The 57,671-nt window shown below is 37.9% G+C and carries 53 protein-coding genes (2 of these 53 only partly in view); 16 read left to right on the top strand and 37 right to left on the bottom strand.

The annotated features are described in order from the left end of the window. The 5 genes from J4526_03920 to J4526_03900 all read left to right on the top strand — a co-directional run. Positions 1-1,068: the 3' portion of an aspartate aminotransferase family protein gene (locus J4526_03920; protein WFO76312.1), read on the top strand. It extends 297 nt beyond the left edge of the window; the window shows 1,068 of its 1,365 coding nt (coding positions 298-1,365); its start codon lies off the left edge, out of view; the stop codon is at positions 1,066-1,068. A gap of 71 nt (positions 1,069-1,139) precedes the next feature. Beyond that, entirely contained in the window at positions 1,140-1,913 is a 774-nt protein-coding gene (locus tag J4526_03915) for a SagB/ThcOx family dehydrogenase (protein WFO76311.1), read from the top strand. 1 nt (position 1,914) lies between these two features. After that, positions 1,915-2,271, top strand: a complete 357-nt coding sequence (locus tag J4526_03910; protein WFO76002.1) for a hypothetical protein — start codon at positions 1,915-1,917, stop codon at positions 2,269-2,271. Positions 2,272-2,456: 185 nt separating this feature from the next. Then, positions 2,457-3,212 carry an NTP transferase domain-containing protein gene (locus J4526_03905; protein WFO76001.1) on the top strand — a complete coding sequence of 252 codons (756 nt, stop codon included), beginning with the start codon at positions 2,457-2,459 and terminating at the stop codon, positions 3,210-3,212. Beyond that, on the top strand, positions 3,185-3,844 hold the full coding sequence (locus J4526_03900) for a CDP-alcohol phosphatidyltransferase family protein (protein WFO76000.1): 660 nt from the start codon (positions 3,185-3,187) through the stop codon (positions 3,842-3,844). Before J4526_03905 ends, J4526_03900 begins: the two co-directional genes overlap by 28 nt. A 30-nt stretch (positions 3,845-3,874) precedes the next feature. On the opposite strand, the gene J4526_03895 is transcribed toward J4526_03900, so the two are convergent. Next, positions 3,875-4,921 (bottom strand): hypothetical protein, encoded by a 1,047-nt coding sequence (locus J4526_03895; GenBank protein WFO75999.1) that lies wholly within the window; start codon positions 4,919-4,921, stop codon positions 3,875-3,877. 141 nt (positions 4,922-5,062) lie between these two features. Between J4526_03895 and J4526_03890 the strand changes: the two genes are divergently transcribed. Further along, on the top strand, positions 5,063-7,132 hold the full coding sequence (locus J4526_03890; GenBank protein ID WFO75998.1) for a hypothetical protein: 2,070 nt from the start codon (positions 5,063-5,065) through the stop codon (positions 7,130-7,132). Between the two features lie 25 nt (positions 7,133-7,157). On the opposite strand, the gene cysC is transcribed toward J4526_03890, so the two are convergent. Further along, positions 7,158-7,700, bottom strand: a complete 543-nt coding sequence (gene cysC / locus J4526_03885) for an adenylyl-sulfate kinase (GenBank protein ID WFO75997.1) — start codon at positions 7,698-7,700, stop codon at positions 7,158-7,160. A gap of 179 nt (positions 7,701-7,879) precedes the next feature. On the opposite strand from cysC, the gene J4526_03880 reads away from it, so the two are divergent. Next, complete coding sequence (locus J4526_03880) at positions 7,880-10,480, top strand: hypothetical protein (GenBank protein ID WFO75996.1); 2,601 nt, start codon at positions 7,880-7,882, stop codon at positions 10,478-10,480. 72 nt (positions 10,481-10,552) lie between these two features. On the opposite strand, the gene J4526_03875 is transcribed toward J4526_03880, so the two are convergent. Further along, positions 10,553-10,861 carry an MTH1187 family thiamine-binding protein gene (locus tag J4526_03875; GenBank protein ID WFO75995.1) on the bottom strand — a complete coding sequence of 103 codons (309 nt, stop codon included), beginning with the start codon at positions 10,859-10,861 and terminating at the stop codon, positions 10,553-10,555. Positions 10,862-10,952: 91 nt separating this feature from the next. On the opposite strand from J4526_03875, the gene J4526_03870 reads away from it, so the two are divergent. From J4526_03870 to J4526_03860, 3 genes are all read left to right on the top strand, one after another. Continuing rightward, positions 10,953-11,261 carry a hypothetical protein gene (locus J4526_03870; GenBank protein ID WFO75994.1) on the top strand — a complete coding sequence of 103 codons (309 nt, stop codon included), beginning with the start codon at positions 10,953-10,955 and terminating at the stop codon, positions 11,259-11,261. After that, positions 11,242-11,970, top strand: a complete 729-nt coding sequence (locus J4526_03865; GenBank protein ID WFO75993.1) for a phosphoribosyltransferase — start codon at positions 11,242-11,244, stop codon at positions 11,968-11,970. The genes J4526_03870 and J4526_03865 overlap by 20 nt, the downstream gene beginning before the upstream one ends. A gap of 343 nt (positions 11,971-12,313) precedes the next feature. Next, positions 12,314-12,742: a hypothetical protein gene (locus tag J4526_03860; protein WFO75992.1), complete on the top strand. Its 429-nt coding sequence runs from the start codon at positions 12,314-12,316 to the stop codon at positions 12,740-12,742. A 218-nt stretch (positions 12,743-12,960) separates the two neighbouring features. On the opposite strand, the gene J4526_03855 is transcribed toward J4526_03860, so the two are convergent. The 26 genes from J4526_03855 to J4526_03730 form a co-directional block, all read right to left on the bottom strand. Further along, positions 12,961-13,920, bottom strand: coding sequence for a hypothetical protein (locus J4526_03855; protein ID WFO75991.1), 960 nt, complete (start codon positions 13,918-13,920; stop codon positions 12,961-12,963). A gap of 339 nt (positions 13,921-14,259) precedes the next feature. Beyond that, positions 14,260-14,397, bottom strand: a complete 138-nt coding sequence (locus J4526_03850) for a hypothetical protein (GenBank protein ID WFO75990.1) — start codon at positions 14,395-14,397, stop codon at positions 14,260-14,262. Positions 14,398-14,573: 176 nt separating this feature from the next. Continuing rightward, entirely contained in the window at positions 14,574-16,001 is a 1,428-nt protein-coding gene (locus J4526_03845; protein WFO75989.1) for a sulfatase-like hydrolase/transferase, read from the bottom strand. Positions 16,002-16,140: 139 nt separating this feature from the next. Then, positions 16,141-16,881, bottom strand: a complete 741-nt coding sequence (locus tag J4526_03840) for a class I SAM-dependent methyltransferase (protein WFO75988.1) — start codon at positions 16,879-16,881, stop codon at positions 16,141-16,143. A gap of 795 nt (positions 16,882-17,676) precedes the next feature. Beyond that, positions 17,677-18,120 carry a hypothetical protein gene (locus J4526_03835; GenBank protein WFO75987.1) on the bottom strand — a complete coding sequence of 148 codons (444 nt, stop codon included), beginning with the start codon at positions 18,118-18,120 and terminating at the stop codon, positions 17,677-17,679. A gap of 53 nt (positions 18,121-18,173) precedes the next feature. Further along, the gene (locus tag J4526_03830) at positions 18,174-19,667 is read right to left on the bottom strand and encodes an oligosaccharide flippase family protein (GenBank protein WFO75986.1); all 1,494 of its coding nucleotides are present in this window, start codon (positions 19,665-19,667) and stop codon (positions 18,174-18,176) included. Between the two features lie 686 nt (positions 19,668-20,353). Continuing rightward, positions 20,354-20,557 (bottom strand): hypothetical protein, encoded by a 204-nt coding sequence (locus J4526_03825; protein ID WFO75985.1) that lies wholly within the window; start codon positions 20,555-20,557, stop codon positions 20,354-20,356. A 384-nt stretch (positions 20,558-20,941) separates the two neighbouring features. Then, positions 20,942-21,808 (bottom strand): hypothetical protein, encoded by an 867-nt coding sequence (locus tag J4526_03820; GenBank protein ID WFO75984.1) that lies wholly within the window; start codon positions 21,806-21,808, stop codon positions 20,942-20,944. Positions 21,809-21,825: 17 nt separating this feature from the next. Next, a complete protein-coding gene (locus J4526_03815; protein ID WFO75983.1) occupies positions 21,826-22,449 on the bottom strand; it encodes a hypothetical protein in 624 nt (207 codons plus the stop codon). A 296-nt stretch (positions 22,450-22,745) separates the two neighbouring features. Further along, on the bottom strand, positions 22,746-23,756 hold the full coding sequence (locus tag J4526_03810) for a glycosyltransferase family 2 protein (protein WFO75982.1): 1,011 nt from the start codon (positions 23,754-23,756) through the stop codon (positions 22,746-22,748). 255 nt (positions 23,757-24,011) lie between these two features. Then, complete coding sequence (locus tag J4526_03805; GenBank protein WFO75981.1) at positions 24,012-25,025, bottom strand: NAD(P)-dependent oxidoreductase; 1,014 nt, start codon at positions 25,023-25,025, stop codon at positions 24,012-24,014. A gap of 187 nt (positions 25,026-25,212) precedes the next feature. Then, positions 25,213-25,908, bottom strand: coding sequence for a hypothetical protein (locus J4526_03800; protein WFO75980.1), 696 nt, complete (start codon positions 25,906-25,908; stop codon positions 25,213-25,215). 52 nt (positions 25,909-25,960) lie between these two features. Then, complete coding sequence (locus tag J4526_03795) at positions 25,961-27,133, bottom strand: glycosyltransferase (GenBank protein WFO75979.1); 1,173 nt, start codon at positions 27,131-27,133, stop codon at positions 25,961-25,963. Beyond that, entirely contained in the window at positions 27,130-28,578 is a 1,449-nt protein-coding gene (locus J4526_03790; GenBank protein WFO75978.1) for an alkaline phosphatase family protein, read from the bottom strand. The genes J4526_03795 and J4526_03790 overlap by 4 nt, the downstream gene beginning before the upstream one ends. A gap of 15 nt (positions 28,579-28,593) precedes the next feature. After that, a complete protein-coding gene (locus J4526_03785; protein WFO75977.1) occupies positions 28,594-30,309 on the bottom strand; it encodes a hypothetical protein in 1,716 nt (571 codons plus the stop codon). Further along, positions 30,309-31,562 carry a glycosyltransferase family 4 protein gene (locus J4526_03780; protein ID WFO75976.1) on the bottom strand — a complete coding sequence of 418 codons (1,254 nt, stop codon included), beginning with the start codon at positions 31,560-31,562 and terminating at the stop codon, positions 30,309-30,311. The genes J4526_03785 and J4526_03780 overlap by 1 nt, the downstream gene beginning before the upstream one ends. Then, positions 31,552-32,388 (bottom strand): glycosyltransferase family 2 protein, encoded by an 837-nt coding sequence (locus J4526_03775; GenBank protein WFO75975.1) that lies wholly within the window; start codon positions 32,386-32,388, stop codon positions 31,552-31,554. The genes J4526_03780 and J4526_03775 overlap by 11 nt, the downstream gene beginning before the upstream one ends. A 56-nt stretch (positions 32,389-32,444) precedes the next feature. Further along, complete coding sequence (locus J4526_03770; protein WFO75974.1) at positions 32,445-33,395, bottom strand: SDR family NAD(P)-dependent oxidoreductase; 951 nt, start codon at positions 33,393-33,395, stop codon at positions 32,445-32,447. Positions 33,396-33,473: 78 nt separating this feature from the next. Further along, a complete protein-coding gene (locus J4526_03765) occupies positions 33,474-34,565 on the bottom strand; it encodes a glycosyltransferase family 4 protein (GenBank protein ID WFO75973.1) in 1,092 nt (363 codons plus the stop codon). A gap of 21 nt (positions 34,566-34,586) precedes the next feature. Further along, the gene (locus J4526_03760) at positions 34,587-35,690 is read right to left on the bottom strand and encodes a glycosyltransferase (GenBank protein WFO75972.1); all 1,104 of its coding nucleotides are present in this window, start codon (positions 35,688-35,690) and stop codon (positions 34,587-34,589) included. A gap of 7 nt (positions 35,691-35,697) precedes the next feature. Continuing rightward, positions 35,698-36,141, bottom strand: coding sequence for a hypothetical protein (locus J4526_03755; GenBank protein ID WFO75971.1), 444 nt, complete (start codon positions 36,139-36,141; stop codon positions 35,698-35,700). A gap of 193 nt (positions 36,142-36,334) precedes the next feature. Then, positions 36,335-36,514 (bottom strand): hypothetical protein, encoded by a 180-nt coding sequence (locus tag J4526_03750; protein ID WFO75970.1) that lies wholly within the window; start codon positions 36,512-36,514, stop codon positions 36,335-36,337. 117 nt (positions 36,515-36,631) lie between these two features. Next, positions 36,632-36,865, bottom strand: a complete 234-nt coding sequence (locus tag J4526_03745) for a dTDP-4-dehydrorhamnose 3,5-epimerase family protein (protein WFO75969.1) — start codon at positions 36,863-36,865, stop codon at positions 36,632-36,634. A 7-nt stretch (positions 36,866-36,872) separates the two neighbouring features. Beyond that, the gene (gene rfbD, locus J4526_03740; GenBank protein WFO75968.1) at positions 36,873-37,772 is read right to left on the bottom strand and encodes a dTDP-4-dehydrorhamnose reductase; all 900 of its coding nucleotides are present in this window, start codon (positions 37,770-37,772) and stop codon (positions 36,873-36,875) included. 7 nt (positions 37,773-37,779) lie between these two features. Beyond that, a complete protein-coding gene (gene rfbB / locus J4526_03735) occupies positions 37,780-38,784 on the bottom strand; it encodes a dTDP-glucose 4,6-dehydratase (protein WFO75967.1) in 1,005 nt (334 codons plus the stop codon). A gap of 18 nt (positions 38,785-38,802) precedes the next feature. Next, positions 38,803-39,885 carry a glucose-1-phosphate thymidylyltransferase gene (locus tag J4526_03730; GenBank protein ID WFO75966.1) on the bottom strand — a complete coding sequence of 361 codons (1,083 nt, stop codon included), beginning with the start codon at positions 39,883-39,885 and terminating at the stop codon, positions 38,803-38,805. A gap of 440 nt (positions 39,886-40,325) precedes the next feature. Between J4526_03730 and J4526_03725 the strand changes: the two genes are divergently transcribed. The 6 genes from J4526_03725 (at position 40,326) to J4526_03700 (ending at position 48,859) form a co-directional block, all read left to right on the top strand. Continuing rightward, entirely contained in the window at positions 40,326-40,889 is a 564-nt protein-coding gene (locus J4526_03725) for a metal-dependent hydrolase (GenBank protein ID WFO75965.1), read from the top strand. A gap of 167 nt (positions 40,890-41,056) precedes the next feature. After that, positions 41,057-41,593, top strand: coding sequence for a flavodoxin family protein (locus J4526_03720; GenBank protein WFO75964.1), 537 nt, complete (start codon positions 41,057-41,059; stop codon positions 41,591-41,593). Positions 41,594-41,709: 116 nt separating this feature from the next. After that, a complete protein-coding gene (locus J4526_03715; protein ID WFO75963.1) occupies positions 41,710-44,625 on the top strand; it encodes a hypothetical protein in 2,916 nt (971 codons plus the stop codon). A 214-nt stretch (positions 44,626-44,839) separates the two neighbouring features. Then, positions 44,840-45,130 carry a hypothetical protein gene (locus J4526_03710; protein WFO75962.1) on the top strand — a complete coding sequence of 97 codons (291 nt, stop codon included), beginning with the start codon at positions 44,840-44,842 and terminating at the stop codon, positions 45,128-45,130. Then, complete coding sequence (locus J4526_03705; protein ID WFO75961.1) at positions 45,094-45,435, top strand: type II toxin-antitoxin system VapC family toxin; 342 nt, start codon at positions 45,094-45,096, stop codon at positions 45,433-45,435. The genes J4526_03710 and J4526_03705 overlap by 37 nt, the downstream gene beginning before the upstream one ends. 496 nt (positions 45,436-45,931) lie before the next feature. Further along, positions 45,932-48,859: a hypothetical protein gene (locus tag J4526_03700; protein WFO75960.1), complete on the top strand. Its 2,928-nt coding sequence runs from the start codon at positions 45,932-45,934 to the stop codon at positions 48,857-48,859. A gap of 205 nt (positions 48,860-49,064) precedes the next feature. On the opposite strand, the gene J4526_03695 is transcribed toward J4526_03700, so the two are convergent. From J4526_03695 to J4526_03660, 8 genes are all read right to left on the bottom strand, one after another. Then, a complete protein-coding gene (locus J4526_03695; GenBank protein ID WFO75959.1) occupies positions 49,065-49,247 on the bottom strand; it encodes a hypothetical protein in 183 nt (60 codons plus the stop codon). A gap of 3 nt (positions 49,248-49,250) precedes the next feature. Beyond that, the gene (locus tag J4526_03690; GenBank protein ID WFO75958.1) at positions 49,251-50,072 is read right to left on the bottom strand and encodes a hypothetical protein; all 822 of its coding nucleotides are present in this window, start codon (positions 50,070-50,072) and stop codon (positions 49,251-49,253) included. Beyond that, complete coding sequence (locus J4526_03685) at positions 50,062-51,351, bottom strand: DUF58 domain-containing protein (protein ID WFO75957.1); 1,290 nt, start codon at positions 51,349-51,351, stop codon at positions 50,062-50,064. Before J4526_03685 ends, J4526_03690 begins: the two co-directional genes overlap by 11 nt. Before the next feature lie 15 nt (positions 51,352-51,366). Then, on the bottom strand, positions 51,367-52,194 hold the full coding sequence (locus J4526_03680; protein ID WFO76310.1) for a MoxR family ATPase: 828 nt from the start codon (positions 52,192-52,194) through the stop codon (positions 51,367-51,369). A 95-nt stretch (positions 52,195-52,289) separates the two neighbouring features. Next, a complete protein-coding gene (locus J4526_03675; protein ID WFO75956.1) occupies positions 52,290-53,450 on the bottom strand; it encodes a hypothetical protein in 1,161 nt (386 codons plus the stop codon). Next, positions 53,437-54,003: a DUF4129 domain-containing protein gene (locus tag J4526_03670; GenBank protein WFO75955.1), complete on the bottom strand. Its 567-nt coding sequence runs from the start codon at positions 54,001-54,003 to the stop codon at positions 53,437-53,439. The genes J4526_03675 and J4526_03670 overlap by 14 nt, the downstream gene beginning before the upstream one ends. 133 nt (positions 54,004-54,136) lie before the next feature. Next, a complete protein-coding gene (locus J4526_03665; protein ID WFO75954.1) occupies positions 54,137-54,790 on the bottom strand; it encodes a glycosyltransferase in 654 nt (217 codons plus the stop codon). Positions 54,791-55,078: 288 nt separating this feature from the next. Next, positions 55,079-57,671, bottom strand: partial view of a right-handed parallel beta-helix repeat-containing protein gene (locus tag J4526_03660; protein WFO75953.1) — the 3' portion only. The gene runs 4,064 nt beyond the window's last position; only the last 2,593 of its 6,657 coding nucleotides appear in the window; the start codon falls outside the window, past its right edge — the gene reads right to left on this strand; its stop codon occupies positions 55,079-55,081.

Below are 57,671 nucleotides of genomic sequence, written 5' to 3'. Positions count from 1 at the left end.
GAGATCACGCCGGGTGGTTTCACTAAGAAAGTGTCTTTCGGTCTCTCCGGTGGCGATGCATGTGATACTGCTTTGAAGGCATCACTACTCTACACGAAGAGGAAGTACATAGGCTCATACACTTACTCATACCATGGTACAACCTATCTGGCGTTATCCGTCTCGGCATCGTTCAGTCCAGAGCTCAGGATGAAGCTGAATGCCTATCCCTACGTGTACTTCTTCGAGTACCCCGATACATACCGTTGCCCGTTGAGAGACGCTTCCCCCGAGGAGTGTGGTGAATACTATCTCAGCGAGATCGATGATGTTTTCCGCAAGAAAATCAACGGCGAGTCCTTTGCCGCACTAATGTTTGAACCCGTTCAGGGTGATGGAGGGGTTCTCGTCCCGCCGAAGAATTATGTTGAGGGTATTAGGAAGATCACTCGTGAGTACGGTATAGTGTTTATTGACGATGAGATACAGACCGGTATGGGTAGGACGGGCAAGTTATTTGCTATAGAACACTTCGGCGTCGAACCAGACCTTATAGTGCTCGGTAAGGCTCTCGGCGGCGGAATGCCCGTGTCAGCAGTCGTGGGAAAAGCAGAGATCCTGGACTCCGGTACACCACAATCATTCTTCGCTACAAGCGGTGCTCACGCCGTATCTGTTGCAGCAGCTATCGCCACCATCAAGTATGTGCAGGAGAATAACCTGGCTAAACGTGCTATGGAGCTTGGTGACTACGCTATGAAGAGGCTTAACGAGCTCAAGGAGAAGTACGAGGTTATAGGCGATGTACGGGGCTTGGGTCTCATGCTCGGCGTGGATATAGTGAAGAACAAGGATACCAAGGAGCCTGATAGGAAGACCGCTATAAAGATCATATGGAGAGCTTGGGAGAAAGGATTACTGATGATGACTTATGGCAAGTACGGCAACGTGCTAAGGATCGCTCCACCACTGGTTATAACAAGGGAAGAACTCGACAAAGCCATCGACATAATAGATGAGTCTATACGCGATGTCCTAGCAGGCAAGGTGGGCGATGAAGTACTTAACGTGCTGAGGGCTTGGGAGTGATTTTTTCCTTTAAACACGTGTTCACGGGGGTGGTGTCAAGTTGTTTCACTCTACGTAAAATCGCATGGTTTATGTCTATAGCATTCACATTATTTATTGTACTATATTCACTCCAACTAGCTTTGTGGCATCCTTCACAACAAGTTGGTGAGGTGGTTGTAGTGGATAACGAGATCCTCCTTCCCCTGCCTAGGAAGACTACAAGTATGGTTGTTGAGGAAGCTATTCTCCACAGAAGAAGTATACGTGACTACACTGGTGAACCGATTACAATAGAGCAGCTCTCAATGATCCTGTGGGCCGCCCAGGGTATAACTAATACTCAGTGGAGATTCCGTGCTGCACCCAGTGCTGGTGCCACGTATCCTCTTGAAATCTATGTTGTGGTTGGAGAGAATAGTGTTCTCGTCGGGAACAACACGTTCCTTGAGGCAGGCGTCTATAAGTATGATGTCTATAGACATAGTCTCGTGCTCGTCAAGAAGGGTGACTATAGGGCAGAGCTTGCGAGGGCAGCTCTTGACCAGCGTTGGGTGCGTGAAGCGGCTGTCAACATAGTTATCTGTGCTGTCTACGAGAGGACGACGAGCCGTTATGGCGAGAGAGGTATAAGGTATGTCCACATGGAGGTTGGCCATGTGGGGCAGAACATATACTTGATGGCGACAGCACTGGGGCTGGGAACAGTTGCCGTAGGTGCTTTCTTCGATGACCATGTAGCAGACATAATCAATGCCGAGCCGGACGAACACCCACTATACATAATGCCCATCGGCGTGCCCGCGAGACCATATGTGATAAGCTTCGAGGAGATAAATAGTTTCTACGAGTCTATGAGGAGATAAAATGGCCTCGAAGAGCTTCCCCAAAATAATGTTTTTACTCATAGAAACAACATCGCTACCCCTACTAGTACTAGCGATACTAATGATTATCAGCGGCTACGCTCTAGTATACCCTCATGTAATATCCGGCCTCACGTTCGGAGCCATGAACTATAGTACGGCACATAGAATACACACAGACCCATTGATCAGGTCTAGTTTCGCTATACTAGCATTACTACACTCGCTAGCAGGAACATTCCTACTAATAGAGAAGCACGTGAAAAACAAGACACTGAAGAGTACACTAGAGTTCATAGCAATGACGATGTTGTTATACTTGCTACTAATCATTATAATGGCCGAGTTATTCGCATAATAGTCTAACACACTAAGGCAACTAATACATTAACACACTATGTTGAAAATAGTGGTATTGCTCCACCAATGTTTCTCTAGGTATTTCTTTTCACTCCAATTAGACAGATTATTGTGTTTCTTTTACTCTTTCTCCAATACACTTATTTATTTTGTTTAATTGTATAGTTTTGAGGGGTTTTGGTCATGATTAATGAAGCTGTAGTGCTTGCTGCTGGTTTGAGTAAGAGGTTTCGTCGTGATACTGGTGTCTACAAGGTTTTCGCTGATCTAGACGGGTTTCCCCTCATAGCTTATCCTGTTATTAGCCTGGTTTCCTCCGGTATTGAGAGAATTATTGTTGTGGTCAATCATGTTTATGGGAATAAGGTCGTGAATGTCATAGAGGATATTGTACATAACAAGCTTGGCTTGGACACCGATATAGCTTATGTGGTTAATACCAGGCCAGAGCTTGGCAATGGGTATAGTCTCTATTTGGCGCTACCATTACTTCATACCAACAGGTTTATTGTTAGTATGTCAGACCATGTCTACACACCAAGCATCATAGACGCTCTGAAGAAGAGTTTGAGTACTGTTCTTGGAGGCGATTCCACGCCAAAATACATTGATGTAAATGAGGCGACTAGGATACAAGTGGAAGACGAGTGTGTTGTCCGTGTCGGGAAGAATATTACCCCATACAAATACGTAGACATAGGAGTACATGTTCTAGAGAAAACACTCCCCTTCAATGAATGCCTTAAGGAGCCCTACGAGTTCTCACAATTACTCACCTGTTTTGCCTCAAAGAGAGTGATACGTGTGGTTGATGTAAAGGGTAGTCCATGGGCTGACGTTGATACCTATGACGAGTACATAAGGTTAACCAAGGGGTCTTCCCGGATCGTTATAGAGGAGGTGAAGAAGGAGTGGAGAATGAGAGGAATAAGGATATAGTCGTTGTGAAGGGAAAACCCCTAGACGGTCCTGTGTCAAGGTATATCAATAGGAGGATTTCAACGAGGATAACAAAGTTCATAGTAGAACACAAACTCCCGTTGACGCCGAACATGGTTTCATGGATTGCCTTCACAATGGCACTAGCATGCCTACCACTCTATAGTCTAGGCTACATTATTGTCGCTGGCATACTAGCACAGTTGTCGTCAATAATAGATGGTGTTGACGGAGAACTAGCCAGGGCGCTTGGGAAAGCATCCAAGAAAGGAGGCTTCCTAGACACAATGCTTGATAGATACGCTGACTTGGCTATACTACTTGGTGTAACAGCCTATGTTCTACAACACAACTCACTCATCCCGTGGGCACTAGTAGCACTACTGGCACTCTCTGGAGACCACTTGGTAAGCTACATCCACACGAGAGCACCATATGACTTCAAGATACATCCAGCTCAAGTAGGTCCACTTGATAGCCTGGCTTCAAGAGATGTAAGAATATTCATAGTATTCCTGGGAAGCCTTGTGGGACTACTAGAATACACGCTAGTAGCGTTGGCCGTACTGACACACGTGTATATAGTAGTCAAGACCGCGACAATACTGTCACTGAAGACTGTTGAGAGATAGAAAGGTATGGTTTTGTTAAATGGTCTGGGTTTACAAGGCGTGTGTTAGTATTGTTTTCTTTATTTTGTCTATTACTTCCTCGCTACAAGTGTTTTGGCATGATACTACGAATACGTGGTCTTTTCCTCCGACGTAGAGTTTTTGTTTCTTTAGTTCCTCAAGTACTTGTCTTAGATTGTACTTGTAGCTTCTAACGTAAACGTATTCTGTGTTTAGAGCCGGTATTTTGTGCCGCAGCATTATTATCCTGTCCTTGTTCATGTAGGCTAGTTGCCGGCCTATACTTGATGTTATATACATGTTTTTGTTAATCGAGTAGACTATTATCTGGCCGAGTATCTCTATAGGCTTGATGTTATTGATGATACTGTTGTTTTCTTCTTCAACAAGGTTCTTCTTCTCCTCGAGAACACCATCCTTTAGAATACCATGCACACCTTGTTCTTCAAGCAGATTCCTCGCGTAATCTATGCACTCTCTATCCAATAGCTTGTAGCACGAATCGATCTTTTTCACGGCTTCATAGAAGTCTCTCAGCGTTAACCCATGCTTTTCCGCCACTTCGAGAACCCATTTCACAGACCAATGATCCTCGCGGACACCACCTAGATCACCAATAATCCCGAGAGCCACTAGATCGTCTACATTCTCCAGCTTAATGAACTCGTGTATAACCCAGGTTGTCGACGGGTAATCTAGCTCACTTAGACCACATGCAACAGGATTACATGAATAATCAGTACAAACATTAGTTACATGATGGTCTATAACATAGACTCTAGAACTAACAACACTACCTATTTTATCAATCTCGCTGACGGGCAATCCATAATCCAAGATAATTACCACATCGGGCTCTCGACTTGAGAGGAGATTGACATCTATTGCTCTGAAGTCATAGAACCCTATTTCCGGCACCATAAAGTATTTTTCAGCATTACATAGTATCTTTGAGAATATCGCAGCTGATGATACTCCATCACTATCCCAGTGGTGAATAATAATTACCTTAGTTACTTTCTTTAGATCTCTTACAATATTGAGGCAAGTACTCTTGACCTTGTCTAGAACTCTCATGTGTTTCTGCACCCGTCTAAACCTTGTCTTGTTAGTGTGTCTACTGTTTTATTAGCCCTGTATAGTATGTCATACTAAGTTATTAGAGTGTATACATATACATTTGGGTATACACTCTTTCCCCCTAGAAGGTGTTCTCTAATGTTCTTACTAGGACTCTTAAAGAAATACAGGATCCTTTTAGGGATACTTGGTCTACTATGCTTCAACATGATTATATACGTGTTATTGCATCTACGTACACAATATGATCTCGTTAAAGTCGATTACCTCATATGGGCTACATTCATACTCATTACAGCAGCTGTTATATGCGATTTACATGAATACCGTAGGTACACTATTGCCTCAACAGTTATGCTCGACGTAGTCGCACTAGTACTGGTATCCTTGGCACGTATTATACCATTAATTCAAGTAATATTCACATGTGTAAATTGCCCACTCATAGGAGGCGGGGTGTCAAACACAAGGTTCCTAGTAATAATACTTCCACTACTAGGACCAGGTACTGTCATCGCGACTGGCACTCTACTACTTCATAAAATACGCCATGGGCCGGTTATTCTAGGAGAGGTAAAGTACACTTTAGATGATCTATATCTATTTATACAAAACCTATTGATAAAGATCACAGACTATATGGCTAAACACGTAATTATTACAGGATTCATAGTAGGGTTCTTAATAAGGATCGTGCCGGAGATCATGTGGTGGCCTTGGCCAATAGGATGTGACACAATAGAGTATATAGCCCACCTACGAGACTTCACGGTAAACCCGAATCCATTTGTAGCACACTACTGGATAGCAAGCATGAGAAATATACCGCCATTACTTAATATGATTTTATACCCCTTCACGTTCATAGCCGATCCTTGGTGGATCTTCAAGTTTTACCCACCAATAGCCTATGGACTACTAGTAGCCGTAATGGGATACTCAGTAAAGACCCTAACAAAGACAAATAAAAACATACTATTAGCGGTTATACTTGTCTCTGCACTTCACATACTCAACCTCAAGATCTCCTATGAAGTACACCGACAACTACTGGCAACAATACTATTCATACCAGCGTTAACACTTCTAGAACAATATAAAGACTCTCTTGACACACGCAAACACTATCTGATCGCAGTACTCTTCCTGCTTTCAGCATTAGCACATGAAATGATGGCTGTGCTCTCATTTATAGTCCTATCATTATTCATATTAACAAAAATATATTACTACAAGGAGAATATGAGGAAGATTACAAGCATAATTGCTATATATGCTGGTATAGCTATTGCATCACTTTATCTTGTGTCATGGTATATAGGCTGGTACCCGGGTGGTCGACAATGGATAAACCCTGTTCTCCAAACACCTAAGTTGCCTGGAACTGGTGTGTATAGAGAACCAAGCAATGTAGCAAGTGATGTTTTAGCATATGTAATTATAACTTATGGTCTATTAATGCCTCTGCTTTTCCTGGCTTTTGAAAGATATCTTATGAGGTTAAAGTATTACATGACGGTGCCATTGATCCTTTTATTAGCCGGTATATCACCGATCTTAATGTCTTATACAGCTGCTGCCTCATGGCATAGAATGTTTATAGGTGCAGCACCATTCATAGTACCATTTGCCACATCTTGCATTAATATATATAAAAAGAAGCTCTTTGCATTGCTATACATTATAGTCTTAATAATGCCAGGATTCTTTATGGCACTACATCCGCAAGGCTGGATTTATGATAGGAAGTATATAGAGCCTCTTGAAAACATGCCTGAAACATTAGCACCATTCCCCTCATCAGAACCTTACCTTCAAGACCTCCTTCAATTGAGCAAAAATGTCTCAAGGTTAAACCGTAGTATACCAATTGTTATAGCTCGAACAACTATCAGATGGGTACATCTTGAACTTAGAAATCCTGATCCTAGAATGATTATTGTTACTTATAATCCTACATTAGTCCATGTATGCAGGATAATGACTAGACTCAATACTACAAAAGCTTATTTAATATCGCCTGCAGATGGCGGTACCCTTTTAAGGCATTTCAGAAACTACTTGAATAACACAAAGGCAAGAAATGAAACCGTAGTTTGTGGACCATATACGGATAATGTATCGTTTAACTTGACTCTCGTAAGAAATGGTATCTACAAAATATATCTTGTAACCATCGAAAATCCTGCTGGCGAGAATAAAGGATAATGTTCCTGGAATACTATCTTGTGGTCTATAGGTAGCTCTTTATTTTCTCCATAACTTTTTTCACATTCTCTTCAATAGTATTATGCTCGGTATCTACTATGAGATCAGGATTCTCAGGCTCTTCGTATGGATCGCTTATTCCCGTGAAATGAGGTATCTCTCCTCTTAATGCTTTCTTATACAAGCCTTTGGGGTCTCTTCTAATGCATTCTTCTAGACTACATTTGACGTAGACCTCGATGAATGGTACTTCTTCCTCGATTATCTCTCGTATTTCTTTACGTACACTCCTGTATGGTGAGACAAAACTACAGAGTACTATAACTCCGTTTCTAGCTAGTAAACGGGCTATCCATGCCACGCGTAGTAAGTGTCTACGCCGCTCCTCTCTCGTAAACCCAGCATCAGGATTGATCGTCTTCCTAACCCAGTCTCCATCAAGAAGCTCTACACGATAGCCTTCTTTCCTAAGTTTCTCCATAACACCCTTGGCTATTGTTGTTTTACCGCTTCCTGAGAGCCCTGTAAACCATACTACAAATCCTTTCTCAAGACATTTCAGCTGCATTACCCAGCACCCTGTTTTCTATTGGTTATACCATGTTGTAGGGAGAATAAAATAGTATTGCTCTACTACATCGATTTGTTATACATTTATTCTCGAGTTTTTATTACCGTGTTAGTGTTTTTCGACCTGGTGTTTTTTAGTCATAGATTTCTAATAAGATTAAATAGAGCGTGGTTTATATGGTGTTTAAGCATGTCAAAGCATTGTCTCCAATCATTGCTGTATTGCTACTCATTGTTATTGCTGCCGCGAGTTCTGTCATGTTGTATGTGTTCATGTCTGGTTATATGAGTAGGGAACTTAGTAAAGCTCAGCCTATTACCCCTGAGCCTATTGATAAAGTTAGGGTTGTTAGTGCTTATTTCGACAAGGTTTCTGATCCATATCTTCTACACGTAATTATTCTTAGTACTGCTGATTCTAATGTTACAATACATTACGTACGTTTACTAGAGCCTTTCACTTCAATAGATCTCTTTTATGAGCTTGAGGAACCTGTTGTACTTAAGCCCGGGGAAATGCGTATGGTTACTGTTCTTGTCCCGGATAGTGATTATGAGAAGATTTCCGGGAAACCAGTTTATGTATATGCTGGTGGTCTCCAGGGTTTGTCTCCCCCACGTTATGTCCGCCCAGTACTCATGAACGTGTTTAGAGTTTATCTTATCTACATACCTGATGTTCCGGGTAGCTGGGGCGTTCCCTATTATGTTTACAATTATCTTAATGAGAAAGCCTTGGTTATAACTATTGATTCTTGGGATAAACTAGAGGATCTTATCCGTAATCCTCCTGAGGATGCTATTGTTATTAATGCTCACGATGAAGTAGTACCCATACCTCCCTCTTGGAATGGTACATGGTATGATTACTTGAGGAACATAGGTAAGAACATAAGGGATCACGGATGGATCTGGGTTTCGATACGTGGTTACCCGTTCTTCTACGTTGACAACGGGTCTAGTAGGTATACTGTAGGCGATAAAGGGTTTAGTATTGTGGCTTCTTGTGTAGGTGGATCGGCTGTTTTTTGGAGCGACAGATATGGTGTTCTTTCAGCCTACGCATCAGATCTTGTAGACGAGGTATACTACTATACGGGACTTTCTCTCCCTGATGCAGTGAATGCCTCTCGTCAATCAACATTGGTTAGTGGTTTAGAGCCTGCTTATGTGTTTTACAGTTATAGAAGTGGATCAAATACTTTCTATGCTTCTGCTGCATATCGGTTGGGCAAGGGATTTATTATAGTTAATGGCTTGTCGGGTTCAGGCGAGATGTCTGATGATGTAGTTGCAAAGATAGCTGTTGCTACAGCACTCTACACTGCCATGAAGAAACCTGGTGTCACGAGGCCTCCAACTGCTCCTCTTGGTACACATGTATACCTGGTTGGCATCCCTTCTGTTCCTGCCTCTTGGATTGGTAGCGACGAGAACTTGTCTACAGCCCCTGGTTTACTGGAAGAATACGTTGATGCCATTGATTATTTGTCTGGTATTCTAGGATTTAATTATAGTATTATTGACTCTCTCGATGCGTTTAAGACACTGTTGCTTCAGCCACGAGATAACATTACTGTCGTCAATCTCCACGGCGAGCTTGTTCCATCGCCTCCAACATGGTATAGTAATGGGTCTAGTTTCTATACTATACACATGTTTGATAATCAGAGCGTAGTCGAGCTCCATACATTCGCTGACCACGAGTTTACATTGTATACTAATATATTTAGTTACGCACGTAGTAGTGATGCTCTAAGAGTAAGGATTGCTATATCACCTTTGGCGCCAGTCCATTCCTTCGGCATAGGTTTTATCACACGCCCACCAATAAACAATACTGATGTACGTGTTTTTACAAGCGAACTAAGGCTTCCAAATAATGATCTACACAACAATATCGATCTTGTAGTATGGTATAACGGTAGAGTAATGGCTGAGGGTCTTGGTGTTCCATATATTAATCCTCATAGCTGGTATGTCATGGAGCTCACTATATATGATAACAATACATTGAAGGTAGCATTATTTAATGAAACAGGCTCCCTTATAGCATACCATGAAGGCGTTATTGACCCAGGGTCTCTAGATTACAGAGATATAACGTACTTGTCTCTTGGAATATGGGGTGTTCCCAGCGGCTGGGATGCATCTTATGTTGTAAAGTACCTTGAGTTCCAGATATACCGTGGCGGGAAATGGAGACTAGTATTCAATGCTACTCCAAGCAACTGGGATTCAATAGACTGGAGTGTCTACGGGATACCGGGCACTGGGTATAGATGGAGGTCTCTCTACGCTACTATAGCATGGAATATATGGAGGCATAGATGGAACTGGTGTAGTCTTAAAGGCTATCCATTCTATTATGTTGGAGACGGCATCCATGGAGTAAACGGGAAATATATTGTTGGAGAAAATGGATGGGCCTGGTTAAAGTATCTTCTAGAGATCCCTGTAGACGATCTACAGATAAGCTACATGGATAATGGAAGCCCTAGCGAGTACCCAACACAACCGGATTATACTAAAAAATACAAACTACTATATCCGCCCAAGTGGATTCCTGGAGAATACTTGCCTCGCCCTACATCATATAGTCAGTTACCTAGACTTCAAGTCTACTATCTAGACCAGGGAGAACAATACACTTCAGTATTCATTATAGAAACTAGGAGCAGCTCCCTAGTTGTTTCAACTCTTGGAGGAGATTATGTACTAGACCATGTAGCATTAACTACATCACTAACCATAATACTATACCAGCAAAACATATAGCAAACCATAGGGGTCTTCATACTCTCTTATATTCTCAATAAAATATCAGTATAATGTTTTGACGGAGTATACTTATTTTCCGGTTAGTATCTTGTCTACCTTATTCTTCATGATCTCTAGCGTTAGTTCTTTGTCACGCCTATCATCTATTTTTATTACCGTGACCATCCTGTTTACGCCCATAGACATGATCTTATTGTGTACTTCAGCTATGATCTTGAGTCCTTCATTAACGTCTTTTGCTTCAATGATCGTGGATTCTGGTGTCATCATGAATTTTACGTTCTTTTCCTTGAGGGTTTTGGCTACTTCACTGACGTACCTAGAGATACTAGTTCCTTCACCAAGTGGTACTATATAGAATGATATGAGGACACCCATGTATTTTCACACCATAGGTAATACTGTATAAGAGGGCCTAGTTATAACTATCTACGTAGGAACATACTACGCTGTAGAGGCTTGATCGTCTATGTTTGCTGGTATTGTCATAGGTGTCATAGGTTTTATTCTCGGTGCATTGATTGCTTATCTTCTTGGTGTTCGGAGTAAGGCTGGCTTGCTTATTGCTGGTGTGCTTGGAGCAGTGTTTGCCCCTATACTTATAGTATTGATTACATTAGTGATCTTCATAGTATTGATCACCATCATATTGTTCATAGTGTTCCTTCTAGTCATAGTATTCAAGATCATACCGTTACCCATACGAGGTGCATGGCATGCACTGTTCCTTACAGGAAGTCTAGAGAAGGTGCTGTTCTGTGGGCTCACTTATTGTTAATGAGAAATACTTTAACAATCATTTCGTTTTTAAGGATAGATTTGATGCTGGCAAGAAGCTTGGTGAGTGGCTTCGTGATAACAATGTCAGCGTTGATGTAGTGTATGCTATCCCTTCTGGAGGAGTCCCCGTGGGATATATGGTTGCCAAGATTCTTTGTTCTAGGCTTGACGTCCTTGTATGCAGGAAGCTTTTGATCCCGTGGAATACTGAGGCTGGTTTTGGTGCTGTGGATCCTGATGGGAACTATTTTGTTGACAGGGAACTCGCTCTATACCTTGGTTTAACCGAGGAAGATATCAGGAGGGCTGTCGAGAAGCAGGTCTTGGAGATAGAGAGAAGGATTGTTGTTTTTCGTGGCAGCAAGGACTATGGGGGTATTAGTGGGAAGCGTATCCTCCTTGTAGACGACGGTATAGCAGCTGGATACACTATGATGGCTGCACTAGGTTTCGTTAAAAAGAAGGAGCCTAAGGAGGTAATAGTGGCTGTACCAACATGCCATCTTGAAGCGGCTAGGAGACTGCAAGAACACGCCGATAAAATATATTGTTTAAACCCTAGAGAGGAAACACCATATGCTGTGGCAGATGCATACATTAAATGGCATGATTTATCCGAGGGAGAAGTACTAGAGGTACTCTATAAAGCATGGAAAGAAAGAATACTAGCCTACGATATTGAAACAAATTCCAGTAGCTGCTGTTAGTCTTGTATCTTAGTGTTTTACACCAATGTTTCATGGATATTATTTCTAATTGAACTGTATAAGTGCTACTCTACGCAAAATGCTTTTCGATTTGGAATCTCATTAACAGGGAGAAGAGCCAGGTTCTTGGAAAAGTTTTTTCTTTATCTGTATAGTCTTTTGAGAAAAGGAAATTAAGCTAGAAGAAGTTGTTACTAGTATTAATTGACAAATGACGTATTATCCCTACTTGTTATCATTACTATTACATGTACATAGAATAGTTACTTCTATGTACTCCCTCTATAATTATATTATCTTGTCGCTGTGGGTGTGTGGGTCGGTGCTACCTCGGGTTCTTGAAGTGGTGTATAGATTTCGTATCTTCCTTGTTAGTCTTGGACTTGGTTTGCTAGTTTTCTTGTTTGCTGCATTCTTGTATGATGCTGCTGATCTCGTTGTTGCCGACTACATTATCTGGTGTTCTACAGTACTCATAGCACTTCCTACAGCACTCGAGCTCTATGTCTACAAGATCGAGTACAGTGTATCTACGACGTTATCTCTCGACGTCCTAGGACTTACATATGTCGTTGTCAGCAGAAGTGTCTCATTAGCCCATAGCTATATTACACACCACTACACACTCACCATAGGCCATGGTATAGTCGATACGAACACACTAGCATATGTTTTGGCGACACAGATAGTAGGAGCAGCTCTAGCCATAATAGCGGTCACTATACATATGAAGAAGAAGCGCCCACTGAGCCTACACGAGCTACTACCATAGAAACCAAGAAAAAGAACAAACAAGAGCAAACAAAATAGTTAATACCATTAGCTTAAAAGACTTGATCAAAAACATGAATACATGAAGAAAGATTGTCCATCCCATCCTATATTAAGGTAATCGAGCCTTAACTAATTCTTGGTAAAGAGAAGTCTTATACTGGCTCCCTAGGAGATTTAGTACTCAAATATACGCGAATAATCCATGTACTCCTGTTGTTATTTTTGTTCTCGTGTTATTAGTTGGAATGCTTTGTCGTGTTTTCCGAATATTTCATAGAACCTGTTGGTGTAGGTTTCTGCTATTGTCTTAATGTTTTCTGCTATTTTCTGCATGGTTTCCTGATCTGTGCTTAGGTCTAGTGGTGCTGGCTCATAGTAGTCTACCCCCTTAATAAGCGCTGTCGCAAAGTACCATAGTGTTTTCACTATCTTTCTCCCCTTGACTGGCTTGTAGTCTGCTCCCGCCGAGGAGTATGAGCAATGTAGCACATAGATCCTGTCTATGGGGACTCCTTTGTCTAGCGCTTCTCTTCTTTCGGGTCTAACCTTGTCTAGGTCTACTATGTGGTACCCGTGCCTCGTTTCCTCGTGAACAGGGATGGCGACTCCGTATAGCCTCCTTATAGCAGGGTCGTAGACTAGGATCCCTGTGCCGCCAACAATATAGGCACTATCATTCCTTAACTCTACGATCGTGTTCTCTGTAGTGAGAGGCACAAATCCTCTATCTAGGGCCAAGGCTGTCAAGGTACTCTTCCCAGTATGTGGGTAGCCCAGAAGCATAACAGCCTCTCCGTTATCGTTCATGAAGGAGACAGCATCAGTAAAGACTATCTTGCCTCGTCTAGCGTACTGCCTAGCCAGTACCTGGAGGATAAAGAAGTATGGTGACTCATTTACGTAGGGTGCAGGTGGGGCAGAAACAATACTATATATATCTACACCATCACCGGAATAAAGCCCATAGGACTCTACCTTAAACCCTTTGTCGGCAAGCTTCCACTCAACCCGGGCGCCAACAAAAACACCTTCAGGTCTACTAGACTCTATCGTGAAAGACGGTATATATCGGCCGGCAAAAGAGGATTCAAAACCCTTTACAACATCGGCATCACTATTATCCACAACAACTTCTATACCAACATCACTAGAGACAATATAGAGCAAACCAGCCACAGCAGCCACACCATAGAAAAACCACACAATGAAACAAAATAATAATTACTATCTCGATCCAAATAAATTTATTCCTTAACTCATAGCCTCTACATGATTCTACAAGAAACAACTCCTTAATTTTATTCTAAGAATTTTATACTAGGTGTTTGTATGTCTAAGCGTACTACTGTTATTCTTGATAACAACGATTATGAAAAGAAGATGTAGTCTAAAACACGTGATACTCTATTTCGCCACTAGTTATCTTCTGCTTATACATCTTGATGGAATAACCATAGGTCTTATGACATATTACACTAGGGTTGGGGATTAGAGCATCTATGGATTCATTTTTGGCTATGCCACTATGTATTTTTCATTAAACATTTTACAGTTAATCCTAAGCCGCTCATTGAAAATAAGTACTAGATTAATATTACGTTTCTCAAGATCTAGTCTACTAAAATACTCGACAATAGCACGAATCATAAGCATATAATATACATAATCACCTATAAACACTTCCAAAAGAAACAAACCAAGGTAATAGGATCTTGCTTAACTGTTTTATCTACCACACAAATAAAGCGATAAGTAACATATTTACGCTGATACACAAACAGAATAAAAGCTATTCATGTAATAAGCCAAAAGTTTTAGCTTGAGGAATATTAATGTGAGAAAATCCTCGAGGCAATAAGTCTTGTCTTGAATTTGAGGAAGACTTTTGAGAACTTTCTTTCAAGACGCCTAACAAGATCCTTCTCTTCATTAACTATATTTATCATCTCATTAGGATCTTTCTTAAGATCATATAGCTCCTTTATTCCACCATGGACTCTAAGGCAGTACCTACATATGGCATCCTTCATATTTAGCGCTTTAATGAACTTATAGTTTCCAATTTTTATTCCTAGTTTTGCTTCTGTAAAAGTTTCAAGAAATATTACTGGCTCCTCCTGTCTAGGGTCATAATCTAGTATATTGAGAAGATTGTATTTATTTACGATCATACTCTTTTCTACGTTTGCAAGCTCTAAAATCGTAGGAGCTATATCATTATGTAATGCAACACCTTTAGCTTTACTGCTACCAATGGGCTCGTAATAAAATATCAACGGTATACGCAAACTAACCTCATAGAGACCATGGTGATCAAAGTAAATTCCATGTTCACCGAGCGATTCACCATGATCAGCAGTCACAATAATTGCAATCTCGTCCAGAAGACCATTATATTCAAGAAACTTAATAAGTCTGCCAAGTTCCTTGTCAATAAATAGAAGAGCAGCATAATAAGCTAACACCACATCAGATACTTTAGTATATCCTGCCTCACTAAACCATGTTGCTAAATATTCCCGCCAATACGGATTACCTATAGTCTTAAGTACACGATCTAAAGGTAGATCTTTAACACCATAAGGTAGTAGTACGCTTTTTAATGCCTTTAATTGTTTGAAGAATTGCTTAGATGCATAGTAAGGACTATGTGTACTCCAATAGTGAATCATTATGAAGAACTTTCTTTTTCTATACAACGCATATACAAGATATCTTAATGCTAAATCCGTGACTATACCAGGATTTCTTAGCAAAGTACTCAAGGACACAAAATTCTTTCCTAAAAGTACTTGCTTTAATACTCTCTCAATACCATCATATCCTTCTCTAATAACATTTTTAACTAATAAAGTAATTTTTCCAGAGAAAGATGAAAGCAAAGGATCGTGCACTGAAGAGTATAGGTTGAACCATCTAAGAAACCACCTCTCTAGAAAGTCTATAGCTACATTAAACCACCCTCTCTTAGCTAAAACTTCAGTCATCGAAGGAGTGTTCAAGGCCTTAGCATATTCGTGAGGACTAACTTTAGGCCCATGGTTTATGATCCCATGCTCAAGAGGATGTAAACCTGTTAGAATGGTTGTCAACGATGGATCTGTAGCATTAGTCAAAGAATACGCCCTATCAAATGTTATCCCCCTCGACACTATATAAGCAAGATTATTCAGTAAACCAAGTTCCAAAGCACGTTTAAATGACTCATACCTTAAAGCATCCATAACAATAAGAATTACGCCTCTCAGTTTACTCATAAAAACCACCAATTTTTAAGACTAAGTAACATACCCATCACATAATATTTAGTACGAGACAGTAGGAAGCTTATATAAGTAACTGAGCTATAAGGCAAACAACCAATTAGCATAGCCTTATAATATCATTAATTTTCTTCTATTCCTTATATATTAAGCCTATTCCATAGCCTCCTTGTCTCCAATCTTTCACAATCTCGATGTATCGATATCTCTTCTTAATTTCACGCCAAAACCTTGGGACACCACCTACATTCTCTGGAGGTCCAGGCACTATATCGTGAAGTGCTATTATTCCATTATCTCTAACTAAAGGAACATACATATTAAAGTCTTTCTTTACACCCTCATATGTATGATCACCGTCTATAAATAGGAAATCTAGTTTGTTTCCGCGAAGAACATTCTTGACGATCTCAAGTGTTCTTATATCATGTGAGTCAGCTCTTATAAGATATAACTTTTGTGAGACTTTTCTAAATGATTTATATAATGGTATTCTCCACCGAGGATAGCCTCCACCAAAATTTCCTCCCGGCAAATCTACACTTATGATCGTGGCATCATCCGAGGCCAACATGCACCATAGGAATAACGTTCCACCATTAGCAGTACCGATCTCCATTACGTATCTAGGTCTAAGCTTTGCAAAAATTTTGGCCAACTTGACTATTTCTTCATAAATCTGCGCGGGTTTTATCGTTATGGAGGGCAAAGGCGGAAACTTATAATTGAACTCGAATGCTAACTTGACGATACATTCTACATTATTTTGGCAACTATGTGCCAGACGAGATAGCTTACGAGCAGCCAGCCTAGAAACAACTATGTAACGATAAAAATTTACGGCAAACCTTAGGAACTTAGCAGCATACCTCATGCCGAGGACCCGACCCCTTGTATATCCTATTTATTGATTTTGATTTATTTAATAATTTAGCGTTTCCTACAACAACAGGGTATAAATATTAGTTTTAGATTTTAAGAGTTATCTTCCGTAATAACTATAATAACTATAAGTGTTTTTGTGTTGTTTTTATTACGAGTATAATAAAATATAGTTCCCTAAGAAGTACGGAAACATATACAAGTTATCTTTATAACATGTATATGATAATTATAATGAATAGTGAAGGTCTTTATTCTAGAGTTCTTTAGTTTAAAATAACTATCGATTTCTGCCTTAAATTACTAATTTACAGTTTTACAGTTTCTGTCTCATAATTAATTAGTAAATAAGAGTACCAATTAAAACATTTAAAAATATTCTTTGTTCATAGAATATAATTTAATTACTTAAAATTAAAATAAGTATTATAAGAAATATTAACTTTATACCTAACTAGTATACACATCAGAAACAAACAACGATGCTCTTGAAATTTTTATCATGAATTATCTTAGATGTCATTATTTCGATCCATAAAGATAATGGTATCTTGTACAATAAAATGATTTTGTTTTTTCAACTGCCTCACGTATGTACACTGCAAACTTGATGGCATTTGAACATCTAAGTTCCTTAGCAAGCGTAATTGATTTTTTAGATAATTACTTCTTTACGGTAACATAATCATTTATGTATAAATTCTTTCCTTGTAAATAGCTTGTGCTATACTTACTAAAGCTTTAGCATATTTCTCCAGAGACGGAATTTCAACTCCATTATAGTTAGCTATTCTCTTATGCTCGAGAAGACTTTCTCATCAAGATATATTATTTCGCCTATAGTAGAATTTACATAAACATTTATAATTACTCCACACAAACTCATGATTATACAGTAAGGTTCATGAACTACTATATTTGAACCAAGATTTTTAAGTTTAGAAACCACTTGTGCTATATGATTTCGATTAACAAGAATGTCTATATCAGATGATACATAAACAATAGGCTTAACAAGTTTAAAGAACATGTAATCTAAATCCTTAAGCTCACGTGAGATCCTCTCTACCATACTCACAGCTTTACCAAGTCTTTTTTTCTTCATTACTTGCTTAACAAGAATGCTAGCAATAGTATGTGTACCCCTAAGCCACGCAATTCTTGCCTTGACACCTCTGTAATTGAATAACTGGAACAGCTCTCTTGCAAGAGCAGTTTTTACCAGAACCATCGGGTCCGAAGAAGCAAATTATTTTGTTTGTCACGATTCTCAGTCCATATAATTTAATCTTCTTTAAATAAAATATCAATTAATGGTTTAAACTTATAATATAGCCAAATTGTTTTTTCCCTACTAAGAAAGGCTTGAGATACCTCTTTAAGATCGTTTCTTGTAATGATTCCAAATAAGGAGTATCCAATGGAACATACTATCAGGATTAAAATTCCGCTAATATACCATGGCACATTATTAATGTAGGCTAAAAGTGTAGAAACTAAAGGGATACTATATATTAATATGAGATCTCGAAAACCTATGTAGAAACTTATTCTACGAGCAATAACCAACGCCGTGATAAAACCAGTGAAAGCGCCAAAAACAAATGAAACAGCCGCACCAAGTCCACCATACAGGGGAACAAGTATATAGTAAAGAATGATTCTAGGAATGTTAGCACCCAAACCTAATATTAATACTAGCCTATAATACCCATAAGCATATATAAGACTGTTAATACATGAATTCACGATCATCAATAATGAAGGAAGCAAAAGTACGGATAATATGAGAGAGGCCTTAACATACTCTTCACCAAGCAACGCCAAGGGTAAGTATGAGTAAAACATGAGGAATACGGCTAGGGGAGACATGAGCGCAGCACTAACTCTAAGTACTCGACTAGCTGCCCTCTTCCTACCATCACTCATACCAGATAGAACTGGAAGTAGTAAACGAAGCATGCTAGTAGCAATCATTAGAACTACACTTGCTATAGCAAAAGCAACGTAGTAATAACCAGTCTCGACAGCCCCAGCAACACTGAAAACGACAAGCACGCCAAGCCACTTACCAAACAAGCCAATAACCTTAGGTAACCAAGAAGCAAACCCAGCAATTAGAATACTACGAAGAGCGTTAAGGGAAAACATAAACCTCCTAATAATATGTTTAAGAGAAAATACAAAACCGATAATTAATCCCACAAAACTGGAACACATATAACCTAAAACAGCACCAATCCAACCCCAACCAAATAAGACAAGACCAGTACCAACAATAAACTTTAAAATATTACCCACAATAGTTGCTAGGAAGTAGATATCGGTTCTCAGAAGAGAGATTATTAAAGCATTGATACAGATACTAATATTAAATAAGATAAATATGCTACTGAACATTAACATTAAAGGAGTTAAGCCGCTAAACCCGTAGCCTAAGAGAGATAAGGAAAAAATACATAGAAACGCTAAACAGTAGATGAGTAAGGTGTAAAAGAAGGCGCTCCAAAAATATTGAGAAAGCCTTATCTTGTCATTTCTACCAATAGCCATACCATAGAATCTCTGAACACCCACATCAATACCTATGTTCAACAAACCAGCAACTAGAGATGCAAAACTAACAACGGCACTAACAACACCAACAACGCCAGGACCAGCAATAACTGAAATAACCATCCAGTACAGGAAACCAGACAAATTATTAACAACACCGCTAACATAAAGCCAGAAACCACCACGAACAATTCTACCCACACTAACTTCTTCTGCTCTCAAGGTTTCCAACACCCAACATATGTTCTTCAATGATGATATACCTATTTGCAAGTATTTAATTACTTTATACTTCAATAAACGTATTTACTCTTACAAGTCAAAGAATTATTTAAAATTTGGAAGATCTCATAACAGAAGAACTATTAAATGCAAAATGGGTTTATTAAGCAAATTATATGCTCAATTGTACCTCCTCTATAATGGTAGACAATAACATTTAAGGCAATACCTACTCTGAACATATGCTTAATGGCTCCATGACAAAAGTCAACCCTATCATAGTACACTCCATAACCTTCATTAAAATCCTTCAAGAGAGCAAATATATAACTGACAATAATAAGGGCTATTCAATGTACTGAACGCAAGTAAATCACGTCTTTGGTTCCCTTCTTAATACGTCTTAAGCCCTCATAGTCCAAGATTATAGGTATACTTTTATCATCACTCTTAATAGTATCTCAGAGATTATACTTCTTCGACTTCACCTCATATACTAGGGTAAAGCCACGTAAAGATTATGCCGACTCACAGCTCCAATTAATAACCTTAACTCACTCTTCTGAGGCATATATACATCATTGTTAAGAAATACTAGGTAATGTGTCCTATACTTTTAAAAGCATATACAGCTCCGCGATTACTACCTTCAGATCAACCACAATTCTTCTTCAATGGCAGTACGTCTAGTTATCCCTCGTCAATGAATTTTGGAAATATCTTGAGACAAAGTGTACGTTGTTATCTACAGACCCGTTGTCTACAAATATTGTGACTAAGTTCTCATAATAGGTTTCAAGTATGCTCCTCAAGCATTTGCCCGGTATCCTCGCTCCGAGCGCATGTAATCCGTTATAGTTAAGTACTATGATAACTATCTCCCTCTGCATATGAGATCACCTATGGTAATAATGCTTCTAAGATTCTAAGATCCTACGTACGCATTCAGCAATGACTCCCGTTGAGTAGTGCTTCTAGATAGTCCTTCTAGCATTGTTACGAAACTCTCTTTCTACCAATAACCTTAACTATAGCCTCAACAATCTCATTATCATTTAATCTCTTTATAAGTAATATTATTCTGAAAAATAAAGGATTTATAACACATATAATTAAAAATATCATTGTTGGAATCAAAGATAATTAATATAATTCTTAAAAGAAAGAATCAAATCTCTATTTACAGTATTCTTAATACTATTCATTAAGACTGATTTATGAACCATTTTTATAGTCTTAAATTTTATATTATTTGTATTAACAAAAACGATACATTAATAATATTTCCTAGTTAACTTTGAAAGAATCAATCTACCAATTCTTTTATCGTTCAATGCCTTGATTAAGTTAAGTGATGTTGCACGTGAAATGTTGTCGTTTTTTATTTTTGAAAATAAGATATTAATCCATAAAGATAAAGGTATTCTAAACGGTAATTCAATTTTCTGTTGTTCAACCATTTTGTTAATATGAAAAGCTAATAAGGCTGCTTCTCTACACCTAAGCAAGTCACATAATATATTAGATTTATATGAAAACCATTTCTTCACCGTAATGTAATCATTTAATGTATATATTCTTTCCTTGTAGATTGCATGTGAAACACATACTAGGGCTTCGGCAAAAGTTTCAAGCGTTGGGATCTCAGTACCATGGAAAGAAGTAACCCTACTATGTTCTAAAAGTAGGTCTCCATTAAGATAGATCATTCCACCAAGGGTTGGATGTACATAAACATCAATTACACAACATGATGATCTTAAAGTAACGCAGTACGGTTCAACAACCTCTATGAAAAAACCAAGCTCTTTAAGGCTTGAAACAATGTCTCCCAAAATATTGCGTTTTACTAAAAGATCTATATCTGAAGGAACATATACAACAGGTTTTACTAATTTAAAAAATACATACTTTCCTTCAAATTTTTTCAGCTTATTTTTAATTAATTCAATCATTTCAATTGTTAACTTAAATTTTCTTTCTTCACTATTTCTAACTTCATTATCCATTTCCGTTACTCTTAGAAAATGAAGTAAAACTTTATTATGTTTCGCGTTCCGTAGGACATGCTTATTTAAGTCAAATACATTCTTCTTATTATGAACCACTACTTCATAAACTATTTTAAAATATTCATTCATTTTGATCACCAATGCAATTAAAATATGATAGAAATTAATTCTTTCATACATGATGAAATATCCTTATTAGATGTATCAATTATTGGCACCTTGATATTTCTAGCTATAACATCATACAATAACAACTGCATAGGTATGGTATAAATAGTTATATCTTTTCGTCGCTGAATCAAAATATCTTTATTTGCTGTTATATATATGTTTTGACACAATTTATTGTTTAACGACAAAATAATTTTGCCTAAGAAACTTGTAATAAACTTATAGTCATGTGTCGTTAGGATCATCCACACAATAAAGTCTACTAGACTTCGCTCACCAATAACAACATAGCCCAATAGTCTAGGAAAGACATATCTAAAGAACCATATAGGAATAATTGAAATAACCTCTATAAACTGCCACAAAAATACAAAATTTGATGGAATTTTAATACCATAATAGGGGTTATCATGACCTTTAAAGTACTTAAATTTATTAAGAAACCTTGCGAGGACACTTGCAAAGGTATGAGTACCTCTCATCCAAGAAATTTTTGTTTTAATACCTTTGTGTGCAAATAATTGCGCCAACTCTCTTGCGAGCGTAGTTTTACCTGAACCGTCGGGACCGAAGAAACAAATAATTTTTTGTGGCGACATATTTCTTCAACCAAAACTAATTTTATTCTACAGGCTTAGCCCACGAGCCTTTCTAATATTTTATTTATAGAGAACTAAATGTTTTTAGGTTCCTTATTAAAGGGGAACAATAATACTGCTTGTTCTTTAACAAAATTAAGCATATGAAAACTATTTTTCATTAATCGAAAAGAAACGTCAATAATATTTCGTAGCAGAGATATCACTGTCCCAATTATTGAGCTGTATTGGTTCTCTATGTAGAATTAAAAATTTAATTAAATATAGATTATCGTTTATTATTGCTAGAAATTGAATTAGAGCCCGAGTATTTTTCTCACACTTTGGGGGAGTAATAAGTTTACATCGACACGCTTATTAAGAGCCTTATTTACTTCTTCATCGCTTATTTTTCTAATTTTTCTAATATAAGCCCTTTTCATTATCCCTATTTTTAATTCTCTTAAACCATCTATTATACCTTTTATCGCCGCAACAAGACAGGCCTTATTTTTGTTGTATAGGAAGCGGAAAACAAACATTATTGATACTATTAAAGATAGTGTTATTCTAGGTATTAACCATTTAAGTGAAGAATTTTTAGCAATAACTAAAAAATTATTTCTTATTATATAATAAACCTGCAAAGGACTGCCCGAACCCCATGTTACACTTCCAAAATGATAAGCATAAACATCAGCTATACAAGCAACTTTATAACCGATAAGCCTTAACCTCCAACAATAATCAGTATCATCATGATATACAAATAAATCTTCGTCAAACATTCCGGACCGGAAAAAGACGTCAGTTCTTGTTAAGAAAACAGCTCCACTAACATAAAAAGCCTCAGATAAAGGATAGCTTCGTATGTGTGAAACTATACTGGAAAAACCAGAAAAACCCATATCAAGACCACAAATAATATTTCCATTACCTTCAATAATTAATGGCTGAACCGCCGCTAAATTAGGATGTTCATTCAATACCTTTACAAGCTTGCTTACACAGTTAGGCCCAAGGATAGCATCATCATTTACGAATAATAGGAAGTCGGAATATTTAGCCAATAAAGCACCACGGTTATTTCCTCCACCCCATCCATAGTTTTTCTTTAATCGTAAAACTTTAAGATTGTACTTAGAACTATATTTTTTCTTTACATATTCAAATGTTCCATCATTTGAATTATTGTCAACTACTATTACCTCTAAATTGGGGTAATCTTGCATAAATATACTTGATAGTACTTTATCAAACAATTTACCTAACTTAGATACACTATTGTACGTGAGGATTATCACGCTAACTTTACACGTTCTCCCCACGGACATGCACCAATTCTATGTATTTATTTCAATACAATATATTTGTCATTATCCTAATCCTACAGACCACCTAGGTGTATTCACCTATCTATACTAAAAGTAAAGATAAAAGTTAAAAGGTTATTAATTAAGTAACAACCAATTAATAATTACATATCATAGCTATTACTCTATTGAACATAATTATGTGATTACTAATAAAGTTTAGCTAGAAATTTAATTTGAACCATCACTAGATAGTAAAACATAATCTAATTATTGGATATTAAACACTGTATTTCTAAGTCTAGAACTAATAATTCGTCTAATTGAATCCTTTACACTTATGAGAGATTTTATCCCTAATACTTTCTCTAACTTACTTAGATCTACTTGGAACTTCTTTTTATCTTCAGGAGAGAACATCATCGGTAAGCCCTTGTCAACAATTTGTATAGGGGGAGATATTTTTCCATTAGTAATCTCTGTTATAACTTCTTTAATTATTTCAGCTAACTCTATTATTGTTACAGGCTCAGGATAAACTAAGTTAATTATATGATACGAAGTTTCCTTGAATTCCTCATTTAATATTTTATCAATAAATATTTTAAAGGCTCTACATACATCGTTGATATCGATATATAACATTGGACGATACATACTATGTTTATATGGCGTTAAAGGTTTACCTTTAAGTCCATTGTTGATAAATATATTAGCCGCAGTTTTTTCAGGCATTCTTTCACCTAGTACTGTCCCTAACCTTATAACACCAAAAACTTTTTCAGACATTTCATCATAAAATCTAACTATACTTTCCTGAATAACCTTAGAAAGAGCATATAATTTTGCTCGTTCTTCAACCTTATCTGGCCTATAACCGAATTCCTCATTGATAATGCCAGTAATTTCCCTTTCACCAAAAACATGCCACGTTCCTGTCAAGACCATACCTTTTATCCTTTCATTTTCTTCAGTAACCTTACAGACATTTTGTGTACCAATAACATTGACTTCATAACCTAATTTCTTTTCTTTATTTATTCTAGGTATTTGTATTATTGCCGAATGTACTACTACATCCACGTCTTTCAATGCTTTTTTAATCGAATTATAATCACGGACATCGCCATAAACATACTCTATATTTGCTGGAAGATTTATAGGAGGCTTTATGTCTATTATTTTCACCTTTATAAAATTACTTAGATATCTGGCCAACTCAAAACCTATATATCCACTTCCACCAACAATGCCTACTTTGTATTCCATATACTCATTCATCATTAGACGCCCCCAAAGTATAGATAACCAATTATAGATAGTAATCCTTAAAGTTTTGCTATTTATTTTTTACCTTACATAGTCAATTATCTTAATGTTATTAATATTCCTTCTTAACAGAAACAACTTCTCCTCTGGCCAATTAGAAGGAAAAAGTTGTATATAGATAAAATTTAAGGTTTATACCACTTTATAGTATAAGCTCCCATTTATAAACTTTGTTTAATATTGTCAAGACCTCGTGTAGTGTATCTATTGGTGTTTTTTCGGTGTTATCTACAATGAATCCACCTAGATACTTGACAAGTTTTCTATACATGATGCGTTGCACAACTATATAAGGCCTAATTTTTTCCCTAATTATAGGAACGAGAAGATGAATATCAGTATCAGATAATCTTTTTGTTCTTCTTTCAATTATTGTTTTTTCATCCGCATCTAAACATATAAATACAGTCTTTCCTTTAGTTACGCTTTTAAAAGAAACCAGTAGTAAAAAACGTATTGGCAATGAATTCATAAAACTAATATCTCTGACAAAATAGACAAGAATGGTAACAATGGAATCAAGTAGGTACCTTTCTGCAATAATTATTCTTTTCGTACATAGTTGTTTAATCAGTATCATAATCAACTTAGGAAGAATACTTACAAACTCTATGTATATCCACAAGTATTTTGAAACTTTCGTCTTAAGTATTGGACGAGCATAGCCTATTTTTCTATAGAAATTATACAGAATAAAAGCAAAAGTATGGGGTGATCTTAACCATACATAATCAACTTTATATATTTTCGCATATAATTGAAAGACATGTTTTAACATTCTATACATTGTTGTTTTACCTACACCATCGGGGCCGCAAAACGATATTAGAACACCCATATCTTTACCCCTAATAGCTTAATCGACAATAATGAGAGGTGTTGTCGAGAATTTAAACATATCCCTTATTAATCAATTTTGAAATATAATTCTTGAGTAAATAAATTTGTTTATTATATAAATCAATTATATATTGTAGCCTACGTTTTTGATAAAGCACTTTATTATAATACATTTTATCGTCATTTGATAAATATATTATTGACTTCACAATGTCCTCTAGATTTTGAGGATACAAAGGAATGGATGCTGCTTCACCTAAAATCCAACAATAAGCTGGAACGGCAAAGGTTATTACAGGTAAATTACAAGCCATAGCCTCAACAATGACGTTAGGAAAATATTCATGACGTGAAAAATGCAATAAAAAGCCTGCTTTTTTCATAATCGATAAAACCTCATGTAAATGTCTATGACCTAGGAAAAAGATGTTCTTGTTAAGTAAATTATATTTAAAAGCCAATTTTTCAAGATATTTTCTAAGAGGACCATCACCAATCACAAAAAGCTTTGTCTCAGGAAAAATTTTTCCAAGCTTATTCATAACAGGTATCGCCAATTCTACTCTCTTTTCTGGTGTAAGTCTAGATACAACTATTATTGTTTTCTTATCTCTATTTCTTATGTCAACATCTTGAAAAAATTCCTGATCGGGTATGTTAGGTATGACTAAAAATTTCTTCAAACGTAGCCTTAATGATATCAAAGGATGATTAACAAGACTGAATGAATCACATAGTTTAGAAAATAAATAACAGAAATATTCTTTTACATTTATTGGTGTATTTACATAGAAAGAAATTATAGGTATATTAAATAGTTTGACAAATAACCGTAATACCAGTGTAAATATATGAGTATGATCGAAGAACAGAAACACTATTTTTATCCTTTTATTAAAAAATAATACTATACTAATTAACAATGATAAAGTTATTACAATAATTCTAAAACTGTAAAACAAAATATTAGAATAAGGTATTGCTACGTCTATTACTTTATCAAGGAAATAACCATTTTTATAGTGTTCTATCTTGATTTTCTTACTGATATATTTATCATAATACCCTCGGAAAACTATTATTTTATCGAAAGAGTCCCGAAATAATAGAAGTTTCCTAAATAATGCAGGGTGATTTAATATACTAGTTTTTTCTGATCCAATCCATATAGGATTATGCGGGATCACAAATAATACTTTTAATACTCTAATTAAAGGACTCACCCATATATCCCTCCTAAAGAAACTTTTTCTTTTATTTTGTACAATTTCTTTAACAGATAATATTTGCTAAGATAGTCTTTTTTCTCAAGTTGAGGTTGTAAAACCAATGGTTTACCATCAAAATGGGTTGCTAAAGGAATTTTCAAAAGAGATAATACTGTTGGAGCTATGTCATAGTTGTTGATATTTCGTACTTCGGAGGATAAATGTTTTCCATATATTATATATAATCCTGCTGGACTATGACGTGATGCTGCAAAGTAAATAAGTTCCTCCTTGTACGCACGATTATTGATAAAATGTAAACCTTTTTTAGGTACAACAAGAATTCCTTTTATACCTCCTATATCAAAAGGTGTAGCGTCTTCAATTAATTTATGTCTCTTTAATATACTAATGGCTTTTTTAAATATTTCATCATCAAGTATATATACAATAAAAGCATCATCAGCATCAACTTCATCAAAAAATATGGTACTATTGTTTACATTATTTATTTTATTACAGAATTTCTTTCGTGATCCAAAATATAACGATATGTAATGCCTAAGCTTATACCAAAGGCTCTGTTTAAACATTGAACTTAAGAGAAACCATGTTACATACTTAGATAAAGGGAGAACAAATATTTTCAGCAAGATAGCTCTTTTCGTTTCTTCTAAATGAAGACCTTTGGCCAATATACTGTAAACGTTTAACCTGTTTATATATACATTAAAACCATGATCAGAGACAATAACTACATAATCAAATTGTTTTTTCACATAGTCAATGAAGTCATCTATTAGTGAAAATACTTCCATAACCTTATCATTATGTAAACCAGCAGCGACAAACTGCAAATAATGCATTATAATATCAGGTTCCTTAAACATAACCCATAAGAAGTCTGGTTCTACTTCTTGAATTAATTTATGTATTCCTTCAATCTTTGCTTCAAGTTTTTGCGCCAAATCTACTATCCATTTATCACTTTCTTTACTGCCTTTAATTGAACATTGAAAGTATTTAAGGAACATATTAAATTTTCGAGGAAAGATTATTTTTTGCGGCGATGTATCATCACTCACTATTACGTGATTAAACAGAAACCATCCCGTTAAAGGATATGAAAATATATGATTTATGACAAGACTTTTCATTCCATTCATTGATAGTATTTCACTTAGGCGAGGATACTTTATATCAGTACTTTTGATTAGTACTGTTTTAACATTACCCTTTTTGTCTATTAAGGGTTTTGTAAATCCCAGTATTTTATGCTTTAGGGGGTGAACACCCGTCGATATAGATATCCAGGAAGGTGGAGTATATGGCGGTATACTCCAACAAATACCCCTCATACCATTTGAAGCTAGTTTTAAGGTGCTTTTGAATGCATCCTGGTAAGAGAGCAATACATGCCACGACATGCCATCAAGTCCTATTAATGCTAGCTTACCCATAGTATCGCACCTATGTTAATTAAGTAATACTATTACTTTTAAGCAATTATATACTAGAATATTGAATTTAAGATCGCAACAATATTCATTTTTACCGTAAACTTTTACATATAGGATTTGTTTGGATTTTATCCGTACATTATAAAACTCAAAGAGCTGTGGTTTATTAGCAATTATGTACGCATTTAAACCAAGCCTAATTTCTCTATCTACTTGTTTTGTATATTCACCAGTTATTAAAAATGATAAACTCTTTCCTATATTCCAATATGTATTATCCGGTATAGGTACTAAGTTGTATACGTCAGGGGAATATGATGGATCAAGAATGGCAACATTCACCCCCACAGACAATAGAATTATAAACAAGATTATGTTCATAAACCCCTTACGCCATAGTCTATACACATAGTTTATAGCCACTAGCAGTGCCAGTAAGTATGAAGGATATCCTATATATACTGATTGTTCACTAGTAAATCGTATCGCATAACCTAATATAATTAATGATATACTCACAAAAGACAGGGCACCAAAAAAATTACCATATAGGTTTTTCTTTTTATCCAAACGCATAAGTTTACTCAATAAGAATGCCGCAGAAATTGCAGGAAGGAATGCCCAAGAGTAAGCTAAATGTAATGGAGCTCTACTGTAATGGGGTTCTCTTATGCCACTAGTAATATTTTGCGTACTCTCGCCTGATAGAACATTAAAGATTGAAACCAAGCCATAGAAGAAGTTCCTGCTCGATTTAACAGTTATAATTAAGCCAGCTGTAATAAGCCAGTACGTCAGGGTTATAAATACAAACATTATGAGTATTATATGAAATATTCTTTTCTTATTATGATTAATAAAAACAATGAAAATTACTATAAAAAGTCCTGAAAGTAAAGAAAAAGTTGGATGTATAAGCGTCCCTGAAATTATTATTATAAGCAGTACTATTAAATCATTCACTTCTATTTTAATATCTTTTTTCAGGAGAACAGTAACCATAGTAAAGAAGAGCATATTGCTTAATACTCGTGGTATGAAATTAATCACTGATGTAGCTGGAGAAACATAAAATAAAGCCATGGATAATAATGCTATAATTATATTGTTTGAAATTCTTTTAGACAGAATGTAAATTAACATCATGAAAATTATATTAATACATAAAACGAACAAAACATGAGCAATAGTCTCTATAGGAAGACAAGTAATTAGAGAAAACACTGCTCTTAGATATGGTATAACATGAAATGGTTGATAATATTCATGCTCAGGATACTTATAAGGAAACCATTTATGCTCCTTAACTATCCTGTAGGCATACCCTATATACCTGCCTTCATCACTTGTTATAGGAACCCAGCCAACTACATTAAATGTTGTTAGTATCACTAAAGAAAATACAACAATTTGAATAGTAAGCAAAAAATATGATTTATGTATTTTAGATTCATTTACCAGCGATAATAAATAATAAATAAATAAAGTATTTGTTATCAGCACATAAATGTAGTACCAATAATTAGGTCTATAAATAATTGATTTTATAGAAGCTATTATTAATAATATCATTAAAAAAATATTTATTATTAATAGATATTTCTTACCATAGTCTAAATTACTTACACCCTTTTTAATTATGTTTGTATATTTTCCGCTAACACTATAGAGCAATAGGAAAAGTATTGTAAGGATTGACGAAATACTTGCTAAGAATGATATGAAGTTCATTAATTAAATACGTTTTCTAATTTATTTAAAATAATATGTTCATTAAACTTTTTATACGCATTCTCTATTAATTCATTACCTATATCTTCTATTTCTTTCTTCTCTAATGATGTTACAGATTCTATATTTTTTTGAAGTTCATTATAATTATAGGGATTGAAAAGAAATCTATATGCTGGTGTATTATAGACCATTTCGGGTATACCACCAACTCTTGAAGCCAATGGTATAGTTCCTGTAACCATGGCTTCCATCACAACATATGGTAAAGGTTCTTCCCATAATGAGGGAACAAGTACTGCCCAACTTTTTTGAAGTAAATTAATATACTGTTTTCTATCAATCCATCCTGTAATTACTAGATTCTCATTTCCAGCCAGTATATTTTTTATTCTATCAACTATCTCTATCGGACCAACCCCCATTTGCCATTTTAGAGAACTGTCACGTTTACCTAGAATGTTCATAAAGAAAGTTACCTTTTTGCTTTTAATATTGTTGGTTTTACGTAATACATCAATAGCAGCTTTCAACGCTATATAAGCTCCTTTGATTACATTACTACCACCCATATAAGCTATAATTGGGTAATCACTATAGTTTATTTTAGAATTAATATTCTTTAGATCATCCGGAATAGGGTTATAAATAACAGCAACCTTATTTTTTAATCCATTCATATATGAAATCAACAGTTCTTTTTGTCTATTGGAGACACATATTATTTGATCAGCTAGAGCTATATGTTGCGAGACAACATCATTGACAAAACTTAGTAAAAACGAAACAATGCCTCTTGCCAAGCTTCGTTTTTGAAGAATTTCATAGTATAAAGTTGAGTATTTAGAGTTTAATGTATGCCCATTCCAGTAAATTAATACAGATGATGCTGAAATTGGTTGATAATCATGTAGATGGACTATTATTTTCTTTTCTTCTTTCCAAGCCAGTGGGATTAATATATACGAATGATCTGTTATGTAAATTATGTCATGTTTATTTATAAGCTTTCTAATAAGATTAGACTTTATAATTTGCTCTGCCCATATACAATATTTTGAGGAAGATAGTGTATAAGGTATGCTGATATATTGTACGTTTTGAAGTCTATATGGATTTAATGTTGCTGTAAGTACTGTTATTCGATATTTTTTTGTTTTTGCAAGCAATTTAACGATCATATGTGTAGCATATGATCCTCCGGTACCCTCAGGAGGATATCTTTCGCTAACAACGAGAATTCTAGAGACCATGCCTTCTTATTTTCCCGTAATTATATGCAATAACTCTTAACATTAGTAATATTAATGTTTTCACTCCATCTTCTTTATATAACAACAAATATGGTATTTCCTTTAACCTAAAGAACTGCTTACGTCTAATTATAGGTATGTATCTAGAGAATCTCTTAACCTGCATATCCATACTTCCGTATTTAGATATTTTTTTGAAGAATTCAACAAAGGTATCCACATCTACGTGATAAAGAGCGTTTTTTATTGAAGCAAACTTTTTAGAGATCTTTAAGCACTCATAAAATAATATAGCTTCTTCATGTTCATAAACGTTCCACAAAAATACTAATGGGATGTTTTTATAAGCTTTCTCCACAACGTTTCTTCTAAATACACGAGGATACAATACCCCATGTAGAGGATTTAGTCTATATGAAATATCTTGCATGGTTTTCTTATCAGCAGCTATGAGTTTCTGAATCAAGGTCCTAGGTTTAAAAGTATGTTCTTCGAGGTGAACCATATCTATTCCTTTATCAATTGTTCTCTCAATATCATCCAACAGATTAGGTCTTTTAATTATGTGATCGGCATCCAGAAAAACTATTATATCACCTTTAGCAACCTTGAGCCCCTCTAACCGTGCTCCTAGAGGTTTTTTATTTGAGAAAATAATTTTGCATCCATATTGTTTCGCTATATCTATAGTACCGTCAGTACTATATCCGTCAACAATAATGACTTCATATTTTCTTTTTGGATACGTTTGCATTACTATACTCTTAAGACAAAGACTAAGAGTTTTTGCAGAGTTCTTAGTAGGTATTATTATACTAATTTTCATTCTTATTATTTAACCATATGATTAATTTTGTTTGAATCATGATTCCCAGATATTTTCTAGTCTTCCAAGTAACTTTTTATTGTAAGTTCCACTGCCTCTTTACTAGTATATTTTGGCTTAAATCCAAGCTTTTTAATTTTAGAGATAGACAACGCTATCTTTTTAACATCCCCAGGCCATCCAATTCCATGATAAAGTGGTTTATACCGTATTTTTGTACGATTAAGACCTAGGACTCTAAGTACAATGTTTGCGACATCATTTATAGTGATCCAATCTTCCGATGCAACATTAAAAACTTCAAACATAGTTTTTGTTTTTTCTACAGTTAGTAAAGTTGCATCTATAGCGTCAGAAATATATATGAAACTTCTGACTTGTAATCCGTCACCAAGAATTTCCAATTCATAAGGGTCTCTCATTAACTTCATATAAAAATCATATATGACGCCATGTCTTAATCTTGGACCAACTACGTTAGCATATCTTAATATAATAGCTCTTATACCATATAAAGTACTATAAGAATGTATGAGTACCTCACAGGCGGCTTTACTTGCACCATAAACGGAAACGGGTCTTATTGGAGCGTCTTCAGTTACAGGAATTGTTTTTGGTTCCCCGTAGACGCTACTCGATGACGCAAAAACAATCGTCTTAACGTTACCCTTTTTCCTTATTGCTTCAAGCAATTTGAATGTTGCAACTATATTTTCATTAAAATGTACCTCAGGTAATGTACTACTTATACGTACTTCAGGATTTGCTGCAAAATGAAATACTACATCAATATTATCAAGTATATTTCTTTGATAAAGTTCATCATTCTTTAGATCACCGTTTACTATTTCAACATTATTTTTTTGTTTCAAAAACTTTAAATTATCCCAAGACCCTGTACTAAAATTATCTATGATTCTAACAAACATGCCTTTTTTTGCAAGGCGTTCAGCTAAGTGAGAACCTATGAAACCTGCGCCCCCGGTAACCAAGACATTATATTGCATTTCTTTCACCAAATTACCAAATCTATTCTATTCATTCCTTTCTTACAGACAGATAAGCAGTTATGAGTATTCAGATCTTTATAGATTATATAGTTTTTCTACATACATCTTAGCGATCTCTTTCCATGATTTAACGATAGGTCTTGGCTGTTTATTACATGAAAGCATAAAGTTTTGCACTTTATTAGCAACCTGAATTATATTTTGATGATAGAGATCAACTACTAACGTCCGTGGACGGTTTTTGAAGTTTATTCCCCAAGGCATATTAACTATTACAGGCGTACCTATAGCATTGGCTTCATTTACACTTTGCGGAAAAGATTCCTGAGATGAGAGTAAACCCATAAATTTAGCTTTAGAAACCACTTCAAGATATTCTTTGTAAGGCTTATATCCATATATTGAATATTTTATGTTTATTTTCTTTAGATATTTTACAAGATCCTTTAGATAAGGACCATTTCCTATAATTTTGAATTCGAGATCATAACCATACTCTTTATTCAATATTGCTACAAGTTTTCCTAAAATATGTATGTTTTTATATTTAACTATTCTACCAGAATACAATACATAATTTTCAGGGCACCATTTATATTTGAAAACAATGTCGGATACACCATTTTCTATAGGAATAGCTTTAACATTGAAATCTTTTTTCACTAAATAAGCCTCATATTTAGATACTGTGTGAACTTTGTCTGCATTAAGAAGAAGCTCCTTTACCATTTTTTTCCAAAAAGGCCATAAAATATTTCTAAAGAAACTATGAGCTTTACCATGATAGTATGGAGTAACCACGAGAACTTTCTCTTTGTAATTGCATTTTTTCAATACATGATATGATTGCACCGCAAAAACAGAATGTACATTGTGTATGTGTATTATATCAATATCTTTACTTAGTTTAAGCAAATATTTTTCAAACAATAACTTATATTTAGGTATAAAATAAGATTCCCTGTAAACAATTGTAGGCCAATAAATGACTTCCATATTACCTTTCTTTATTATTTTAACTTTCGAGATACTATGGGAGCCTGCCAGAACTTTTATTTGTACAAATATAGGCATCTTGACTAATTCTTCGACTACTGATTTGACAACGTACTCCACTCCACCTATATGAGGGTAGTACCTAGGTGTAATGAATAGTATTTTCAACATTACTTTAGGTAACAGTAAATATTACCAAGTTTCTGGTATGGAATGTAAGTTCTTTATCAATGCTATTATTAAATAAATTTGTTGAGTGATCCACACAGAAAACGTATCTACGAACATAAAGAGACCTCCAAAAATTAGAGTTAAAACCGATGCTACACTTTTGTTGTATACTGCATTAAAGATTAACATTATTGTGGCAGTAAGTAAGAGCCAAGGATTAATAATATTTAGGTACCACTCAATTTTCCATATTTTATCAAAGATAGATTTTTTGTAAACACCTTTTCTAATAGCGAATTTTTTTGTCTTCATAAAATTTACTATAAGATGCTGTGCTCTTCTAACCTTTCTTCTGAAAGTACTATGTCTTAGTGGTTCGTATACAATCACGTCATCTACTTGAATTGCTCTGTATCCTGTAAAGGCTATATAGGATCCGAACGAACTATCATCTGCACCACTAAAATCGGGAATAAAATATCTTCTAAGCAAGTTAGAACGAAACATTTGAAAGGGGCCATTATGTACTGGCGTACTATGTATTTTAGATTCGCAAATACGTACAATATTGTAGAACATCCTGTACTTATCTTCTACATGTCTTTTCTGTAAATATCTCATTGATGCAGTTACAACACCAACCTGTGGATCAGCGAAATACTTGACTGCGTTAGTAATAGCGTCTCTGTCCCAAAAAGCGTCAGCATCTGTCAGAATAATTAAGTCGCTATCTATAATAGCTTTGGGTAAGGCTTTGAGAATAGCTTTTAGTTTTCCTTCCCTTTTATTTTCTTGAATTACTTCTATAGGTAAGTCGTTATGTTTTCTACTCCATTTCCTGACAATATCAACTGTTCCATCATTACTATTCGAGTCAACCACTATAACCTTCATCTTTTCTTTAGGATATCTTTGTTGATAAATATTTTCTAGTTTCTTTTCTATATATCTCGCTTCATTATATGTAGGTATTACTATAGTAACTTTTGGTTTATAGTTTAAGTTCATTCTTATATTCCAAGATCTTTGTAACCATCTTACTTTAAGATAAAAGTAATAAATTATTGGTACTCCGAAATGCAATCCTGCAATAATTAAGGCTATGATATCAAATATGTTAAACAATTTTGTTTCAACTATATGTCCTGTATATTAATGGTTTGTTTAAATAATCTAATCCTAAATAGAATATTTCATTAAGTTTTTCCAATATATGTCCTACTTTTATAAGAATGTAATTCAAATGTTTTTGTATATAAAGTATGATGCCGTAGTATAGGGCCCGGGCCCGGAATGTTGTTAGCTCAATTCGTAGGAGTATGTTTTTGAGTATTTGGTTTAGCACGGGGCTCCTTACATGGTCTATTGTCTTGGCTACCAGCCATAGTAGGGCTCTTTGGGCCCGGGCCAACGTGTACCAAGCACCATTGTTTAGGGCCCGCCTGAGATACCTCAGAAGAACCACTCGGTCAAGTGTTTTGGGGAGAAGAATCTCCTTGAGTATCTCCTCTGCTCTTTGCTTAACTTCTTCACTAGGGTCTTTCTGCTGAGCTACTAGTTGTGCTAGGAGCGTCATTTTCAGGCGGGCCCCAAGATAGTGTCCAGTGTTAGTATGGGATGCAAGACAGGGAATATAAGGCTTCCTATTGCATCACTGTATGAAAACTCGATATGTTATATACTTGAAATATGTTAATTTAATTGACTTAAGTTAGAGAGAATACTTAATCGATATTGATTACTTATGCCTTAAAATAATGCCTTAGTGGTTATTTATGTGGTGGGTGGTTCCAGTTCCATGGTTTGTTGCATCTTGGGTCGTCTTGTTTTCCGTTGATCTTTTTTGGTACTATTGTTGGGTCGTTCCATGGTCTTCTTTCTTCGTCCGGGTTCTTGTAGTCGTATAGCCTTGTTGTGAAGTATATTAGTATTGCTGGTTCTACTCCCAAGGCTTTGAATCCGTGCCAGTAGTGTCCGGGTACCCGTAGTATTTGTGGTTTGGCATCACTGAGTACTACTTCTACGAGGTGTTGGGTCTCATCGTCGTAGGCGCATACTTTTATTGTTCATCGGGCTACGAAAAAGTAGTCTACTTGTCCCCGCAAGTGGCGGTGCCATGCCCGTATTATCCCGGGGTATGTTATTGACATGTTTGACTGGACTATGACATCGTCTCCTAGTAGCTCCTTCCAGTCGCTTCTCATTATCTCATGGAACATTCCCCGTTCATCGATGAAGCGCTCTATCTCTGCTAGCTTCATACCGGGTAGCCATAATTCTTTCACGTTTTTTAGTGGCATGTGTTTCTCACCTTGTTTTAGCTGTCCACTCGTTTCTAAATAGTTCTAGTGCTAGGTTTGTATCGTAGAATCTTGTTTTGAGGAGACGTCTAGCCTTGCTTGTGTCCAGGCTTGAGTCCCTGGGTCTTCTGGCTAGCCAATGCTTCATATCATTGATGCTTGCTTTCTCGACTAGGTCTACAGGCAGGTTTAGTTTTTCCGCTATTTTTATGGCAAACTCGTAACGGCTCATACGTTCCCCAGCTACATGGAATATACCCATAGGCCTCATATCGACTATTTCTGCAACAGCTTTTGCCAACAAGGTGTTTAGTGTTGGTGAGACATACTGGTCTACTAGTGCATAGACTTTTTCTCCTTTTGACAGCTTCTCGGCAACGTATTCTGCGAAACTCTTCTTGCTCCCTCCAATGCCATAGATAGCGCTGGGACGGACAATAGTATACAATAGATCACTTGAGCCTACGAGTTCCTCCGCGATAAGCTTTGTTAGTCCATAGTAGTTTACTGGGTTAGGGATATCTGTTTCTTTATAGTATCCTCTTTCTCCATCGAATACGTAGTCTGTTGAGATATAGATCAAGTGTGCTCTTACTACTCGTGCTGCTCGGACGATACTACGTGTTGCCTCGACATTCACGAGCCAAGCTTTCTTCTTGTCTCGTTCACATCCATCAACATCGGTATATGCGGCCGCGTGGACTATGACGCCGGGTCTCTTTTTTAGTATAAGGTCTTCCAGTAGAACAGTATCGGAGATGTCTATCCGGTATTTCTCTAGGCTAGGATCCTCTATTGGCACAGGATTACGGTTATAGATTGCTATAACCTGGTGTCCGTTAGCTAGTAGTTCTGTAACAAGTTTTTTGCCGAGGAGACCGCTCGCACCTGTTACAAGAACCTTCATTTCATGGTCACCTCTTTTTCCAAGGTGTATCAAGCTGGAAGTAATCATCGCTTAACAAGGGCTTCCACCACCATTTGTTATCGAGGTACCACTTGATTGTTTTCTCCAATCCTTTAACCCATGGTGTCTTGGGCTTCCAACCAAGAGAGAGTATCTTATCTCCCTTCATAGCATACCTCCTGTCGTGTCCTGGTCTATCATCGACGAATTTGATTAAAGATAGGGGCTTGCCCATGAGCTTCAGGATGGTTTCCACGACTTCTATGTTCTTTTTCTCGTTAAGCCCAGGTATATTGTATGCCTCGCCTTTAGACCCCTTGTTTATCACCGTGTCAAGTGCTTCACAGAAGTCTTCAACAAACAGCCAGTCTCTCACCTGATCTCCTCTACCGTAGACTGGTATGGGTTTGTCGTGTAGTGCTCTAATGATTGTTTTTGGTATTAGTTTCTCGGGGAACTGATATGGTCCATAGTTGTTTGAGGGTCTCACGATTATTACTGGTAGCCTGTATGTTCTCCAGTAAGCTTGGCAAAGCAAGTCTCCAGAAGCCTTGCTTGCCGAATATGGGCTGCTTGGTCTGAAGGGTGTTTCCTCGCTAGCTGGTTCTTTTCCCCATAGATCGCCATAGACTTCATCGGTACTGATATGAATTGCCAGTGGTATCTCTAGTTTTCTTGTTGCCTCAAGTATATTGAAGACCCCAAGGACATTTGTTTTAAGGAATGGTGCTGGCTCGTTGATACTACGGTCTACATGTGTTTCAGCAGCAAAATTCACTATGACATCAGGCTGGAATTCCTTGAGAACCTGCAATAGTTTTTCTTCGTCACATATATCGGCTTTGACGAAATGAAATCTCGGGTTATCTCTTATGTCCTGGAGGTTTTCTAGTCTACCAGCATACGTTAGTTTATCGTAAACAAGTACTTCTGCGTCACTATACTTGTTGATGATGTATCTAACAAAGTTGCTGCCCATGAAGCCTGCTCCACCAGTGATAAAGAACCTCATCTATATCCACCTAGGCTACTACCATTCTATTATGGTGTTTTCTCCTGCAATGAATCTTAGCCCGTGTGGTCTCTTTGCCCTGCATGTTATTTTTGCACCAGAACCTATCAAGCTGTTAACAATTCTTTCTCTGATGTCTTTTATGACCACATTATCCATTATGACACTATTCTCTATCTCGACATTACTGATGACACAGTTTTTGCCTATGCTGGTATATGGCCCGATATAGGTGTTGGGCCCAATAACAGTGTTGGCGCCAATGTAGACGGGTCCTCTTACGACACTACCGCTCTTTATAATAGCTCCTTCTTCAATGTAGACACGTCCTTCGACGCGTACGTTTTCTTCTAGTTTGCCTTTAACAATGTGTTCATGGTACTTGTAGTCAAGGAGAAGTCTATTCGCCTCCAAAATATCCTCGGGTGTACCAGTATCTTTCCACCATCCCTTGACAACAGCATAGTCTACTCTCAAACCCCAGTCAATAAGCCTCTGGATTGCATCGGTTATCTCTAGTTCACCACGCCAACTCGGTTTGAGCGATTCGATAGCCCTGAATATGTGTGGTGGACGGAAGAAGTACACGCCAACAAGTGCGTAGTTGCTCGGCGGCTTCTTGGGTTTCTCAACGAGTCTCTTCAGTCTCCCATTCTCATCAAATTCTGCTACACCAAACTTACGTGGATCAGGGACTTGCGTCAACAAAATCATGGCATCAGCATCACTATTATCAAATCTGCGGACAAACTCCCTGATCCCCTCCACAAGAATATTATCACCAAGATAAACCACAAAAGGCTCTTCTTCCACAAAATCCTTAGCTACATATACGGCGTGGGCTAGACCATAGGGGTATCCCTGATATATGTATGTAAGCTTGACACCAAGCCAGGAACCGTCTCCATAGTACTCGATTACTCTCTCCGGAGCAAGCTCACCAAGTATAACAGCTATCTCCTTGACACCTGAGTCACGGAGATCCTCAAGACACCACTGGCTAACAGGCTTACCAGCAATAGGAATAAGCTGCTTAGGACCAGTATGAGTCAACGGACGAAGCCTAGTACCAAAGCCACCATGAAGTAAAACACCCTTCAAAATACCACCAACACCCAACCCTAGCAATGTCTCTACTGCTACATGTATCTACGAAAAACCAGTATTTAAACTATGAAAAAGAATTCCATCGAATAATCTACTCCCCATCGCCAGGTGTCAACTACTCTTAACAACTAAAATAAAGCATAATCAATACACCCGATAAAATAGCTAGGATGGTAGGAGTAGCTATGAGCAATCCTATGAAGATAAAAGTATATGATACTAGAGAGTTTGATACAAAAGATATTTAGATACTTACAGAAAGTACCAAGAGTTATAGAGAAAGGAAAATCTAATGAAGAACATTAAGCTTAAGAAAGAATTATCTAGAGACCAGCTGTTCATCTACGTGAACTCGATACATGTTTTCTCAAATATTTAATACTTGTTTACCACATTACTCTTCTACGATACTTTGTGTAAGAGGTGCAGAGTATTTGCCGGAGCCTCTTATTCATGGTGTTGTTGGTCTGGTTGTTAGTCGTTGGCTTGGTGTCCGTAGGTGGTGGCTTCTGTTCCTGGTTGTTTTGTTTAGTGTTTTGCCTGATGTTGACGCTGTGTTCCGTATTCATAGGTCTTTTACTCATAGTCTCCTCGTGGCTCTTGTCGTAGGCTTGGCTGTCGTATGGCTTGCCTGGAGGACTGGGCGTAAGAGTGCTGCCTGGGTTGTTGGCGTGTTCGTGCTTGCTTATAGTGTCCATGTTGTTATGGACTTGTTTACTGGGCCGACGCCAGTGCTGTGGCCTCTAGTGTGGAAGGACTTCTACGTGGAGGTGATGGTGACGGCTAATAACACTGTCTCCAATGGGATAACGCTAGAGCCCGTGCTAAGGGTTCACGTAACAGATTTCACAATGGAGCCTGGGGATATTGTGGATGCTCCAGTGGCTACTCCAACAGGAGTCTCCATAGCAGTTATAGTACTAGCACTTCTGCTCCTGGAGGAGCCGCGGATAAAGAGGGTTCTAGATAAGGTTTCAGCGAGTATAAGAGGGAAATAACCTCAGCTAGCTCCCTTCATCCGTAGTGTTGGGGGACTGTTTTCTCGCCAGAGAGACTGTGGATGAGATTGCCAGGTATAGTATTAATGTAGGCGGTATTGTAGTAAGTGTTTCCTAGAGGAATACGTTAGGCATTGTATATAGATGTTGCACCGTGGCGGTAGATCATGAAGATTGCACTAGTGTACTATTCTAGAACCAGGAATACTGAACATGTGGCCAGGGTTTTGACTGAGACTTTGTCTAGTAGGGGCGTTCTAGTCGACCTTTATGTGGTCAGGCCCTTGAGGGAGTATGGGAGACCTCTTCATCTTAACCCTAGGCTTCTCTACGATACTCTCGTGAGGAAGGGTACTAGCATAAAGATAGAGCCCTGTGAGTTTAGAGCTGAAAAATACGATGTTGTCGTCGTGGCTTCTCCTATTTGGTGTGATACACTAGCTGCTCCTGTTCAAGAGTTCCTGAGGAGACACATTACTGTGGAGAAGCCCTTGGTAGTTGTCACGACGAGTTTACTGCAGACAAGCTACTCTAGGATAGAACGCGTTGTCGAGAAGATTACTGGGCGTAAACCAGTGTTCCACATCAACATCCCCGTGGCTATGGTCAAGGATGAGAACAAGCTTAAACAAGTAGTCCAAGAGATCACGGAGAGGATAACGAGGATACATGTCTCCCGAGGAACAATCAGAAGAGACGTTTGAAGAGAACCCTTGGTATTGTGTCTCTCGTTTAACCACATGTACTACCTTTCTATATAGGGTTTTATTACACCATTTTTATATAATCGAATACTATATTGTTTTATTGGTTGATGAGTATGCAGAATCTTCTCTCCAGGATGATTCTACTAATCCTGCTGTTCTCTATAGTTGTGCCAGTACATAGCGTCTCCAATAATACAACTGGAGCCAGTATGCTGGATGATATTGATTTCGCGTACGCTATTAACTGGAGTAGAACCTATAGCTCCAAGCTCCAGTATACCTGTATCGATGATTTCAATGGCGATGGTGTTTGTGATATAACTATCTTCATAGGTACTAGCGGAGGCTGGTTTAAGGACGTTGAGTTCGTCGATCCATTAACCAATAAAACACTCATGAAGTACGTAAGCAACGACGAAACCAAGATGTACGTATACGCTCCAATAAATGATGTAAACCACAACGGATACCCCGAAGTAATGATCATATACGCTAACAACACCCTGTTGAAAGTGGTACTGCTTGAGCCAGGCACCAACACTATTGTCTATGAGAGGAGACACCCCATAGACATCAAAGGAGTGCTCTACTCGTTCACCTCAAACCGTATAGTATATAACGACACAGTAGAGTTCACGTTATTATCGACGTCAAGGGTAGACTACAAGACTAGGACATACATATTCAAGATTAATGCAACCAATGGAGATCTACTAGACATCAAAGTCTACGACAATGTAATATACACCATCTGGTACAACAACCAGCCAATAGATGTTGATGGAGATGGTCTTGCTGATACAAGGAGCCCAAGCCCTGTAGTAAAAGCATACTTTACATCTTCGGACAACGGGATAAACACTGTAGTGGAAGTATCAGACATTAATGGATTGTGGAGCTGGAACACCAGTAAGACAGGGTACTACATAGCATTTTCAGCATTCACCTACAATACAAGCCATGGCGAGGTAGTAACAATACGGTATAACCGCCTAGACATTATCCATAAAACATACAATGAAATGTTGTTCGAAACCCATGATCTCTACAATGGAACACCACTATACGCTATATCCTATGATCTGCGGAGATACGGTATCTACTCAATACTACTTTTCAGAGACTATCTTATCCTGCTAGTGGTTGACAACGATGCAGGGGAGGCTAGGATAGATATCTATGACTCTTATACAGGCGTACTAGAGAAAACAATAAACATGGGCACGATCAGTAGCGGAGAAATCTTTACAGGAGCAAACATTGGAGACCTGTGGGGCGACAATATCGGTGACCTACTTGTAAGCATTGGAGACAAGCTATACCTAGTATCAACCAACGGCTCAATAGATTACCTCGGTAGAATGAACGGCGAGATATTCTTGCGTAATAAAAACACCGTAATCCACGACAACGAGTCAAGACTCTACCTAGTTGAAGTAAAAATAAACGATTATACATACAAGCTCTACGCAATAACACTACGAGAAAACAGTACCATAACACCACCAGAACTAACCATCACTAAACCGAAGAACAATACTCTCCTAGAAACACCATTCACGGTAAAAACAGTTGTCGAAGGAGAATATATGGAGGTACCAGTACTGGAAATATATAGTAATGATGGCAAGCTTGTTCTAAGGAAGGAGATGACTCTTCTGGAAGACAACATCTTCACAACAACAGTAGAGACTCTATCCGATGGAAACTACACAATTATTGCAAGAACAGGGGACTACACATCGAAACCCGTGGTGATCAGAGTAGACAATACGCCACCAAGGATACTAGTTATATCCCCGAAGAATAAGAGCTATGTTAGAGATGAAGTACTCCTCAAAGCATTTGTGGGAGATGACAACCTTGCAAACATCACTGTTAGCATCAACAACACTGTAATCACAAAACTAAGCAAGACAGAGGTCCAGCAGCTACTCCACGATAATATCCTGGAACAGAGAATAGATTTCAGCAAGCTACCCGATGGAGTATACTGCCTAGAGATAAAAGCCGCAGACCTCCTCGGCCACGAGACAACAGCCAGAATAATACTTTACAAAGACATTACGCCACCAACCATAACCATCACGTTACCTGATGTAGTCGGGATCAATAACATAGATGTTGTAGGGAAGAAGTATAGTGAACAAGACTACTACGTGAACATAACAGTCAAGGACAATATCAGGGTAGACAAGATCATAGTTATCGTGAACAACAAAGTCATCACTACACACTACAGCATAAACCGTATAGAGAACATCCATGTGGGGTTCCGGCTCAAACCGGGATTCAACAACATAACTATTATAGCATATGATGCAGGCGGTAACAGTGAGTCCAAGACAAACATAATATACCTAAACACAATGGATCCGGTCATAGAATCTTTTGAAGCAAGTGTAGACGGTAAAACAATAACCTACAAGGTCAAAGCACTAGTGGAAACGAACTTCTCAAGACTAAGTTTAATTAAAATAAAGCTCTACAAAGAAACACCCAATGAGCCGGAGCTCATCTATAGTAAGAACATACCTGTTGATGATACACTAGAATACACACTAGAAGACGAGATTACTGTACAAGAAGACGGTAAGTACATTCTAGAGATAACAGTCATTGATGTCACAGGCAACAACAAGATAGTGCAGAAACAACTAGTCGTAGACACTACACCGCCAGTAATAGAGATCAAGGACACAAAGCTAGAAGACAACAAGTACATGATAGAATGGAACATATACGATGAGGTGTCGGGAATTAAGCAAATACTCTTGTACGTCGATGGGAAACCTATTGATGTCACTGGCAAAACCATATACACAATAGAACTAGAGCCAGGAACACACAACATAACAATAATAGCAATAGACAACAACGGGAACAAGGCAGTAAAGCAGCTGCCGCAAGTGACGATAGAAGAGGAAAACATCATAGAAGAAATAACGAAGAACCCAACACTACTAGCCAAAGCAGCAATATTACTAGTACTAATAATACTAGCAATATACCGCATAAAAACAAGGTAGAAAACAAAAACACCATACTACTTTTTAATAACAATTCTTTCCTCTTCCGCTATAATAAAGACCTTACTGGAGCCGCCATAGAATACAAAGACTTGATGGCGTCTTAAAGAAGTTTCTAAATCTCACAAAACCAGCTATTCAAAGAACCATGTTTGGACAAGGTTCTCTCTAATGTTTATATAGTTCTCTACTGTATGTATATGTGGGTGCATGCATGTCTGTGAACATAACTGTTCGTATACCGCGCAGGCTTGCAGAGAAAATGAGGAGATATAGAGAGATTAATTGGAGTGAAGTTGTGAGGAAGAGTATTGAAGAGTATTTGCGGCGTCTAGAGGAGACACGTCTCGTCGAGTCCTCAAATGAATTGCTTGAGGATTTAAAGGAGCTTGGTGTTGATGAGGAGTCTCTAAAACCTCTCCCCTACAACGTGGAGAAGAAGCTGTATGAAGAGATGGTGAAGAAGGAATGGAGGAGAATAGACTCTACGACACAAGCGCGGTAATAGAGCTCATAGCACATAGGAATACGCAACTGATACCAGGATATGTATCCATACTAACAACCATAGAATACCCACCAGTAATAATGCATGTAGCAAAAATACTGTATCCAAGCAAACAGGATTATAAACTAGCTATAGTGTGGCAAACAAAACTACGTAAAATAGGTACTCCCCTACCAGCAATAGACTTAGTAATAGCAGCACAAGCATATAATAACGAGCTAGAACTCGTAACACTGGATAAACACTTCAGGATAATAAAGGAAAAACTAGCACCCGATCTCAAATTAACAGAGAACATTTAATCAAAAAGTATGGTTGATTTGCAAAACATTTGCTTCTCTGCATTAATGGTTAATAATGAAGTAAATCCTTTAGCACGTAATCATACATAATCCAGACTTTATTGACATTTCTCAGAAACTTATCGCTGCCCAGACTATGTAAATTTACTTTGAAGTAATAAAACAATGTCTCTGTCGGTGGAAACAGGATTAGCAAGAAGAATACACTATACACCCCGGAGGCTATCGCTTAAGCTGCTGGCATTAAAGAGCATTCTATTGTAAGACTTAACGTCAGGGGCAACAAGATCATTATACGAAGTCGGTGATACCATGTAGAAATTATCATCACTACTTAAGTGCATAAACCCAGGAGATGTAATAGAGAACATATCAGTAATCCAGAGTTCTTGCGAAACACACTTTTTGTTATCTAGTTTGTAGTGTTTTAAAGAACAGAATTTGTTTAACGTATTTATATTATTGATCACTTATTGTTACATGGTGGTTAGCGGGTATGTCACGCTTACTCACTCTTTGCCTCTTGGTCTCTCTGTTGTTTACAGCAATTGTACCTGTAACTGTGGAGAGTACACTCGTCTCCAATGTGTTGTTAGACAATAGCATCGACTTGATGTATAGTGTTAACTGGAGTAGAGTATACAGCTCAAAGTTATTGTCATCCTGTCTCAGAGACTATAACAATGACAACGTGAATGATGTTGTCGTCATTATCGGCAATAAGGATATCGAGGTTATTGACCCACTGACAAACAGTACCCTCATGAAATACACTGGTGACTATCCCGGGCTGTACTCACTTATACCACTAGACGATATCGACCGTGATAGCTACAACGAGCTCTTAGCAGTATACCTTAAGTCGACTAGCCTAAAAGTAGTCTTAATAGAGCCTGGCACCAACAGTATTGTATACGAGAAAACCTACAGCATAAGTATCGACGGAGACATCATTAGGATTCCACAAAACACTATACTTAGAGACAACGTGGCCAACATTATTGTGCCAGCTATAAAACAGGGATACCTATCCATAGAGCTTAAAGACTATCTCTACAAAATCAATGTAAGTAACGGTGACCTAATTAGTTCAACTACTACATCCGGGAAACTCTATAGTATCTGGACAAACCATATCATAACCGATACTGATGGCGATGGACTTATTGACTTAAGAAGAGACATAGTCGTTAAAGCCTATACCACATTATCACTTCTCCCACCCTCACTAAGCACCACAGTATCAGTATCAAGCATTGATGGATCATGGAGCTGGAGTATCAGTAAAACAGACTACACCACTATAGGAGTATTCAAGCCCTACACGAAAACAAATAATCTACTAGTGCTATTGTTCGTCCACATAAACATGGATACAGGTACAGCAGACAAACTAGTCATTGAAGCCTACCATCTTCTAGACGGGAGCCTAGTCTATACTCTATCCTACAACCTGGATTCATATGAGATACACACGATGTCTCTGGCGGGAGAACACCTTGTTGTAGACATTGTGGACAAAGATACACGCCAAGGAGAACTCCGCGTCTACAACACTACCAATGGTATACTTGAAGAAACAATAGAGATGAACACTGTGCCCAGCGGAGAAAACATTACAAGCATGAGTATAGGTGACTTATGGGGCGACAATGTTAATGACTTGCTTGTAGGAATTGCGGATAAACTATACCTTGTGTCAATCAATGGCTCAATAGACTATCTTGGGAGAATGCCAGGCAGTATAACGTTATTCGATGGAAACACCATAATATACAGCAACACAAGACTACACATGGTCCAAGTAAAGATAAACGATGAAACATACAAGCTACAAGCAATAAGCATTGTCGAGAACACGACCACTACTCCCCCGAGCATAAAGATTATCGAACCCACTGACAACGCCATAGTAGAAACACCATTCAATGTAAGAGTTGTTGTTGAAGGAAATTACACGAGTAGCCCTGTACTAGAGATCTATTCTCAAGACAAACTCGTTGCAAGAAAGGAAATGAGCCTCATAGAAGACAATATCTTCGAAGCAACAATAACAGATCTTGATGACGGAGAATACACTCTATTGGCGAGAATAGGAGACTACTCATCAAACCCCATTAGGATCTCCGTAGACAATACACCACCAGTGATAGTACTCTACGAGCCAGGAAACCAGAGCTATGTGGGAGAATACGTTAAACTAAGACTCTACATAAATGAGCCGCACTTTAAGAACATAACAATATATGTTAACAACAGTCTCCATGGAGTCATCACCGTAAATGACACGTACGAGAAGCTGACATACAATGAACCCGTTGACTACCTGGTCAACCTAACCAGTCTTCCCGACGGTGCTTTGGAGATAAAAGTTATTGTAGTAGACGTGCTTGGACACACATCAACACTCATATTAAACTATATTAAAGACACCATACCGCCGACAATCAATATTTCAGCACCATACAACATAATAGTCAATAATACATTAATCGTGGGGCTCTCATATAAAGAGAAACCTTATCCCGTAAACATTAGGGTAGTAGACAACAATGCATTAAAAACACTCGTAATCATTGTCAATAACGTGGAAATAGAGAAAATCACCAGTGGCTACAAGGATAAAATAGAAAAGACCATTGAATTCTCTCTCAAACCTGGGTACAATAATGTAACAGTAATAGCTGTCGACGCAACTGGGAAGACTTCTATCAGTACAATAATGATCTACATGAATACTGTCCCGCCATCAATAGAGCTACAAAAACTGAGCATTAGAGACAGAGAAATAACATATAGGGTCATCGCCTACACTAACAACACCATTGTACCACTAGCGAGAATAGAAGTCAGACTATGTAGGAAAACCCCGGTAACGGGAATAGTATACAATAAAACATTCACTACAAACACTACAACACAACTACTAGAAGACTATATAACTGTCCCGGGCGATGGACTCTACATTCTTGAAATAACGGCTATAGATGCCTCAGGTAACCAGTATATAATCAAGCAAAAGATAATAATAGATACAACACCGCCAGTAATAGAGATCAAGGACACCAAACTAGAAGACCATAAGCTAACCATAGAGTGGAACATCCACGACAACCTATCTGGAGTGAAACAAGTACTATTATACATTGATGGAGAACCAGTAGACGTAACAAACAAAACAAAATACACAATAGAACTAGAGCCAGGAACACATAACATAACAATAATAGCAATAGACAACAACGGGAATAAAGCCATAGAACAACTACAACCCATAACAATAAGCGAGGAAACAGAGACAACAACTACTGAAACACAAACAATCTCATTAGAAGACATAGTGAAGAGCCCAACAATAATAGCTATAATACTGGTACTACTAGCACTAGCAATACTGATGATATACCGCATGAAATCAAAATAAAGAAATAACCCTTCTTCATACCTAGTTTTTCCACCTTGCACCACATGTTGATCAAAAAGCTGTTTCAAGTATTGAAGAACACTAGGAGATAAAACTATTCAAAAAAGGTAATGCAAGTACTGCGGGAGAACAATGTTGAGTTATTAAAACATATGCCAACCAGTTAAACCTAACCTGAGAAACACTTTATCCATAAACTACTGTCTTATACTGGTTTCTTTTCTTTAATCATATCAATACCTAGGCTTGTTACTGTAAAGCCTAGGATTGCTGAAAACAGTGATGCCATTACGTGGTAGATATACATTAGATAAATGCTTGCTATTAGGAATCCCAGCCCCACGCCGACCAATACTACGCCTACTGCAAGACGTAGTTTCACGCTCATATCTCATCCACTACTATATTTTATTGATTCATCAATATTTTTAACTATAGTCTCCAGCCACTCATTTATTCCATAGAGTTCTGTATAGAGTCCTGTTACGATAAGATAGAGAATGAATACAGTGACTGCTAGTGCTCCAGCGTATTTCTTGTATGGAAATACTTTGTAGATAATGTAGGCTAGGGCTAGAGCGGGTAGGCAGCTAGAGCCCAAATACACTGTAATAACCAGCATTAACAAGAACATAGACCGTGAAAACACTAAACCAGGATCACTAGAGTAAATAGCTATTCTACGAGCTAATTTTGACACAAATCCTTCTCTAGGGAAAGACTTCCTCCACGGGGTAACTATTTTCTCTAAAAGACCCGATGCAAGCAATAGCACAACAAGATAAACAACCGTAATACCCTCACGCGTAGAATACATTTGCGCAACAACAGCCATTAGACCAGTGCTCGTGTAAACAAAAGCGTTGACAACCATCAACACGTACAGGAACACAGTAAAGGAGACACCAATACAGCCCAGCAGTACATAGAAATCGTTGTAGCGGACTATTGTCTTCAACGGATAGCTCTTCTCAATAAAAAGCTCCTCGAGAAAGAAAACCAGCAGTACCATCAGTAGAAGCAAGACCAACATAAGTCCACGAGACAAGAGTACTATGAGGAAGACGATGGGTATAATCCATAGCCCGCTTGCAAGTATGTTAAACAATACTGGCACAGCAATACCTAGGAATAGAGTATGGTTGCTGGGGCCATAGAGGAGTACAAGTAACACACCCATAGCTACAGGAGCGATAACCCTCCTATAATCCACTACTAGTCCTCACCTCTTCCAGGAACCTGAGGAACCCGGCTACCTGGCTCCAGTTCCTAGCAATAAACAACGGTACACCTATAGACAACAGCTTCTCTCCAACCATACGATAGTATATTTTCTCAATACTCCACAAGCCCTCTAGAACCTTGATACCCTCTAGCACAGGCATTATAGTTAATACAACAGCTCTACACCCTGTCTTAGACAAGACATCGACGAGAATATCTACAACACTTCTCCTGTAGAACCCCCACGAGCTAATGACCACTAGTAAACCATTATCGAGATACCCGACGGTATCATAGAGTGCTCTGGCGAGATTGTCGCGTCCACTAGTCTCCTCCATAGAGACTATAGAGGAGTCGATCAATAGCTTCTCGAGAGCCTCTGGAGCCCTTGCGGGAGGTCTCGTGATCCATTTATCGCCTAGGAACAACGTGTAGCCAACAACATCACCCCTCTTGGCCATGAGGTCTGTTATGGCGAGAGCTGTCTTAACAACGTAGTCAGCACCCATACAACACTCTATACCAACCCAAGTATCCTGCGAGAGATCAAGGAACAACATTGTCTTCAACTGTACTTCAGCCTCGTCTTCACGCACGATAAGCTTTCCTGTTCTAGCTACAGCACTCCACACTATCTTCCTGAAGTCATCCCCAGGCTGATAGTCACGTAACTCGAAGAACTCGTAGCCTACACCTTTCCTCCTAGACGGTGAGACACCGAAAGTATAGTATGTTGATTTAACAACTAGTTCTTTGACACTAGTATAGGAAGGTGTAACCCTGAGCACACCGGGCACATTAACTATCTTCTTGTACCCGAACAAGCCAAATAAGTCGCGGGCAACAAGCTCTACTTCATTAAAAGATATTGTCCCGAAACAAGGCTTCACTCTATACGATAGAGTAGCTGTTCCTCTACGCTCAATGTAGAGAGACCCATAGTTCCTACCTATGATCCTAACACGACGTGGAGCATGATCAACAACGTCTAGACGAGGAACACCGTAGCCCAGAATATCACTGATCTTCAGTATGACATCAACTTCCTCGCCTTCAACAACATTTTGTTTACTAAGAAACCTTTCAACAACAAGACTATCGACAACATCCTCGTATCCTCTAGCCAGTATATAGGCCATATACATGAACACCAAGAGGCTGGAGCCAACAACCAGTGTGACAGGCCATCCGATACCAGCAAGCCCAACTATAACTAGGAACACCGAGGCGAAGAATAGTGCTATACCACGGGTTGTTATAACAGGCAAGGGACAGGAACCCTTCTATGGGGGTCTTATCTTGTCAAGCACATCATCCACGACGTCATCGCTTGATATACCCTCTACACGAGCCTCAGGCTTCAGTATAATACGGTGACGTAGAGCTGGCTTGGCAACCCTCTTAACGTCATCTGGTATAACATAATCTCTTCCCTCGATGAAAGCTAGTGCACGTGCAAGCTGCATTATTGCTATTGCTGCACGCGGTGAACCACCAAGACGTACATGCGGATGCCTACGAGTCTCCTCAACAATATCAACGATATAATACTTTATATTACGGTCCACATGGACTTCCCATAGTTTCTCACGAGCATAAATAATGTCTTTCCCGGATGCAATAGGCTCTATAGGCCACTCCTCAATAGTCTTTAGCCTATCGAGAATCTCCACTGCTTCGTCACGCGTGGGATAACCAATAATTATCTTGGCCAAGAACCTATCGATCTGTGCCTCTGAGAGCGGGTAGACACCCTCGTACTCTACAGGGTTAAGTGTAGCAAGCACGATGAAGGGGTCGGGTAACTTGTAGGTCTTACCCCATACCGTTACTTGTCTCTCCTGCATTGCCTCCAGTAGAGCCGACTGCGTCTTAGGGCTAGCACGATTAATCTCGTCGACAAGAACTATGTTCGCGAAAATAGGGCCTTTATGGAACTCGAACACCCCTCCTTTGTAAACCATTGTCCCAATGATATCGCTTGGCAATAGATCAGGTGTAAACTGTATACGCTTGAACTCCAAGTTGAAAGCAGAAGCAATAGCTTTAGCTATAGTCGTCTTCGCGACACCAGGAACCCCCTCAAGCATTACATGCCCGTTGGCAATCATAGAAGCAATAATCAGCTTAAGCTCCTCCTTCTTACCAACGATAACCCTTGATACCTCAGATACAACTTTTTCATAAAGTGTTTCACTAGACAAAATCAGCCAACTCCTTTTCGTTCTAAACGAGAAATATACCCGACAAGTTTATTAACAATCCTTCTCCTCCTCCATGCTTTACCAGCTAGTTTAATCAAGTATCTGTCACCAAGTATTCTACCAAGTCTAATAGACTCATTAGCCAGTTTAACACGGCACTCATCAATGTAACTGAAATAGCCTTCAACACGTATTCTCAAAGGCTTGTAGAGAAGTGCACCAAGTATAACTGCCGCGAACATTGAGATGAGCAATATGTTCTGTACACCAATACCCCATAGTGTTAAACCAAGCAGTTTTGCTGCAATAACCGGCGATGTCAAGAAGAGGACTAGCGCTTTAGCACCAGTATCTTCCCTCATAATATAATGACTATTGTCTATAACAAAAACAACATCATCACCATCTGCAAGCCACTCTATTACCCCTAACACGAATTTCTTTGTAGAAGGAATACCACCATACCCGCCAACCATATAGTTCGTGAAGATACTTGAGTCAGCCACGACAACATACTTGCCCCCACTATAGTAGCCATAGACTCCTGTAACAGGATTACCTACATACGGTTCATCACGATCCTTATCCATATCCCAGTCTAGATCAACCCATATCCTACCCATAGCAATACACATAGGCTGTACACTAGCTTCCCCGGAAACAACTATTGAAGACCTACTAAACGCTACCTTGTACTCATTATTATCGATACGGCATTTTACTCTAACAAAATCCTCCCACCCACTCCCAATGAGGTCAACATCCCTAATGAGCTCACCATAGATACGGATACCAAGCAGCTCCATTGTAACATTATTCACAACACCGATCTCATCAGCTATGAGGAGAGACAGTTTTTTCTCACTAGAATACTCTTTAAGGAAATTGACTTCGCCTCGCGTAAATGGTTTATCCGGAGCAATCACTACGAAAACAACGTGTTTACCATCAATACTCTTTAACTCATAAACACTATTGATGATGACAACACTGTATCCACGGCTCCTTATAAGCGATACAAGTGTCGATGTCCCAAAAAGCTTCTTATTGTAAGGACTAGCACTCTCTTCACCGGGCTTTATGAGCAATGGCATGTAGATACTGAATATCGTTAACATAATGAATAGTATGAATACTGCTACGTATACTTTAGTGCTCATCACGGCTAACAACCTTCTTGAACTCCTCTACATCACGAGTCGTCGGCTGTTTCCGACTATACATTAGCTCCTCATAGAGTCTAGCAACCTTGTACCCAAAGTCGCCTATCAAAGTCTTTGCTGCACGAGCCACTTCTCGTGGAGTATAGCCGGGCTTCAACATGACTCCAATACTATGAAGTCTAGCCAAAAAGCTTAGATACAATTCCCTAATAATTCTTCTTAACCCAGTATAATAGTATTCACGTACAATACTATAAGTTGGCACATCCTTCTTATCGAATGGAGCTATGAACCTAATAGGCTTCTCTATAAAGAAAAACTTCCCAACAACGAGAGCATATATGAGAAGGAAAACTAGAAACAAACCAGCAGCCATACCTACAAGCGTAAATAGATCTTTAAGATTATATGGAACAGAAGGAACAACAATACCAGACTCATTAACATGCTTGATAACCTCCTCAAAGACACCAAAAGAACCCGTAGTATTAGTAACAATATCCCCGCCGCCAACAGGTCTCGGAAAACCATGCCTACCGTCAAGCCAAGTCATTAAACCACCAGTACAAAGCACTCCAACCAATAAGAATTACTCGATATAACCCAAAAATTAATTCTTTTGCAGTACCTGTAAGAACAATGGAAACTGGCCGGTTTCCGATACATTGAGAATAGACTCAATATAACTACGACAATGCTAGAAGAAGTGTCTTGAGTAACGCGTACAATATTCTTATGTTAGCTCTTACACGACCTCCTATCCGTGGATTCTTCCTTCTAGGAGGCGGGTTGTAGAAGTATTCCCCGATCCTATACCCTCTCTTCTTCGCATAGACGAGCATCTCGGCACCGAAAGTCTCGCCGAACCTCGGGTTCATGTCTATGAATAGATCTCTCTTATACACCCTGTAGTTAGAGAAAATATCATGTACACCGATAATCCTACCAAGTACTCTAGAAGCTAGTCTCTCAGAGAACCTAGGCAACACTGTCCTCGATGCAACAAGAAGATCGTAGTTCTTCTCCAAGAAAACCTTAACGAGCACAGGAATCAGCTCAGGCGGGTTCTCCAAGTCCACGTCGAGTGTCACAACAATAGGGTACTTAGCTGTCCTTATACCATAGAGAAGACCCTTGGTCTGCCCTTCACGTTTCTTCAACAATGCCCGATCAGCGTATTCACGAGCCAAAACATATGTTCCATCAGGAGAATTATCATCAACAATAATTATCTCATGATCAATACCACTAAGTACTTTCCTCACACGTTCAACAAAAGGCTTAACGTAAGCCCGTTCGTTATAAGTTGTTGTAACAACAGATACTCCATACTCTACCAAGGATTGTCATCTCCCACTATACACACAGAGTATTCAACAAATATAGAATAGAAGAGAGGAAAAAAGAGTTTATTTTAAATAAACACGACATTACACAAATATTCTCTAATCACCACACAGACAACAAAAGAGCCCTTGACGATAGCCATATAAACATTGCAGACGTAAATGATCTGCAACTGTATGCTAGGGGGACTATAACCGAGGATTTTCTCATAGAACTTCCGGTTCTCTAAGGTAGTTTAGGTTTAAAAAACTAGTTTATAATGACTTCTATAAGCCACTACTCTAGAACAGTCTTTTCCTGCGTAGAAATGTTACTGCCGCGGCAATTACGAGTAACATCATTAAAGATATGGCTATCAAGGCTTCTGTACTCATTTCCTCTGGTTGAGTTGTGGTCGTGGTTGTTGACGCGGTATTGGGTTGCATCGTTGTCGTTGTCGCGGTAGTCATAGTTGTTGTAGTAGTGGTGGTCGTGGTTGTGGTAGTAGTTGGTGGTGCTACGACTATTATTGTAAGGTTCTTCTCTACGATAACCTCCTCATCAACACTATACGCTCTAAACAGTACAGTGTATTCACCAGGCTCACTTATCTCGTCAGATGACACTGTTACTGTGAATACTCCAGTCTCGTTTGGTTCTATGATTAATTGTCCTGGCTCCACAATACCTCGGCTAGACCAGCCATATATTGTCTCTACTTGTTCTCCCTTGTTCACGATAGTTATGTTGTAGACGACATCTTCTCCCTGCTCCACTACCTGAGTCTCAGAAGGCACTATACTCTCTATCTCAATAACTCTAACTACATAAACTGTTGTCGTAGCGTAAACAGTTACTGATAGAGAGCTGTTTAGAGATGATGTTATTGTTACTGCTATTGTGTAGACACCTGGTTTACTTGAAGAAAACTCTAGGCTAAACCACTTGCTTTCACCGGGAGCCAGAGATATACTCGTTGTATTTAGTACTCCTCCCTCCGACGTGATCGTATAGTTGTCAGCTATATTACCGGTATTAGTGATCTTGAATAAATGGACTATAGTCTCATTAACATGAACTGTCTTATTACTCTCTAGGGGAGTAACACTAAAGCTGGCTATAGGCTCGATCGCCTCCACGGTCAGTACAACAGTTTTGTTTACCTCGGGTTTATCAAGAGCATATATTACTACCTTGATAGTATAGAGACATGGTTCTGTGGGCGTGAATGTTATTGTGAAGACACCTGTATCGTTTGGTTCGAGATATAGCTTAGCAGGAGTAACTACCCCGTGACTTGTTATGGCATAGAACCACCATGGCTCAGTGCCATTGTTTTCTATAGTCACATTGAATTCAACTGTATCACCAACATATACTCTGGCTTCGGTAGATGGGCTGATCAGAGATATGCTGAAGTCAACTATTCTCTCTATGACGACAACATCAACATAAGTTCTATCAATATCTCCATTGGGGCCAAGCAAGCATGCTTTAACTTCAATAGTATAATTACCTGGCTCACTATTCCAGTACCATAAGTCTACTAGTCTGCTCTCAAAAGGCTCCAGTACAATAGCATTAAACATACCAGCATATCCTTCGGCACACTCCAGAATAACAAACTCGTATAACGGCCCATTATTGGTCACATTAACAACTATTCTTTCCGGCTCATCTTGTTTCGTAATGATTGTCTCATTTAAACTAGATAACGTAATGTCCCTGGAGACAACGTAGTAGTTATGTGGTTTTATTAGTGGTGCCGTATCATTGTACCCCTCTATGATGTAAGGTGTATCACCTACACCGTTACCATCAGTATCGTTTCCAGAATACCAGATCCAATAATTACCAAGTACTCCATAATACGTAGTACCATTATAGACATAGGACACATTGTATGGTGTTGTAAGCGATACATTGTCGCCATAAATTCCCACTCCACCGTAAATAGAGTTCATGTAGATTAATCCATAGCTTGTTCTGTAAAGATACATACTGTAGTAGGATGACGGGTTCGATACAGTCAAGTTGTTTCTCGATATTACGAAGTTTCTACATAACAGCAAGTATATTGATTCATATCCACCATACACTATATTATCATCAACAAGTATGTTATTGCTACTATAAGCTATAACACCACTTCTCCCAGCTGTTATATTATTAGCTACGATAGCAACATTTGTTGATTCTCTAAACTTTATTGCAGTATACAATGCTGAGATCGTATTATTGAATATGAACGTGTTATCCAATGCACTCCCGAGTATTGAATATTTTGTATCTATGAAAGAGTTCCTAATTATTATCTTCGATGTAGGGTAGTCGACGTCAATACCTATGGTGAGATTTATTATAGATACATTGTCTATATCAATAGTACCCTTTATCCTATCGATAAATATTCCTCTAGAACCAGTATACCTAACAACGCCTCTAATCGTAGTATCATGTATTCCTACATATGACTCCTCTGTGCCACCGTTAATGTAGACTCCTATAACACTACCCCTAATCTTTAGATCGCTTTTGGAAACAGTACAGTAAATACAATTACTTAACTCGATACCTGTTGACAACGCGTATATTGAAGCATTTATTATTTCTATACTACTACGCTTATTGTATTCATTGACCACTATGCCTTTGTAGCTTTTTTCTATACTAATATTACTGATGAAAACAGAGCTATCGTAGATGCTTATTCCTGTAGCTAGTGAAGACAGTCCAGCAATACTCCAAGATAGCTCGCCCATGCTAACGTTTCCTATGAATACCTTACCTGAAAACAATACAACTATTCCTGTACCAGTCTCGCCAATATCTACATTGGCTATTCTAGCCCGAGAGACATTGTAGAGAATAATCGATACAGCATCTATGTTTCTT

This window comes from Desulfurococcaceae archaeon MEX13E-LK6-19 (genome assembly GCA_029637525.1).
Lineage (GTDB): Archaea > Thermoproteota > Thermoprotei_A > Sulfolobales > Desulfurococcaceae > MEX13ELK6-19.
This window is presented reverse-complemented; position numbering and strand designations above follow the sequence as displayed.

Excerpts from the sequence above, each read along its gene's own strand:
- J4526_03870 (WFO75994.1), top strand. The coding sequence starts at position 10,953 with ATGTTTGCTGGTATTGTCATAGGTGTCATAGGTTTTATTCTCGGTGCA.
- J4526_03775 (WFO75975.1), bottom strand. The coding sequence starts at position 32,388 with ATGAAAATTAGTATAATAATACCTACTAAGAACTCTGCAAAAACTCTT.
- J4526_03755 (WFO75971.1), bottom strand. The coding sequence starts at position 36,141 with ATGACGCTCCTAGCACAACTAGTAGCTCAGCAGAAAGACCCTAGTGAA.
- rfbB (WFO75967.1), bottom strand. The coding sequence starts at position 38,784 with ATGAGGTTCTTTATCACTGGTGGAGCAGGCTTCATGGGCAGCAACTTT.
- J4526_03910 (WFO76002.1), top strand. The coding sequence starts at position 1,915 with ATGGCCTCGAAGAGCTTCCCCAAAATAATGTTTTTACTCATAGAAACA.
- J4526_03895 (WFO75999.1), bottom strand. The coding sequence starts at position 4,921 with ATGAGAGTTCTAGACAAGGTCAAGAGTACTTGCCTCAATATTGTAAGA.
- J4526_03790 (WFO75978.1), bottom strand. The coding sequence starts at position 28,578 with ATGGGTAAGCTAGCATTAATAGGACTTGATGGCATGTCGTGGCATGTA.
- J4526_03695 (WFO75959.1), bottom strand. The coding sequence starts at position 49,247 with ATGAGCGTGAAACTACGTCTTGCAGTAGGCGTAGTATTGGTCGGCGTG.
- J4526_03815 (WFO75983.1), bottom strand. The coding sequence starts at position 22,449 with ATGTCGCCACAAAAAATTATTTGTTTCTTCGGTCCCGACGGTTCAGGT.
- J4526_03825 (WFO75985.1), bottom strand. The coding sequence starts at position 20,557 with ATGCAGAGGGAGATAGTTATCATAGTACTTAACTATAACGGATTACAT.
- J4526_03800 (WFO75980.1), bottom strand. The coding sequence starts at position 25,908 with ATGGGTGTTCTAATATCGTTTTGCGGCCCCGATGGTGTAGGTAAAACA.
- J4526_03715 (WFO75963.1), top strand. The coding sequence starts at position 41,710 with ATGCAGAATCTTCTCTCCAGGATGATTCTACTAATCCTGCTGTTCTCT.
- cysC (WFO75997.1), bottom strand. The coding sequence starts at position 7,700 with ATGCAGCTGAAATGTCTTGAGAAAGGATTTGTAGTATGGTTTACAGGG.
- J4526_03705 (WFO75961.1), top strand. The coding sequence starts at position 45,094 with ATGGAGGAGAATAGACTCTACGACACAAGCGCGGTAATAGAGCTCATA.
- J4526_03845 (WFO75989.1), bottom strand. The coding sequence starts at position 16,001 with ATGAGTAAACTGAGAGGCGTAATTCTTATTGTTATGGATGCTTTAAGG.
- J4526_03710 (WFO75962.1), top strand. The coding sequence starts at position 44,840 with ATGTCTGTGAACATAACTGTTCGTATACCGCGCAGGCTTGCAGAGAAA.
- J4526_03875 (WFO75995.1), bottom strand. The coding sequence starts at position 10,861 with ATGGGTGTCCTCATATCATTCTATATAGTACCACTTGGTGAAGGAACT.
- J4526_03840 (WFO75988.1), bottom strand. The coding sequence starts at position 16,881 with ATGAGGTATGCTGCTAAGTTCCTAAGGTTTGCCGTAAATTTTTATCGT.
- J4526_03890 (WFO75998.1), top strand. The coding sequence starts at position 5,063 with ATGTTCTTACTAGGACTCTTAAAGAAATACAGGATCCTTTTAGGGATA.
- J4526_03680 (WFO76310.1), bottom strand. The coding sequence starts at position 52,194 with ATGATTGCCAACGGGCATGTAATGCTTGAGGGGGTTCCTGGTGTCGCG.
- J4526_03880 (WFO75996.1), top strand. The coding sequence starts at position 7,880 with ATGGTGTTTAAGCATGTCAAAGCATTGTCTCCAATCATTGCTGTATTG.
- J4526_03765 (WFO75973.1), bottom strand. The coding sequence starts at position 34,565 with ATGTTGAAAATACTATTCATTACACCTAGGTACTACCCTCATATAGGT.
- J4526_03720 (WFO75964.1), top strand. The coding sequence starts at position 41,057 with ATGAAGATTGCACTAGTGTACTATTCTAGAACCAGGAATACTGAACAT.
- J4526_03835 (WFO75987.1), bottom strand. The coding sequence starts at position 18,120 with ATGGTTCTGGTAAAAACTGCTCTTGCAAGAGAGCTGTTCCAGTTATTC.
- J4526_03850 (WFO75990.1), bottom strand. The coding sequence starts at position 14,397 with ATGCTTATGATTCGTGCTATTGTCGAGTATTTTAGTAGACTAGATCTT.
- J4526_03905 (WFO76001.1), top strand. The coding sequence starts at position 2,457 with ATGATTAATGAAGCTGTAGTGCTTGCTGCTGGTTTGAGTAAGAGGTTT.
- rfbD (WFO75968.1), bottom strand. The coding sequence starts at position 37,772 with ATGAAGGTTCTTGTAACAGGTGCGAGCGGTCTCCTCGGCAAAAAACTT.
- J4526_03780 (WFO75976.1), bottom strand. The coding sequence starts at position 31,562 with ATGGTCTCTAGAATTCTCGTTGTTAGCGAAAGATATCCTCCTGAGGGT.
- J4526_03820 (WFO75984.1), bottom strand. The coding sequence starts at position 21,808 with ATGAATGAATATTTTAAAATAGTTTATGAAGTAGTGGTTCATAATAAG.
- J4526_03700 (WFO75960.1), top strand. The coding sequence starts at position 45,932 with ATGTCACGCTTACTCACTCTTTGCCTCTTGGTCTCTCTGTTGTTTACA.
- J4526_03770 (WFO75974.1), bottom strand. The coding sequence starts at position 33,395 with ATGCAATATAATGTCTTGGTTACCGGGGGCGCAGGTTTCATAGGTTCT.
- J4526_03785 (WFO75977.1), bottom strand. The coding sequence starts at position 30,309 with ATGAACTTCATATCATTCTTAGCAAGTATTTCGTCAATCCTTACAATA.
- J4526_03805 (WFO75981.1), bottom strand. The coding sequence starts at position 25,025 with ATGATGAATGAGTATATGGAATACAAAGTAGGCATTGTTGGTGGAAGT.
- J4526_03745 (WFO75969.1), bottom strand. The coding sequence starts at position 36,865 with ATGCCACTAAAAAACGTGAAAGAATTATGGCTACCCGGTATGAAGCTA.
- J4526_03670 (WFO75955.1), bottom strand. The coding sequence starts at position 54,003 with ATGACTTGGCTTGACGGTAGGCATGGTTTTCCGAGACCTGTTGGCGGC.
- J4526_03915 (WFO76311.1), top strand. The coding sequence starts at position 1,140 with ATGTCTATAGCATTCACATTATTTATTGTACTATATTCACTCCAACTA.